The 57671-nt window shown below is 70.6% G+C and carries 46 protein-coding genes and 1 pseudogene; 22 read left to right on the forward strand and 25 right to left on the reverse strand.

Annotation, left to right across the window (positions count from 1 at the left end; all coding sequences use genetic code 11):
• Positions 1-196, forward strand: a 196-nt coding sequence (locus ACFTXQ_RS23435) for a hypothetical protein (RefSeq protein WP_382643766.1), incomplete at its 5' end; no start/stop codon positions are given.
• Between the two features lie 199 nt (positions 197-395).
• On the opposite strand, the gene ACFTXQ_RS23440 is transcribed toward ACFTXQ_RS23435, so the two are convergent.
• The 7 genes from ACFTXQ_RS23440 to ACFTXQ_RS23470 form a co-directional block, all read right to left on the reverse strand.
• Positions 396-1787: a nucleobase:cation symporter-2 family protein gene (locus ACFTXQ_RS23440; RefSeq protein ID WP_382643768.1), complete on the reverse strand. Its 1392-nt coding sequence runs from the start codon at positions 1785-1787 to the stop codon at positions 396-398.
• 369 nt (positions 1788-2156) lie between these two features.
• Entirely contained in the window at positions 2157-3560 is a 1404-nt protein-coding gene (locus ACFTXQ_RS23445; RefSeq protein ID WP_382643770.1) for an 8-oxoguanine deaminase, read from the reverse strand.
• A gap of 191 nt (positions 3561-3751) precedes the next feature.
• Positions 3752-4675, reverse strand: coding sequence for a factor-independent urate hydroxylase (pucL, locus tag ACFTXQ_RS23450; RefSeq protein WP_382643772.1), 924 nt, complete (start codon positions 4673-4675; stop codon positions 3752-3754).
• A gap of 1 nt (position 4676) precedes the next feature.
• Positions 4677-5066: a hydroxyisourate hydrolase gene (gene uraH, locus ACFTXQ_RS23455; RefSeq protein ID WP_382643774.1), complete on the reverse strand. Its 390-nt coding sequence runs from the start codon at positions 5064-5066 to the stop codon at positions 4677-4679.
• Between the two features lie 2 nt (positions 5067-5068).
• Positions 5069-5575, reverse strand: coding sequence for a 2-oxo-4-hydroxy-4-carboxy-5-ureidoimidazoline decarboxylase (gene uraD, locus ACFTXQ_RS23460; RefSeq protein ID WP_382643777.1), 507 nt, complete (start codon positions 5573-5575; stop codon positions 5069-5071).
• Between the two features lie 166 nt (positions 5576-5741).
• Positions 5742-6125, reverse strand: a complete 384-nt coding sequence (locus ACFTXQ_RS23465) for a helix-turn-helix domain-containing protein (protein WP_382643779.1) — start codon at positions 6123-6125, stop codon at positions 5742-5744.
• Positions 6122-6373: a thiamine-binding protein gene (locus ACFTXQ_RS23470; RefSeq protein ID WP_382643781.1), complete on the reverse strand. Its 252-nt coding sequence runs from the start codon at positions 6371-6373 to the stop codon at positions 6122-6124. The genes ACFTXQ_RS23465 and ACFTXQ_RS23470 overlap by 4 nt, the downstream gene beginning before the upstream one ends.
• Before the next feature lie 126 nt (positions 6374-6499).
• Here ACFTXQ_RS23470 and ACFTXQ_RS23475 point away from each other — a divergent pair, with 126 nt between their 5' ends.
• The 5 genes from ACFTXQ_RS23475 to ACFTXQ_RS23495 all read left to right on the forward strand — a co-directional run bounded on the left by ACFTXQ_RS23475 (position 6500) and on the right by ACFTXQ_RS23495 (position 13103).
• The gene (locus tag ACFTXQ_RS23475) at positions 6500-7333 is read left to right on the forward strand and encodes a TIM barrel protein (RefSeq protein WP_382643783.1); all 834 of its coding nucleotides are present in this window, start codon (positions 6500-6502) and stop codon (positions 7331-7333) included.
• A gap of 75 nt (positions 7334-7408) precedes the next feature.
• Complete coding sequence (locus ACFTXQ_RS23480; RefSeq protein WP_382643785.1) at positions 7409-8299, forward strand: 2-hydroxy-3-oxopropionate reductase; 891 nt, start codon at positions 7409-7411, stop codon at positions 8297-8299.
• Between the two features lie 226 nt (positions 8300-8525).
• Positions 8526-9983 carry a catalase gene (locus ACFTXQ_RS23485; protein WP_382643787.1) on the forward strand — a complete coding sequence of 486 codons (1458 nt, stop codon included), beginning with the start codon at positions 8526-8528 and terminating at the stop codon, positions 9981-9983.
• Between the two features lie 487 nt (positions 9984-10470).
• Positions 10471-10947, forward strand: a complete 477-nt coding sequence (locus ACFTXQ_RS23490; RefSeq protein ID WP_382643789.1) for a hypothetical protein — start codon at positions 10471-10473, stop codon at positions 10945-10947.
• A 74-nt stretch (positions 10948-11021) separates the two neighbouring features.
• The gene (locus ACFTXQ_RS23495) at positions 11022-13103 is read left to right on the forward strand and encodes a tetratricopeptide repeat protein (RefSeq protein WP_382643791.1); all 2082 of its coding nucleotides are present in this window, start codon (positions 11022-11024) and stop codon (positions 13101-13103) included.
• Positions 13104-13185: 82 nt separating this feature from the next.
• Here the strand turns inward: ACFTXQ_RS23495 and gcl are convergent, their stop codons facing one another.
• Positions 13186-14973 carry a glyoxylate carboligase gene (gene gcl, locus ACFTXQ_RS23500; protein ID WP_382643793.1) on the reverse strand — a complete coding sequence of 596 codons (1788 nt, stop codon included), beginning with the start codon at positions 14971-14973 and terminating at the stop codon, positions 13186-13188.
• A gap of 268 nt (positions 14974-15241) precedes the next feature.
• Here gcl and ACFTXQ_RS23505 point away from each other — a divergent pair, with 268 nt between their 5' ends.
• Both ACFTXQ_RS23505 and ACFTXQ_RS23510 read left to right on the forward strand, forming a co-directional pair.
• Positions 15242-16075, forward strand: coding sequence for a hypothetical protein (locus tag ACFTXQ_RS23505; RefSeq protein WP_382643795.1), 834 nt, complete (start codon positions 15242-15244; stop codon positions 16073-16075).
• A gap of 88 nt (positions 16076-16163) precedes the next feature.
• The gene (locus ACFTXQ_RS23510) at positions 16164-16652 is read left to right on the forward strand and encodes a glutathione peroxidase (RefSeq protein ID WP_382643796.1); all 489 of its coding nucleotides are present in this window, start codon (positions 16164-16166) and stop codon (positions 16650-16652) included.
• Between the two features lie 181 nt (positions 16653-16833).
• On the opposite strand, the gene ACFTXQ_RS23515 is transcribed toward ACFTXQ_RS23510, so the two are convergent.
• Positions 16834-18375, reverse strand: a complete 1542-nt coding sequence (locus tag ACFTXQ_RS23515; RefSeq protein ID WP_382643798.1) for an AMP-binding protein — start codon at positions 18373-18375, stop codon at positions 16834-16836.
• Between the two features lie 104 nt (positions 18376-18479).
• Positions 18480-19646, reverse strand: coding sequence for a winged helix DNA-binding domain-containing protein (locus ACFTXQ_RS23520; protein ID WP_382643800.1), 1167 nt, complete (start codon positions 19644-19646; stop codon positions 18480-18482).
• A 149-nt stretch (positions 19647-19795) separates the two neighbouring features.
• On the opposite strand from ACFTXQ_RS23520, the gene ACFTXQ_RS23525 reads away from it, so the two are divergent.
• Positions 19796-20965, forward strand: coding sequence for a magnesium and cobalt transport protein CorA (locus tag ACFTXQ_RS23525; protein ID WP_382643802.1), 1170 nt, complete (start codon positions 19796-19798; stop codon positions 20963-20965).
• 230 nt (positions 20966-21195) lie between these two features.
• On the opposite strand, the gene ACFTXQ_RS23530 is transcribed toward ACFTXQ_RS23525, so the two are convergent.
• The 3 genes from ACFTXQ_RS23530 to ACFTXQ_RS23540 all read right to left on the reverse strand — a co-directional run bounded on the left by ACFTXQ_RS23530 (position 21196) and on the right by ACFTXQ_RS23540 (position 27576).
• The gene (locus tag ACFTXQ_RS23530) at positions 21196-21693 is read right to left on the reverse strand and encodes a hypothetical protein (protein WP_382643804.1); all 498 of its coding nucleotides are present in this window, start codon (positions 21691-21693) and stop codon (positions 21196-21198) included.
• A gap of 442 nt (positions 21694-22135) precedes the next feature.
• Positions 22136-22813 carry a histone-like nucleoid-structuring protein Lsr2 gene (locus ACFTXQ_RS23535; RefSeq protein ID WP_382643806.1) on the reverse strand — a complete coding sequence of 226 codons (678 nt, stop codon included), beginning with the start codon at positions 22811-22813 and terminating at the stop codon, positions 22136-22138.
• Positions 22810-27576 (reverse strand): RHS repeat-associated core domain-containing protein, encoded by a 4767-nt coding sequence (locus tag ACFTXQ_RS23540; RefSeq protein WP_382643808.1) that lies wholly within the window; start codon positions 27574-27576, stop codon positions 22810-22812. Before ACFTXQ_RS23540 ends, ACFTXQ_RS23535 begins: the two co-directional genes overlap by 4 nt.
• Before the next feature lie 689 nt (positions 27577-28265).
• On the opposite strand from ACFTXQ_RS23540, the pseudogene ACFTXQ_RS23545 reads away from it, so the two are divergent.
• From ACFTXQ_RS23545 to ACFTXQ_RS23555, 3 genes and pseudogenes are all read left to right on the forward strand, one after another.
• Positions 28266-28451: pseudogene (locus ACFTXQ_RS23545) on the forward strand (CorA family divalent cation transporter); the annotation flags it as partial.
• Between the two features lie 102 nt (positions 28452-28553).
• Positions 28554-29081 carry an SMI1/KNR4 family protein gene (locus ACFTXQ_RS23550; protein WP_382643810.1) on the forward strand — a complete coding sequence of 176 codons (528 nt, stop codon included), beginning with the start codon at positions 28554-28556 and terminating at the stop codon, positions 29079-29081.
• A gap of 69 nt (positions 29082-29150) precedes the next feature.
• The gene (locus ACFTXQ_RS23555; RefSeq protein ID WP_382643812.1) at positions 29151-29735 is read left to right on the forward strand and encodes a hypothetical protein; all 585 of its coding nucleotides are present in this window, start codon (positions 29151-29153) and stop codon (positions 29733-29735) included.
• 101 nt (positions 29736-29836) lie between these two features.
• Here the strand turns inward: ACFTXQ_RS23555 and ACFTXQ_RS23560 are convergent, their stop codons facing one another.
• On the reverse strand, positions 29837-30901 hold the full coding sequence (locus ACFTXQ_RS23560; protein ID WP_382643814.1) for a tartrate dehydrogenase: 1065 nt from the start codon (positions 30899-30901) through the stop codon (positions 29837-29839).
• A gap of 2 nt (positions 30902-30903) precedes the next feature.
• Positions 30904-31725, reverse strand: coding sequence for an MBL fold metallo-hydrolase (locus ACFTXQ_RS23565; protein WP_382643816.1), 822 nt, complete (start codon positions 31723-31725; stop codon positions 30904-30906).
• A gap of 136 nt (positions 31726-31861) precedes the next feature.
• Here ACFTXQ_RS23565 and ACFTXQ_RS23570 point away from each other — a divergent pair, with 136 nt between their 5' ends.
• From ACFTXQ_RS23570 to ACFTXQ_RS23580, 3 genes are all read left to right on the forward strand, one after another.
• Entirely contained in the window at positions 31862-33361 is a 1500-nt protein-coding gene (locus ACFTXQ_RS23570) for a carboxylesterase/lipase family protein (RefSeq protein ID WP_382643817.1), read from the forward strand.
• Positions 33362-33433: 72 nt separating this feature from the next.
• Positions 33434-33751, forward strand: coding sequence for a transposase (locus ACFTXQ_RS23575; protein WP_382643820.1), 318 nt, complete (start codon positions 33434-33436; stop codon positions 33749-33751).
• Positions 33752-33804: 53 nt separating this feature from the next.
• Complete coding sequence (locus tag ACFTXQ_RS23580) at positions 33805-34329, forward strand: AAA family ATPase (RefSeq protein WP_382643822.1); 525 nt, start codon at positions 33805-33807, stop codon at positions 34327-34329.
• Positions 34330-34403: 74 nt separating this feature from the next.
• Here the strand turns inward: ACFTXQ_RS23580 and ACFTXQ_RS23585 are convergent, their stop codons facing one another.
• From ACFTXQ_RS23585 to ACFTXQ_RS23625, 9 genes are all read right to left on the reverse strand, one after another.
• Positions 34404-36476, reverse strand: a complete 2073-nt coding sequence (locus ACFTXQ_RS23585; RefSeq protein ID WP_382643823.1) for a SpoIIE family protein phosphatase — start codon at positions 36474-36476, stop codon at positions 34404-34406.
• An 82-nt stretch (positions 36477-36558) separates the two neighbouring features.
• Positions 36559-36903, reverse strand: coding sequence for a hypothetical protein (locus ACFTXQ_RS23590; protein WP_382643825.1), 345 nt, complete (start codon positions 36901-36903; stop codon positions 36559-36561).
• A 43-nt stretch (positions 36904-36946) separates the two neighbouring features.
• A complete protein-coding gene (locus ACFTXQ_RS23595) occupies positions 36947-39844 on the reverse strand; it encodes an NHLP bacteriocin export ABC transporter permease/ATPase subunit (protein ID WP_382643827.1) in 2898 nt (965 codons plus the stop codon).
• Between the two features lies 1 nt (position 39845).
• The gene (locus ACFTXQ_RS23600; protein ID WP_382643829.1) at positions 39846-42104 is read right to left on the reverse strand and encodes an NHLP family bacteriocin export ABC transporter peptidase/permease/ATPase subunit; all 2259 of its coding nucleotides are present in this window, start codon (positions 42102-42104) and stop codon (positions 39846-39848) included.
• Positions 42101-42907, reverse strand: coding sequence for a hypothetical protein (locus tag ACFTXQ_RS23605; RefSeq protein WP_382643831.1), 807 nt, complete (start codon positions 42905-42907; stop codon positions 42101-42103). Before ACFTXQ_RS23605 ends, ACFTXQ_RS23600 begins: the two co-directional genes overlap by 4 nt.
• A 98-nt stretch (positions 42908-43005) precedes the next feature.
• Positions 43006-43245 carry a hypothetical protein gene (locus ACFTXQ_RS23610; RefSeq protein WP_382643833.1) on the reverse strand — a complete coding sequence of 80 codons (240 nt, stop codon included), beginning with the start codon at positions 43243-43245 and terminating at the stop codon, positions 43006-43008.
• Between the two features lie 422 nt (positions 43246-43667).
• Complete coding sequence (locus ACFTXQ_RS23615) at positions 43668-44681, reverse strand: TolB family protein (RefSeq protein WP_382643835.1); 1014 nt, start codon at positions 44679-44681, stop codon at positions 43668-43670.
• An 8-nt stretch (positions 44682-44689) separates the two neighbouring features.
• A complete protein-coding gene (locus ACFTXQ_RS23620) occupies positions 44690-46057 on the reverse strand; it encodes an MFS transporter (RefSeq protein ID WP_382643837.1) in 1368 nt (455 codons plus the stop codon).
• A 111-nt stretch (positions 46058-46168) separates the two neighbouring features.
• Positions 46169-47038, reverse strand: a complete 870-nt coding sequence (locus ACFTXQ_RS23625; protein ID WP_382643839.1) for a glycosyltransferase — start codon at positions 47036-47038, stop codon at positions 46169-46171.
• Positions 47039-47362: 324 nt separating this feature from the next.
• Here ACFTXQ_RS23625 and ACFTXQ_RS23630 point away from each other — a divergent pair, with 324 nt between their 5' ends.
• The 7 genes from ACFTXQ_RS23630 to ACFTXQ_RS23660 all read left to right on the forward strand — a co-directional run bounded on the left by ACFTXQ_RS23630 (position 47363) and on the right by ACFTXQ_RS23660 (position 56945).
• A complete protein-coding gene (locus ACFTXQ_RS23630; RefSeq protein ID WP_382643841.1) occupies positions 47363-48445 on the forward strand; it encodes a Gfo/Idh/MocA family protein in 1083 nt (360 codons plus the stop codon).
• A gap of 78 nt (positions 48446-48523) precedes the next feature.
• Positions 48524-49534 carry an NAD-dependent epimerase/dehydratase family protein gene (locus tag ACFTXQ_RS23635; RefSeq protein ID WP_382643843.1) on the forward strand — a complete coding sequence of 337 codons (1011 nt, stop codon included), beginning with the start codon at positions 48524-48526 and terminating at the stop codon, positions 49532-49534.
• On the forward strand, positions 49531-50685 hold the full coding sequence (locus ACFTXQ_RS23640; RefSeq protein WP_382643845.1) for a DegT/DnrJ/EryC1/StrS family aminotransferase: 1155 nt from the start codon (positions 49531-49533) through the stop codon (positions 50683-50685). The genes ACFTXQ_RS23635 and ACFTXQ_RS23640 overlap by 4 nt, the downstream gene beginning before the upstream one ends.
• Positions 50682-51470 carry an acetyltransferase gene (locus ACFTXQ_RS23645; protein ID WP_382643847.1) on the forward strand — a complete coding sequence of 263 codons (789 nt, stop codon included), beginning with the start codon at positions 50682-50684 and terminating at the stop codon, positions 51468-51470. Before ACFTXQ_RS23640 ends, ACFTXQ_RS23645 begins: the two co-directional genes overlap by 4 nt.
• Positions 51467-52582 carry a DegT/DnrJ/EryC1/StrS family aminotransferase gene (locus ACFTXQ_RS23650; protein ID WP_382643849.1) on the forward strand — a complete coding sequence of 372 codons (1116 nt, stop codon included), beginning with the start codon at positions 51467-51469 and terminating at the stop codon, positions 52580-52582. Before ACFTXQ_RS23645 ends, ACFTXQ_RS23650 begins: the two co-directional genes overlap by 4 nt.
• A 17-nt stretch (positions 52583-52599) precedes the next feature.
• Entirely contained in the window at positions 52600-55899 is a 3300-nt protein-coding gene (locus ACFTXQ_RS23655; protein ID WP_382643851.1) for a DUF4082 domain-containing protein, read from the forward strand.
• The gene (locus ACFTXQ_RS23660) at positions 55896-56945 is read left to right on the forward strand and encodes a glycosyltransferase (RefSeq protein ID WP_382643853.1); all 1050 of its coding nucleotides are present in this window, start codon (positions 55896-55898) and stop codon (positions 56943-56945) included. Before ACFTXQ_RS23655 ends, ACFTXQ_RS23660 begins: the two co-directional genes overlap by 4 nt.
• Positions 56946-56962: 17 nt before the next feature.
• Here the strand turns inward: ACFTXQ_RS23660 and ACFTXQ_RS23665 are convergent, their stop codons facing one another.
• Entirely contained in the window at positions 56963-57589 is a 627-nt protein-coding gene (locus tag ACFTXQ_RS23665; RefSeq protein WP_382643855.1) for a hypothetical protein, read from the reverse strand.
• Between the last annotated feature and the right edge of the window lie 82 nt (positions 57590-57671).

Below are 57671 nucleotides of genomic sequence, written 5' to 3' on the forward strand. Positions count from 1 at the left end.
CGGCCGGCTGCCAATTGCTGCGCCGAACATGATCACGATGCTGCTCCCGATCCCGGCGCCCCCGAAGATCCCCATCCCCCTGCCCCCCATCCCGAAGATCCCCCTCCCCATCCCGATCCCGAAGCCTCCGAAGATTCCGCTCCCCATCCCCATCCCGCTGCCCCCGCTCCCGATTCCGCTCCCCTGGCCCTTCTGATCGCCTACGGCGAGGTCCTGAGAGCGACCGCGAGCGCAACGGCAGCACCCCCGGGGCGGGCACCCGCAAGGGCGCCCGCCCCGGGGGCGGAAACGACGGCGCGGCGGTGCGCACGCCACACCCGCAGTGGGTGGCGTGCGCACCGCCGCGATCGTTCAGGCGGCTACGGCCCGGCCGGCCTGGCCGGGCCGTGCCCGGGTCAGTGCACCGGCACCGGCTCCGCGCCGGCCGCAGAGCCCGCACCCTTCCTGGCACCGAGGTGGTTGAAGCCGAGATTGAGCAGGATCGCCACCACGCAGCCGGTGCTGATGCCGGAGTCGAGGACGACGAGGAGGTCCTTCGGGAAGGCGTGGTAGAAGTCCGGCGCGGCGATCGGGATCAGGCCGATGCCGACCGAAGCGGCGACGATCAGAGCGTTCTCGCCCTTCTCCATGGCCGCGCCCGCCAGGGTCTGGATGCCGCTGGCCGCGACAGAACCGAAGAGGACGATGCCCGCGCCGCCGAGGACCGGCAGCGGGACCACACCGATGACCGAGGCCGCCATCGGGCACAGGCCCAGCAGGATCAGGATGCCGCCGCCGGCCGCGACGACGAACCGGCTGCGCACCTTGGTCATGGCGACGAGCCCGATGTTCTGGGCGAAGGCGCTGCACATGAAGCCGTTGAACAGCGGGCTGAGCGCGCTGCCGAGGGTGTCCGCGCGCAGACCGCCCTCGATGGTCTTCGCGTCCGCAGGGCGGCCCACGATCTTGCCCAGCGCCAGGATGTCGGCGGTGGACTCGGTCATGCAGACGAGCATGACGATGCACATCGAGATGATGGCCGCGACCTGGAACTGCGGGGCGCCGAAGTGGAACGGGGTCGGGAAGCCGACCACCGAGGCGTTCTTCACGGCGTCGAAGTTGGTCATGCCCAGCGGCAGGGCGATGAGCGTGCCGGCGACCAGGCCCAGCAGGATCGATATCTGCTGGAGGAAGCCGCGCAGGAACTTGCGCATCAACAGGACGATGACGAGCGTGACGGCGGCCATGCCGATGTTCTTCATCGAGCCGTAGTCGGTCGCGGTGCGGTTCCCGCCCTGCGACCAGTTGAAGGCGACGGGCAGGAGCGAGACGCCGATCAGGGTGATGACCGTGCCCGTGACGACCGGCGGGAAGAACCGGACGAGCTTGCCGAAGTAGGGGGCTGCGAAGAACCCGAGGACTCCGGCGACGATGATCGCGCCGAAGATGATGGGGATGGCGTTGTCCCCCTCACCCTTGCCGATGGCGATCATCGGGGTCACACCGGCGAAGGAGACGCCGTTGACGAAGGGGAGCTTGGCGCCGATCTTCCAGAACCCGAGGGTCTGGAGGAGGGTGGCGAGCCCTGCGGTGAAGAGCGAGGCGCCCATCAGGAAGGCTGTCTCGGTGGCGGAGAGCCCGACGGCCGGGCCGACGATCATGGGCGGGGCTACGACACCCGCGTACATGGCGGCCACGTGCTGGAGACCGCTCGTGAACATTTTCAGCGGAGGCAGGGTCTCGTCGACCGGGTGCTTCTCCTCCGGTACTGCGACTGCATCTTTGCGAAACCTGGGCGTTGAGGCCACGGCTTCCTCCGGTCGGTTAAACACGTCGGCAGGGACGTGGGTGTCATGGAGGTGCTACGAAAGCTGTGCGAGTCGAGCCTGTATGGAGTTGTGGGTGGTGCGAATGCTTGTCCCAAGGGGTGCAGAAACGATTCGCCCAAACCGATTCCGCGGTGTGTCGTCGCCAGATCCGAAGCTGGCGGTGCCGTGGCAGTGGCGCGAGGTGATCGCTGCGCATCATGCGCATCACATGGCTGGCACGAGTAACCGCCCCCGGGCGCGCCCTCGGATGATCCTCAGGCGCTTCCCGGGAACGGCTGCCGACGGACCCCGCTCGGGTCCGCGGCTTACCGGCCGGGGGCCGTCCCCCCCGGCCGGACTCCGTGGGGGTCAGGCCTGCGCGGAGATCCGCGCGAGGCGCTGGGCCTCTTCCCGCGTGGACACGGCGATGGCGTCCTCGTCGGCGAAGAGCAGTCGGTTGTTCTCGACGATCTGCTTGCCGTTGACGAACGAGGCGGTCACCGGGGCGGCCGCACCGAAGACCAGCGCGGTGACCGGGTCGGCGATCGAGGAGTGCAGGAAGGTGTTCAGGTTCCAGAGCACCAGGTCGGCGCACTTGCCGACCTCGAGCGAGCCGATGTTGTCGGCGCGGCCGAGGACCTGGGCGCCACCGTAGGTGCCGAGGCGCAGGGCCTGGCGCGCGTTGAGCGCGGCCTCGCGGTGGACCGGGTTCAGGCGGTTGATCAGCAGCGCGTTGCGCAGCTCGGTGTGCAGCTCACCGGACTCGTTGGAGGCGGTGCCGTCCACGCCGAGGCCGACCGGGACGCCGGCGGCCAGCATGTCCGGGACGCGGGCGATGCCGGCGGCCAGACGGGCGTTGGAGGACGGGCAGTGCGCGACACCGGTCTTGGTACGGGCGAAGGCGGCGATGTCGGAGTCGTTCATGTGGACGCTGTGCGCCATCCACACGTCCTCGCCGAGCCAGCCGGTCGACTCGAAGTAGTCGGTCGGGCCCATGCCGAAGAGCTCGTGGCAGAACTTCTCTTCCTCGACGGTCTCCGAGCCGTGCGTGTGCATGCGCACACCCAGGCGGCGGGCCAGCTCGGCGCCCTGCTTCAGCAGCTCGGTGGAGACCGAGAAGGGGGAGCACGGGGCGACGGCGACCTGGGTCATCGCGTCGAAGGAGGCGTCATGGTACTTCTTCACGGTCGCCTCGGTGTCCGCGAGGGCACCCTCGAGGGTCTCGACCGCGTGGTCCGGCGGCAGGCCGCCGTCCTTCTCGCTGCGGTCCATGGAACCGCGGGCGAGGGTGAAGCGGACACCCATCTCGGAGGCGGCGCGGATGATCGAGCCGGAGAGGTCGCCCGCACCCTTGGGGTAGACGTAGTGGTGGTCCATCGCGGTGGTGACACCGCCACGGGCCATCGCCGCGAGGGAGCCCTGGGCGGCCGTGTACGTCATCTGCTCGTCGATGCGCGCCCACGTCGGGTACAGCGCGACGAGCCAGTTGAAGAGGTTGTGGTCGGTGGCCAGGCCACGCGTGATCCACTGGTAGAAGTGGTGGTGCGTGTTGACCAGACCGGGGGTCACGAGGTGCCCGGTGCCGTCGATGCGGCGGACTACGTTCTCGAGGTTCTCGGGGGCCTTGCCCGCGCCGATGGACTCGATCTTGTTGCCGGCGATGACGATGTGACCCGAGGCGTACTCGGTGTCGTTCGCGTCGACGGTCGCGATCGCACAGTTTTCGATGACGATGCGCTCTACGGCGCTGTCATGGGCTGCCGATGCTGCCATGGGACTTCCTCGTGCTTTCAGTGGCGGTGCGGGCACGGCAAAACCCAGGGGATTTGAGTGCCGGAGCCGGGGGCCTTGACAGCTGACAGTACTGCCGCCCCGTATGTTGCGTCCGGGTGCCGATTCAGGAAGTTGGGGGGTGTGTCGCGCCCCGGGGCCACTGCGGAGCCCCGGGACGCGCGTGCCGCGCTTTAGAGGTTGGTCATGTCCACGGGGATACGGGCGTCGACGCCGTCCCGGAGAACAGTGGCCTCGATCAGACCGTACGGGCGGTCCGCGGCGAAGTAGACCTCGTTGTCGTTCTTGAGGCCGAACGGCTCAAGGTCGACGAGGAAGTGGTGCTTGTTCGGGAGCGAGAAGCGGACCTCGTCGATCTCCGAACGGTGGTTGATGATGCGCGAACCCATCTGGTACAGGGTCTGCTGCAGCGACAGGGAGTAGGTCTCCGCGAAGGCCTGAAGCATGTGCTTCTTGGTCTCGGCGTAGGACTTCTCCCAGTTGGGCATCCGCTGCTCGTCGTCGGTCCAGTTGAAGCGCCAGCGACCCGACACCTGGGTGGCCAGGATGCGGTCGTACGCCTCCTGCAGGGTCGTGTACTTGTCCTTCACGTAACCCCAGAACTCGGAGTTCGTGGAGTTCATGACGATCAGGTCCTTGAGGCCGGAGATGACCTCCCAGTTCTGACCGTCGTACGTGATCTGGGTGACGCGGGTCTCCATGCCCTTGCGGACGAAGGAGTGGTTCACCTCGTCGGCGCCGATGAACTTGGAGTTGGCGTCCGAGGTGGCGATCCGGTCCCAGGCGTACTCTTCGATCCGGATGCGCGCGCGCTGGATCGGCTCCTGGCTGTTGACGAACCAGCGCGCCAGGTGGATGCCGAACTGCTCGGCGGACTCGATGCCGTACTCCTTGGCGAACGCGTACACCGTGTTCTTGGTGGTGTCCGTCGGCAGGACGTTGGCGTTCGAGCCGGAGTAGTGGACGTCGTCCATGTCGCCGGAGAGGGCGACCGAGACGTTCAGGTCCTTGATGTGGTGCGTGTCGCCGTCCCGCGTGATCTTGACGACGCGGTTCTCTGCTTTGCCGTACTGGTTCTGGCCCAGAATCGTGGCCATGCTAGCTCCCTCGGTAAACGGAGTAGCCGAACGGGTTGAGCAGCAGCGGTACGTGGTAGTGCTCGCCCGGGTTCACCGCGAAGGTGATGGTGACCTCGGGGAAGAACGAACCGCTGTCCCTTACGCGGGGGGCGTCCTGCTGCGCCTCGGCTTGCTTCTTTGCGAAGTACGTCTCGGTCTCGAAGTCGAGACGCACGTGTGTGGTGCCCTCCGGCAGGGCCGGCAGGTCCTTGCAGCGCCCGTCGGCGTCGGTGGCGGAGCCGCCCAGGGCCGCCCACTCGCCGTCGAGGCCCGTACGGGCCGACAGTGCGATGGCGACGCCCTCGGCGGGCTTGCCGATGCTGGTGTCCAGGATGTGCGTGGACACCGACGCGGTGGTCTCGGTGCTCATGCTCACTCTCCCTCTACGAGTCGGGTCAGGCGGATCTTGTTGATCTTGACAAGCTCACCGCGAGCGATCTCTCGCTCCTGCTCCGGCGAGTTGTCGATCCGGACCTTGACCGCGTCCCGCATGAACTCACCGGTCGCACCGGTGGCGCAGATGAGGAAGACGTGGCCGAACTTCTCCTGATACGCCAGGTTCAGTTCGAGGAGCTCGTTCTTGAGCTCCTCCGAGGCACCGGCCATGCCACGCTGCTCGCGGGCGGAGGTCGGGTCTCCCGGCTTCGGCCGGCCGATCGGCGCGTGGCCTCCCATCGCTTCGCCCAGGTCCTCCGCGGTGAGCTCCGCCATGGCGGACTCGTTCGCGGCGAACAGGGACTCGGCGCTGGTGAAGGGGCGCTGGGCGAGCAGCTTGCTGCCCCATGCCGAACTGGCGCACACCTCGTGCAGCTCGGCCGTGGCCGCGCTGTCGTCCAAGGCGTTGAACCGGGTGAGACCCGGGGTCGGACTCGAAGTCACGGTAGGCCTCCGTGGCCTGTTGTTGCTTTGACGGGCTGCGCATAGCTAACGCCCTCGACAACACGGCGTCAACACTTTGTTGAAACTTCCCGTACACAAAAGCCGCCGCCCGGATGAATTGGGCGGCGGCTCGTCACCGTGAGTCAGGCTGCGTTCACTCTTGGCTTCACTCTTGGGCGGTCTTGTTGGGATTTTCCCGGTTGAGGTAGTTGTAAACCGTGAAGCGGCTTACACCCAGGGCGCCCGCGACCGTTTCCACGCCATGCCGCACGGAGAAGGCGCCTCGCGCCTCCAGTATCCGTACGACGTCCTGCTTGGACTTCCGGTCGAGCTGGGACAACGGTACGCCGTGCCGGCGCTCCAGCGCGGCCAGGATGTGGTCCAGCGAGTCCGAGAGCTGGGGCAGGCGCACGGCCAGCAGGTCCTGGCCCTCCCAGCTGAGCACGACGTCGTCGGGCTGCGCCAGGGCCGGATCCATCAGCTCGCCGCCCATGGCGTCCACCAGCGGCTTGACCGCGGTGACGAAGGGGTGGTCGCGGGGTTCGGTCACGGCGTCTCCTCCCCGAGCACATTGACCTGGAGGGACACCCGCGTGGCACCGGCCTCCAGGGAGTCGCGCAGCAGCGCGCCCACCGCGGCGATCACCCGTTCGGCATCGCCTTCCGCGGTGTTGCCGAACGGGCCGACGTCCACCGCGTCCAGCTGGGCCTTCTGGATGACCTCGCGAGCGGCCACGGCATGGGCAGGGGCCTCTTCGAGATCGAAGGGCTCGGTCGTGAACTCCACTCTCAATCGCACGCTGGCCAAGCTACCCGGCGGTCGGGGCTTTTCGGGAGTCCGTACTTGACAGCCGCGCAAACCTCCATGCAGTCTTCCATCAAGCAGAAACTAACTTCCGCAATACGGAAGGAGCGCACACCCCTCATGGGATACACGGACCAGCGCTTCGATGTAAACCTTTCGATCCTCTTCACGGAACTCCCGCTCCTGGAGCGTCCCGCGGCTGCCGCCGCGGCCGGCTTCACGGCGGTCGAGCTGTGGTGGCCCTGGATCGAGACCCCCACCCCCGCCCAGGAGGAGCTCGACGCCCTCAAGAAGGCTCTTGAGGACGCCGGCACCCAGCTGGTGGGCCTGAACTTCTACGCCGGCCAGCTGCCGGGCCCGGACCGCGGTGCGGTCTCGGTTCCCGGTGAGGAGTCGGAGCGCTTCCGCGCCAACGTCGACATCGCGGCGGACTTCGCCCAGTCGGTGGGCTGCAAGGCGCTGAACGCCCTCTACGGCAACCGCGTCGAGGGTGTGGACCCGGCGGTCCAGGACGAGCTCGCCCTGGAGAACCTCGTCGTGGCGGCCCGCGCTGCGGACCGCGTCGGCGCGATCCTCCTGATCGAGACCCTGAACAAGCCCGAGTCGCCGCTCTACCCGCTGGTGAGCGCCCCCGCCGGCATCGAGATCGTGGACAAGGTCAACGCGGCCACCGGTCTCGGGAACGCCAAGTTCCTGCTCGACCTGTACCACCTGGCGATGAACGATGAGGACCTCTCCGAGGTCATCGAAAAGTACGCCGCCAAGACCGGCCACGTCCAGATCGCGGACAAGCCCGGCCGTGGTGCCCCCGGCACCGGCGAGCTGCCCCTCGAGGAGCTGCTCGACCAGCTGAAGAAGGCCGGATACGCGGGCTACGTAGGCCTGGAGTACAAGGCCGCCGACGCTGCCGCGTCCTTCGAGTGGCTGCCGGCCGAGGCCCGCGCCGCCAAGTAAGAGGACAAAGTCCGGGCGATCGGCCAGGCACCTCACGCACTTTTCGTACGAAGCATTAAGAGAAGGACCCTCATCATGAGCAACCTCCCCAAGATCGCGTGGATCGGTCTCGGCATCATGGGCTCCCCCATGGCCGAGAACCTCCTGAAGGCCGGCTACTCGGTCACCGGCTTCACCCTGGAGCAGGACAAGCTGGAGCGCCTGGCCGCCGCCGGCGGTACCGCTGCCGGCTCGATCGCCGAGGCCGTCAAGGACGCCGACGTCATCATCACGATGGTGCCCGCCTCCCCGCAGGTCGAGGCCATCTCCTACGGTGAGAACGGCATCCTCGAGAACGCCAAGTCCGGCGCGCTGATCATCGACATGTCGTCGATCACCCCGCAGACCTCGATCGACCTGGCGAAGAACGCCGCCGAGAAGGGCATCCGCGTCATCGACGCCCCGGTGTCCGGCGGCGAGGCCGGCGCCATCGAGGCCGTCCTGTCGATCATGGTGGGTGGCGAGCAGGCCGACTTCGACGCGGCCCTGCCGATCCTCGAGGCCCTCGGCAAGGTCATCGTCCTGTGCGGTCCGCACGGCTCCGGCCAGACGGTGAAGGCCGCCAACCAGCTCATCGTCGCGGTGAACATCCAGGCGTGCGCCGAGGCCGTCGTCTTCCTCGAGAAGTCCGGCGTGAACCTGCAGGCCGCCCTGGACGTCCTCAACGGCGGTCTGGCCGGCTCCACGGTCCTGACCCGCAAGAAGGACAACTTCCTGAACCGCGACTTCAAGCCCGGTTTCCGGATCGACCTGCACCACAAGGACATGGGCATCGTCACCGACGCCGCCCGCAACGTCGGTGCCGCCCTTCCGGTCGGCGCGGTCGTCGCCCAGCTGGTCGCCTCGCTGCGCGCCCAGGGTGACGGCGGTCTGGACCACTCCGCGCTGCTCCGCGCGGTCGAGCGCCTCTCCGGCGCCCAGATCTGATCCACCGCGGCCCGCTCCCCCGGGCCGCCTCCCCCCTCACGGGGGCCTGAGTTTCCGGATGGTGCCGGTGCTGACACCTGTCCTGTCGCGCCCAAGCGCCGGCACCGTCCGGATTACCTCTCTCCATCTTTGTTCAACAAACTGTTGACGTTTAGTTCTCGCCGAAATTAGGCTCCGCATGGCGGAAGACACTTTCCGTCAGCAGTTACCCGTACGGAAGGTCACCATGTCGAAGCGCACGCTGACGACCGAGTCCGGCGCCCCGGTCGCCGACAACCAGAACTCCGCCACCGCCGGCGTCGGTGGCCCGCTCCTGGTCCAGGACCAGCAGCTCCTTGAGAAGCTTGCCCGCTTCAACCGTGAGCGCATCCCGGAGCGTGTGGTGCACGCCCGCGGCTCGGCCGCGTACGGCTACTTCGAGGTGACCGACGACGTCACCGCGTACACCAGCGCCGCCTTCCTGAACACGGTCGGCAAGAAGACCGAGACCTTCCTGCGGTTCTCCACCGTGGCCGACTCGCTGGGTGGCGCGGACGCGGTCCGCGACCCGCGCGGCTTCGCGCTGAAGTTCTACACCGAAGAGGGCAACTACGACCTCGTCGGCAACAACACCCCGGTGTTCTTCATCAAGGACCCGATCAAGTTCCCCGACTTCATCCACTCCCAGAAGCGCGACCCCTTCACGGGCAAGCAGGAGCCGGACAACGTCTGGGACTTCTGGGCGCACGCCCCCGAGGCGACGCACCAGATCACCTGGCTCATGGGTGACCGCGGTATCCCGGCGTCGTACCGTCACATGAACGGTTACGGCTCCCACACGTACCAGTGGACCAACGAGCAGGGCGAGGCCTTCTTCGTCAAGTACCACTTCAAGACGAACCAGGGCATCCGCTGCCTGTCGGGCGACCAGGCCGCCGAGCTCGTCGGCAAGGACGCCAACTCGCACCAGACCGACCTGCTCCAGGCGATCGAGCGCGGTGTGAACCCGAGCTGGACCCTCTACGTCCAGATCATGCCCGCCGCCGAGGCCGCGGACTACCGCTTCAACCCGTTCGACCTCACCAAGGTGTGGCCGCACAGCGACTACCCGCTGCAGCGCGTGGGCCGCCTGGTCCTCGACCGCAACCCGGACAACGTCTTCGCCGAGGTCGAGCAGTCCGCCTTCTCCCCGAACAACTTCGTCCCGGGCATCACCGCCTCGCCGGACAAGATGCTCCAGGGCCGCCTCTTCGCGTACGCCGACGCCCAGCGCTACCGCCTCGGTGTGAACCACACCCAGCTGCCGGTCAACGCCCCGAAGGCGACGAAGGCCGACAACTACGGCCGCGACGGCGTCATGGCGCTGCGCAACGGTTCGCGCAGCGACAAGAACTACGAGCCCAACTCGTACCAGGGCCCGGCCGAGACCGGTCTCGCGCTCGGCGCCCCGAAGGCCGTCTCCGGCTACACGGGTACCCACGCGGCCCCGGCCCACACCAAGGACGACGACTTCTTCCAGGCCGGTGAGCTCTACCGCCTGATGTCGGAGGCCGAGAAGCAGCGTCTGGTGGCGAACATCGCCGGCGGCCTGTCTCAGGTCACCCTCGAGGACGTCATCGAGAAGAACCTGGCTCACTTCCACGCCGCGGACGCCGACTACGGCCGCCGCGTCGAGGAGGCCGTGCGCGCCCTGCGCGACGCCTGAGCCGCATGAACGTACCGGGGGCCTGACGGGAGGTCAGGCCCCGGGTACCAGCCCGAGCTGCTTACCCGGATGAGGGGTGGTACGCAGTGAGGGCAGGACGAGGACCGTGGCGGGTGAGCGAGCCAGTGCGGTGGTAATGGGTTCCGAGGCCCGTCTCTTGACCTGAGGGAGACGACGCCGGAGTTCTCGTCGCCCGCTCGCCACGGTCCCAGCCACTCCTCTATATACAGGGGCCACGCACAGAGTCCCCTGTATATGGAGGAGCACACCTCCCCAACCGACTCCGCCCGGCGGTGCGAACGTCCTGTCGCGCCAGCCTCGCTCCGTCGGGCGGTAACAACCAGAGCGCCGAGTCACGGACGGTCCCGTGACTCGGCGCTTTGTCATGTCCGGATGGCCGCGCGGGCCCTTCGGGGCAGGCCCTTCGGGAGGGCTTCGGCGATAGACTCCTCAAGATCGTCGATGATCCGTTCGGAGGGGGCGACTCATGCTGCCGGAAGCACTGTTGGCATTGGCCACGGCTGGAGGAACGGCGGTGGTGCAAGCCGCCGGCACGGACGCCTGGGAGGGTTTCCGCGCACGGGTGGCCGGCTGGTTCGGGCGGGGGGACACCGACCGGGCGAGCGGGGAACTGGTACGGCTGGACCGGAGCGCGTCCGAGCTCGCCGCGGCCGGCCCCGACGCGGGCGGGGAACGGGCCCGGATCCGCGAGGAAGCCATGTGGCAGGCCCGCTTCGAGGGGCTGCTGGAGAGCCTCCCGGACGACCAGCGCGACCGGGCCGCCGAGGAGCTGCGCGCACTGCTCGACGCGCCCGGGGCACCCGGGGTGTCGGCCGGCGACGCCGGACTGGCCGTCGGCGGGGACCTGCACGTCAGGGCCGACCACGGGTCGATCGCCGCCGCGGTGATCAACGGAGGTGCCCACCTCAGCCCCCCTCCCCCGCCGGCTCCGTCCCAGGGCTGAACGGACCGGCTACCGAGAGCCCCCTTCCCACCGGACCCGCGCACCCCTACACCGTCCAGGCCGGGCACTACGGCATGGCCGTCGGCCGGGCGGACCACGTCTCGTACCACGCCGCCTCGCGCGCTCCCGCGGCCTTCCCGCTGCTGGTGGGCACGATCCCCGGTGCCGCGCGCTGCTTCCGGCGCCGGGCCTCGCTGGACGGCGGCTCCGGGCCGCTGGTCGGCACGGCCGGCACCGGCAAGACCCAGCAGGCCGCGCACCTCGCCCGTACGGCGTGGGACGAAGGCCGCCTCGACCTGCTCGTGTGGGTCACGGCCGCCGACCGCGAGGCGGTGGTCGCCGGCTACGCGCAGGCCATCGCCGAGATCACCGGATCCGACAGCACTTCGCCCGAGCGGGCCGCGCAGGCGTTCCTCGCGTGGCTGCGGCCCGACGCCGGGAGCCCGCGGCGGCGTTGGCTGGTCGTACTGGACGGCGTGGCCGACCCCGACGACGTACGCGGCCTGTGGCCCCCCGAGCACCCCGACGGGCAGACCCTCGTCACCACCAGGCGCCGGGACATCGCGCAGCCGGGGCCGGCCCGGGCCGTGGTACGCGTGGAGGGGTTCACCGCGGCCGAGGCCACGGCGTACCTCCGCGAGCTCCTGGCCGCGAGCGGGCGCGACGGGCGGCCCGAGGAGCTGGAGGGGCTGGCCCAGGAGCTGGGCCTGCTGCCGCTGGCGCTGTCCCAGGCCGTGACCCACCTCGTGCGGGAGGGCCTCGACTGCGCCGAGTACGGCCGCCTGTTGAGCCGGGATGGTGGGAGGCCACTCGCCGAGCTCGTGCCCGGTCCCGGTGCGCTGCCGGACGGCCAGCTCTTCGGCGTGCACGAGGCGTGGCTGCCGTCGCTGGAACGGGCCGACCGGATGTCACCGGCAGGACTGGCACTCCCCCTGATGGAACTGGCGGCCCTGCTCCCGTCCGAGGGAGCACCCGAGGCCGTCTTCACCGGCACGGCCGCCATGCGTCACCTGGAGCAGCACCGTACGGCGCCTTCCGCCGACACGAACGGGAACGGGCTCCGCCCCGAGGACGTGACGGCAGCGCTCCGGGCCCTGGACCGCCTGGGCCTGATCGGCTACGTGCCGGCGGATCCGCACCGCTCCGTACGGGTGCATCCGGTCCTCCAGCGGGTGACCCGCGAGGCGGTACCCGCGCACCGTGCCGGGAAGCTCGCGTGGACCGTCGGCTCGATGCTGGTGGACGCGGCCGACCGGTACCAGGACGATCCCGGTTTCGGGCCGGTCCTGGTGGCCTGCGCCGATGGACTGCGGCGTCATGCCGAGTCCGCCCTGTGGACCACCGCCCGCCGCTACTCCTCGAGCGCCTCGCTGGACAGCCTCTTCGCCGACGACTCGCCCCTCGGCGTGCACCCGCTGCTCTTCCGCGTCGGCGAGTTCCTGGGAACGGCGGGCGGGGGCGGGGCCGAGGCCGCCCGGCGCCACTTCGAGCGGCTGGCGGACGAGGCCCTGCGCCGCCAGGGACCGGAGTCCACCGTCCTCCACGGGGCCCGTGAGCGCGTCGCGCACTGGCAGGGCGAGTGTGGGGACGCGGCCGGTGCCGCGGCGGCGTACGCGGCGATCCTCGCCGGTCAGCTCCGCGTCCTCGGCGCCGGGCACGAAGGCACCCTCACCACGCGGGCCGCCCTGGGGTACTGGCGCGGCCGGGCGGGGGACGCGGCCGGGGCGGCCGCGGCCTACGCCGAACTGATCCCGCTCCAGCAGCACCGGTACGGGCCGACGTATCCGGGCGTCTTCGAGAACCGCGCGCTGCTCGCGCGCCATCAGGGGGAGTCGGGGGACGCGTACGGAGCCGCCCTCGCCTACCAGGCCCTGCTGAACGACCTGCTGCGGCACCTGGGCACGCCGGGCGGGCCCACGCTCCCGAGGGAGACCTTCCTGGGGCTGGTGGTGACGCGCCCCAACTGGTTCGACGTCTTCGGCGCGCACTACGGCCACGCGCACTGGCGCGGCCGGGCCGGGGACGCGGCGGGGGCCGCGACCTCCTTGACCCATCTGCTGGCCGAGCAGGTACGGGTGCTCGGGCCCGACCATCCCGACACCGAGGCGACCCGCCGGGAGCTGGCCCTCTGGGCGCAGTACGCGCGGGACCGATAGGGCGGCGCGGGGCGAACGCGGAACGGCCCCCGTCCCTCCTCGCGGAGGGGCAGGGGCCGCCGTGTGCTGCTACTGCGGTGGATCAGACCTGGAGGGCCTTGATCGCGGTCGGGGCGTGGCCCGGCTCGGTCGCGAGCTCTTCGAACTCGGTGACGTCGCTCATGTCGACCGTCTTGCTCATCGCGATGTTGGTGATGCGCTCCAGGATGGCCTCGACGACGACCGGGACCTGGAACTCCTGCGCCAGCTTCTTGGCCTCCTCGAAGGCCTCGCCCAGCTTGTCCGGGTCGGTGACCCGGATGGCCTTGACGCCCAGGCCCTCGGCGACCTTGACGTGGTCGACGCCGTAGACGCCGATCTCCGGGGTGTTGATGTTCTCGAACTCGAGGTTGACCTCGAAGTTGATGCCCAGGTTGCCCTGCGCCTGGCGGATCAGGCCCAGGTAGGCGTTGTTCACGAGGACGTGGACGTAGGGGACCTTGTGCTGGGCGGCGACCGCCAGCTCCTCGATCATGAACTGGAAGTCGTAGTCGCCGGAGAGCGCGACGACCGGGACGTCGGGCTGCGCGGTGGCGGCACCGATGGCGGCCGGGATGGTCCAGCCGAGCGGGCCGGCCTGGCCGCAGTTGACCCAGTGGCGCGGCTTGTAGACGTGCAGGAACTGCGCGGCCGCGATCTGGGAGAGACCGATGGTGGTGACGTAGCGGGTCTCCGGGCCGAACGCCTTGTTCATCTCCTCGTAGACGCGCTGCGGCTTCATGGGGATGTTCTCGAAGTGCGTACGGCGCTGCAGGGTGGCCTTGCGCTCCTGCGCGGAGGCGGCCCAGGCGGAGAAGTCCGGCAGCTTGCCCTCGGCCTTCCACTCCTTCGCGACCTCGATGAAGAGCTCCAGCGCGACCTTGGCGTCGGAGGCGATGCCGAAGTCCGGGGCGAAGATCTTGCCGATCTGGGTGGGCTCGATGTCGACGTGGACGAACTTGCGGCCCTTGGTGTAGGCGTCCATGTTGTAACCGGTGTGACGGTTCGCCCAGCGGTTACCGATACCGATGACGGTGTCCGACTCCAGGAAGGTCGCGTTACCGTAGCGGTGGGCGGTCTGCACGCCGACCATGCCGGCGGCCAGCTCGTGGTCGTCCGGGATGGTGCCCCAGCCCATCAGGGTGGAGATGACCGGGATGCCCGTCAGCTCGGCGAACTCGACCAGCAGGTCGGAAGCGTCGGCGTTGATGATGCCGCCACCGGCGACGATCAGCGGACGCTCCGCCTCCAGCAGGAAGCCCAGGGCCTTCTCGGCCTGCGCGCGGCTGGCCTGCGGCTTGTAGACCGGCAGCGGGGTGTAGGTCGCGGGGTCGAACTCGATCTCGGTCAGCTGGACGTCGATCGGCAGGTCGATGAGGACCGGGCCCGGACGGCCGGAGCGCATCAGGTGGAAGGCCTGCTGGAAGACACCGGGGACCTGCGCGGCCTCCAGGACCGTGGTGGCGGCCTTGGTGACGGGCTTGGCGATGGTGGCGATGTCGACGGCCTGGAAGTCCTCCTTGTGGAGCTTCGAGACCGGGGCCTGACCGGTGATGCAGAGGATCGGGATCGAGTCCGCGATCGCCGAGTACAGGCCGGTGATCATGTCGGTGCCGGCCGGACCCGAGGTACCGATGCAGACGCCGATGTTGCCCGCCTGGGCACGGGTGTACCCCTCGGCCATGTGGGACGCGCCCTCGACGTGGCGGGCGAGCGTGTGGCTGATGCCGCCCACGTTCTTGAGCTCGCGGTAGAAGGGGTTGATCGCAGCACCGGGCACGCCGAACGCTTGTTCGACACCCTCGAGCTTGAGGATCTCAACTGCAGCGGCAGCGGCTGTCATACGAGGCATCAGGTTCTCCTGCGGGTCTGGCGGTCAGACTTTTTCCGTCATCCGGAAGTTTTGTTCTGCTATACGGAACAAGCTAAGCGGCAGCCAGGCGCACGTCAAGGCGATGCGTCACCTCGGAACCCACCAAATGCCGCATCTCATTCGACGAGTTGCACAAATGTCCGGGAGTGGAGGGGCGGATCGGCGTGAATCCGCGGGCGCACTCGCCCCGGCGGTGGCAGGTGGTGGAGCATGGACCCACGCACAGCGACGAGGGGGTCCAGGTCTCATGGCGGAAGCGGTACCGGTGCGCTGCCCGGCGTGCCTGCGCGAGAACGGCTACACCGCCCCGGTCTTCCCCTGCGCCTGCGGGAGCCCGGTGCGCCCGCCGCTGGACCTGGCGGCGCCGCCCGTACCGCTGACCCACCGGACCTGGTCGGACAGCTGGGTGGCGGTGCGCTGCGGGGCCTGCGGGCGGGAGAGCGAGTGGCCGCATCCGGAGCTGGGGTGCGGGTCGTGCGGGACGGTGGTGCGGCTGCCGGTGCACCCGGTGGACGCGGGTGCGGGTACGGGTACGGGTGCCTCCGCGGAGCCGGGGCGTCCTGGGCCTCCGGAAGGACCGGCCCGCCCGGCCGTCGGGGGTGAGGGCGGGTCGGAGGCCCGGAGCGAGGCCCGGTCCGGCGCCCCCGACGCCCGGCCGGCGCACATACCGCTCCCGCCGACCGCGCCGGTGCCGCGCCCGGCCTTCCGGCCCGTGACCATCCGTACCGCCCGGGACGCGGTGGCCACCGCCGCGCTGTACCTGCGCTGGCTCGGCTTCCAGGACGTACGGCAGCCCGACGGGCGCCCGATCCCCTCGGCGGCCGTGGACCTGCGGGCCCCTGGGCTGGTGGCGCAGGTGGACCCGACCACGGCGCCGGCCGGGCTGCGGGCGGTGGAGTGCGTCTGGCTGAACGGACTCACGGCCTCCGCGACCAGCGTCTACTTCTCCCTGGCCGGATATACGGAGGACGCCCGCACCCGCGCGGACGACCTGGGGATACCCCTCTTCGTCATGGACCTCACGGGCATGCCGCAGCCGGTCAACGACCCGGCGGACGAGCTGATCGGTCTGGGGGCGTAGCGGGCGACGGCCCGGCATCACGATCGCCTACGCTCGGAGGCGTTATCCGCTGCTTGCCAGCCGTTGCCCTTCCTGCCAGGAGAGCCCGATGAGCCTGTACGACATCCCGCTGACCACCCTGTCCGACGAGCCCACCAGCCTCGGGGCCCACAAGGGCAAGGCGATCCTGCTGGTGAACACCGCCTCGCAGTGCGGGCTCACCCCGCAGTACTCGGGACTGGCCCGCCTGCAGTTCAAGTACGAGGAGAAGGGCTTCACCGTCATCGGTGTGCCGTGCAACCAGTTCGGCGGGCAGGAGCCCGGCAACGCCGAGGACATCCAGACGTTCTGCGCGGCCGGCTTCGGCGTCACCTTCCCGATGTTGGAGAAGTCCGAGGTCAACGGTGAGAACCGGCACCCCCTCTACCAGGAGCTCGTGAAGGTCCCGGACGCGGAGGGCGAGGCCGGGGACATCCAGTGGAACTTCGAGAAGTTCCTGATCTCCCCCGCCGGCGAGGTCGTGGCCCGCTTCCGCCCGCGCACCGAGCCCGAGTCCCCCGAGGTCATCGCCGCGATCGAGGCGCACCTGCCCGCGTAGGGCGGACCCGTACGACACCGCCCGGCGCGGTTCGCGCCGGGCGCGGGCGCACGGAGGCGTGGAGGTGTGGAGGTCTGGCGGCGGCCCGGGCGCCCGGGTCCGCCGACGCCGGCCGGGCGGCGGCCCGGGCCTGCCGGCCGCTGCGGGGCCCGCCCCCCACGCCCCCGTACGGCGCCGGGCGTCAGTTGACCCCGCGGTCCAGGCCGGTCCAGTACGGTTCCCGCAGCTTGAACTTCTGGATCTTGCCGGTGGCCGTGCGCGGAATGGCCTCGCGGAACTCCACGCTCGTCGGAGCCTTGTAGCCGGCCATCCGCTGCTTGCAGTGGGCGATGATGTCGGCCTCCTGCGCCGTCGCGCCCTCGGCGAGGACCACGAGGGCCTTGATCGTCTCGCCCCACTTCTCGTCCGGCACGCCGATGACGGCGACCTCCGCGACCGCCGGATGGCTGAAGATCGTGTCCTCCACTTCGATCGACGACACGTTCTCGCCGCCCGTGATGATCACGTCCTTCTTCCGGTCGGAGATCGTCAGGTGGCCGTCCGCCTCGTCCAGCGTGCCGCCGTCGCCCGTGTGGAACCAGCCGTCCTTCAGCGCCGCCGAGGTCTCCTCGGGCTTGTCCCAGTAACCGTCGAGCACGACGTTCGAGCGGGCCAGGACCTCGCCGGAGCCGGACACCTTCAGCTTGACCCCGAGCGCCGGCAGCCCCGCCCGGGACAGCCTGCGCGCCCGCTCCTCGGCGGGCAGTGCGGCGTCCTCGGGCCGGGCCCGGTTGAAGGTGAGCAGGGGCGAGGTCTCGGTCAGGCCGTAGATCTGCGTGAACTCCCAGCCCAGCTCCTCCCCCACCCGCTGGATCGTCCTGCTCGGCGGCGGGGCCCCGGCGCAGACGATCCGTACGCGGTCGCGGCCCGGGATCTCGCCCTCCCAATCGGCCGCCGCGTCGAGCACCGCGTTCCACACCGCGGGCGCACCGCACATCAGCGTGACCCCGTGTTCGTCGACGCGGCGCAGGATCTCGGCGCCGTCGACCTTGCGCAACACCACCTGCTTCACGCCGAGTCCGGCCATCACGTACGGCATTCCCCAGCCGTTGCAGTGGAACATCGGGAGCGTGTGCATGTAGACGTCGCGCTCCCACACGCGGGTGTGCAGCCCGAAGGTGAGGCCGTTGACCCAGATGTTGCGGTGCGTCAGCTGCACGCCCTTGGGGCGGGCGGTGGTGCCCGAGGTGTAGTTGATCGTGGCGGTGGCGTCCTCGTCCGGGCGGGACCAGGGGCGCGGCTCGATGCCGAACCGCATCAGCTCGGTGTCGGTCTGCGCGCCCAGGACGAACCGGTGGCGTGCCGTGATGCCGGCGAGTGCCTCCTCCAGCTCGGGGTCGACGAGCAGGACGGAGGCCCCGCTCTGGCGCACCACGTACTCGATCTCCTCGGGCTTGAGGCGGAAGTTGACGGGTACGCAGATCCGCCCGCTCATCGGCACGGCGAACAGCAGCTCCAGCATGCGCGCCGAGTTGTGGCTGACGACCGCCACGCGCTCGCCCTCCCCGACACCGAGCGCGTCGAAGCCCGCCTGCCACGCCCGTACGCGCTCGCCGAGCCGGCCGTACGTCGACTCGGGTACGGGCGGCCCGGGTTGGTTCGGCTCGTCGACGACACCGGGGCTGGAGGCGAAGCCCAGCTCCGCCCGGTCGAGGAAGTCCGTGACGGTCATCGGAATCCGCATTGCTCTCTCCTGTATCGGTGCGGCGACTTCAGGGGGGTGACGAGTAGCGACTGACGAGTAACGAATGAATGCCCGCAGTCTGACACGGACGGGCCGCGACGGCGTCAGCGGCGAATCGACCCGAAGCGAACGGAGCCCCGCCTCCCGGGCTCACCCCCCGAACCGCCTCCGGAACCGTCATCGGAACCGCCCTCGGAACCATCCTGGGAACCGTCCATCGCAGAGATCATCAACTCCCCCTCGGCGACGATCTCCTCCTTCCGCGCGGCCGAAACCTCCCCGAACAGCTCCACGGTGACCACCCCCGCCTCTTCCCTCCAGAGGCCCGCGAGGAAGCCGTCGACGAGCAGGGTGCGGTGGGCCTGGTTCCCCGTCCAGCTACGCCCCTTGGCCTCCGGGGGGACCACTCGGCTGCGGTCGGCGTGCGAGAGGAGGAGGTTGTCGAATTCGGGGAGGAAGCGGGGCGGCGCCGGTGTCTGCGCGTCGGGACGCGGGGCGTCGGGCAGGTCGAAGAGCTCCACCCCGTTCTCGTCCCGGAAGACGGCCAGGCCGGGGCGCAGCCGCTCGAAGGCCTCGCGCAGTCGGGTCAGTCCGGCCCAGACCTGCATGTCCTTGACGGAGGCGGGTCCGAAGGCGGCGAGGTAGCGCAGGACGACCTCGTCCACGGGCTGCGGTGCCTGCGCGGCGGGCCGTCCCAGCCAGTGCTCGAGGGTGGTCAGGCGCACCTGTCCGCTGCGCCCCCACACCCCGCGGGGCGTGACCTGGACCAGCGGCAGCCGGCAGCGGGCGGCGACGGACAGCGCCTGCGGGTCGGCGCCGGGCCAGTGCCCGAGCAGTTCCTCGCGGATCTCCCCCATGGTGCGCGGCTCGCTCTCGACGAAGGCGCGGGCGCGCTCGGAGAGCCGGTCCAGGTCCACCCCGACGAGGCCCTTGCGGAAGTGGTTCACCTCCCGGTCGCGGGCGGGCTGGACGAGCGGGCGCAGGGTCAGCGCGTCGTGCGCGGTGTGGGTGTGGATCGTCGAGCGCATGGTGACCATCCGGACCACCTCGCGGGACTCCATGAGCCCGGCCAGCTCGGCGGGACGGAACGCGGCGAGGCGGGCGTGGAGCTGGTAGTACGGGGGCTTCACGTTCTGCGCCTGGAGCCCGAGGAGGTGCCCGACGGCGTCCACGGCGGACATCTCGGCGCGGGTGAGGAGCAGCTGGCGGGCGAGCGTGGCACGGTTCAGCGACCGGTTGTCGAGTACGGCATGCGTTGACCTGGAGACCATACGAGCAAGCTAGCCGCCCTTGCGGACAAGGCCTGTCCGCAACTCGGCCGACTCCCGGCCGTCAGCGCCCCCGACGCCGCTTTCTCCCCTATATCCTGCCCATTGCCCATAAACAGACGTTCGACCGTTCGACCGGGAGCTGACCTGCGATGTCGGAGCGCCCAGACCGCCGCACCCCGCCGTCCGCCGCGAAGCGCGCGGGGTGGCGCCGCCCCGGCTCCCCGGCCGCCACGCCCCCGGCGGGCGGGCAGCCACCCGCCCCGCACCCCGCACCGGCCGCCCCCGCTCCCCCGAACCACCGCAGCGTGATCGACTCGGCCGTCTACCGCGACGGCCGCCGGATCGCCTCCCCCGCCACCCTGTCGGACACCTTCCGCCGGCTGCGCGAGGAGCCGGACGGCATGGCCTGGATCGGCCTGCACCGCCCAACGGAGCCCGAACTGCACTCCCTGGCAGCCGAGTTCAACCTCCACGAACTCGCCGTCGAGGACGCCCTGGAGGCCCACCAGCGCCCCAAGCTGGAGCGCTACGGCGACACCCTCTTCGTGGTCCTGCGCGCGGCCCGCTACCTCGACGCCCAAGAGGAGGTCGACTTCGGCGAACTCCACGTCTTCGTCGGCCCGGACTTCCTGATCACGGTCCGCCACGGCGGCGCCCCGGACCTCTCCGCCGTCCGCCGCCGCATGGAGGGCACCCCGGAACTCCTCTCCCTCGGCCCCGAGGCCGCCCTGTACGCCATCCTCGACGCGGTGGTCGACGGCTACGCCCCGGTCGTCGAGGGCGTCCAGACCGACATCGACGAGATCGAGACGGAGGTCTTCCGCGGCGACCCGGCCGTCTCCCGCCGCATCTACGAACTCTCCCGCGAAATGGTCGAGTTCCAGCGCGCCACCCGCCCCCTGGTCGGCATGCTCCACGGCCTGATGGCGGGCTTCGCGAAATACGGCACGGACGAGGAACTCCAGCGCTACCTCCGCGACGTGGCCGACCACGTCACCCACACCAGCGAACGCGTCGACGGCTTCCGCCAGGCCCTCACCGAAATCCTGACGGTCAACGCCACCCTGGTCTCCCAACAACAGAACGCCGAAATGCGCGCCCTGGCCGAAGCCGGCTTCGAACAGAACGAGGAGATCAAGAAGATCTCCGCCTGGGCCGCAATTCTCTTTGCACCCACACTCGTTGGCACCATCTACGGCATGAACTTCGACTCCATGCCGGAACTGGGCTGGAGCTTTGGATACCCCTTCGCGGTTGGCTTGATGGGGATGGTTTGCGTAAGTTTGTACGTAATTTTCAAGCGTCGAGACTGGCTATAAAGGGCGGCTGACCCCTCTCACGCAGCACGGGTCTGCGCCTTCGTCTCGCCCTGCTTACTACTCAACAGCTCGCTGGTCACCCTCGCCGACTCCGAAGCGGATCACAAACAGTGACATTGGCTTCTGAGCGGAGCCACCCCACCACCGCTCTGTGCGACCTCCTGATTGTGGCGACGAGTAGCGTTCAGGTCAGCCCGGGTGCTGGCAGAACGGATCCGCACGGGAGATCCTCAGTCAATGGTGAAGCCCCAGAAGATGCCGACTTCCTTGGCGGAGACAGCGAATACACCACAATCCATTACGTGGTTGGTGAAGCCCTCATAAGCACCCTCGCGACGGAACATATCGGCATGGGGATCCTCTCGCGCCGTCACCTCATTGGTAAAGAACAGCGCGTCTTCTCCGAATCTTTCCAGGATCGTTCTCGCGTGCGAGATCAGCTCGGCCTCTCGCGCATCGAAATCCGGAATGTCCTCTGTTTGGAACCACTCACCCTGGAGAGTGACCAGGATTTGTTCGGCGCCCCTCCTGGACACAGGGAAGGCCCTGCTGAAGTCTCCTGGCGTGACGGCACTGAACGGGCTGTCCGGGCCGGTGCCGTAATCGCCCCCTCCCGGTGCCGCGGCAACCTTCGACCAGCCACGCGGATCGTCCGTCCGCCGCTGCATGACGTCGAGGGCGTCCAGGCGCCAGTCATCGCGCCGCCGCGCCCCCACGGCCGCGAACATGCCCTCCCCGAAGAGGGCCCGCAGGGAACGGCTCCACAAGGTGGCGTCAATCCGAGTCACGGGCCTTACCCCAGTTCTCCAAGTGCGCACCACCGGTGCTGGGTCTTGTCGGTGGGCATGGAAGTGAGAACGACGAACGGCGGGTGGCTCCCCGGGTTGGGTCTCAGAACGACCCACACATGGTCACGTCACGCGCGGCGGTGTCGCCCCGGTCCCACGGCCTTCCCACGACGTCGTTCGTCGCCAGGAGGAGTGAGCGTGACGAGTTGGGTCCAGGGTTACCCGTGACTGCGGGCCCCGAGGAAGCAGTGGAACGCCTCGAACGGGGCTGGGCTGACAGTACGGCGTGAATGACGACTCCCGCGGCTCGGCCGGCTTTGCCGCACGCTCCCCTGCCCGCCGGTCATCCTCAGTTGCGGCTCGACGCCCGTACACGACGCGATCAGACCGGGTTGGCACGCTCCCAGGCCTCCAGGACATCGGCGGGGATGCGGCCGTGGGGACGTACGTGGTAGCCGTTCGCGCGTGCCCATTCTCGGATGGTGTCGGTGCTGACCGCGGGTCTGGCCGGAGGCTGGGGGTAGTCGATGGCGGGCGCCGTGGAGGGGGCGAAGGTGATGGGAGGGTCGAGGAGGTTCTTCGGGAACTGCGGGACGGACGTTTCCCCGCTCAGGACCGATGCAAGAAAGGCGGTGAGGGTGCCGTCGTAGGTGTACCAGAGGGGGCCGCGGGCTTCGTTGACAGCGATGCGCCAGCTGTCGGGGGCGTCTTGGGGATCAGTGATCCAGAACAGATACTCGCCGTTGGAGGTGACCCCGATGGCGAACAAGTGCTGAGGGTCGTAAGGGACGGGGTGGGTGCCCTCGTCGTAGTCACGCTGGAGATGCCCGCGGATTCGCGAGGGCATGGGTCCGGTGAGGTTGACCCAGGGGGTGTTCGCCCGTGGGTGGTAGATGTTGATGTAGTCGCTGTAGAGCCCTGGCCCGTAGGTGGCCGCGAGCTGCTTGTAGTCCTCGGGGAGGCCCACGCCGAGCTCCGCTTCCACGGCGCTCCAGTCGATCGGGAGCTGCGGTGCGGCCGGCGGCGGGCAGAGTCTGGTCAAAACAGTGAGGTCGGTCATTCGATTCCTTGCTGACGGCGGATCACCTGGGCGGCGTGGTCGGGATTGATGCGGCTCGTTCCCATGTGGAAGCCGTCCCTGCCGTTGGCCTCCAGCTGGATCCACTTCGGTACGGAGTCTGCTCTGTTGTCGGGGTAGTCAAGGTAGACGCTGTACTGGACAGTCTGCCCGGGGACGTTGTTGGACGAGTCACCGAGGACCGCGTTGTAGACCCTCTGTTCGTCGTCCCGCATGTCGGGGGAGTTCGTGGGGTCCTGGGTGATCGTGAAGAGATTGTCCAGGATGTCGCCGGAACCACCCAGCATCCGCGCGAGCATGTGGCCGCGGCCCTGGTTGTGGTCAGTGCCGTGGACGAAGCCGGGCGGCCGAAGAGAGTTCCGCGCGTGGGTACCCTCGTCGAGCATGTCCCGCGTGATCGTGGCGTGCATTTCGTAGACGCGACCGTGTTCGTCACGGACCCACACGACTCGCCCGCCCCACGTCGGATCTGCCTCGCAGCCGGCCAGACCCAGGGGATCCCACAGAGTGAAAGGGTTGGGAACGTAGCCGTAGTGGTTGGGTGACGGTGCGAGACCCAACGGGTCGGGGCTGATGTACCGGCCTGTGGTCGGGTCGTAGTACCGGTTGAAGTTGTAGTGGAGTCCTGTTTCAGGGTCGAGAATCTGGCCGGGATAGCGAAGAGGCGTGTAGGCACTGGCGTCACGGTTCCACTGGGTGGCGCCCCACACGGTACTGCGCGCACGCCAGGCAATCGAACCGTCGGGGGTGACCAGGGCGGCGGGGGTACCCGACAGGTCAGCGACGATCGCGAAGAACCGGCGATCGACTTCCTGCTGGTCACTGTCCTTCTTGATCTCCCGCTGCGCCAGAGGGAACAGGCCGGTGTAGTCCCACACCATGGTGGTGAAGCCATCGTCCAGCTCCGCGATCTGCGCGCCGTCCCAGGCATAGGTGCACCTCTCGGCGACAGCGCCGTCGTCGGTGAGGCGTTCCTTGGCGATCCGTCGGCCCATCGCGTCATACGTGTAGCGCCAGACGACTCCTTCCGGCGACGTGACGTGAGTGAGCCGGTCCTCAGCGTTCCACGTGAATTCTGTGGTGAGGACCTTGCCACTGAGGGTGGTGGTCGTGCGCTCGGCAAGCCGGCCCTGACCGTCGTAGGTGTACCGGGTGCGCCCGGAGCGGGTGAGGCGGGTGCCGGTGTAGGCGCGGCTGCCCGTGTCGTCCTGGCCGGGTGTCCCACTGGGTAGCTGGGCGTGCGTCTGGTCTCCGGCGGTGGTGTACGCGTACTGCTCACTCCATCCCCGGGCCTGAACCGCGGTAATGCGTGACGCGGAATCGAGGGTGTAGCTGCGGTGACCGAGGAGACTGTCATCGATGACAGTCGGCGAACCGTCGGCCTGGTAGGTGAAAGAGCGTTCCAGGAGTTCGGCGCCCAGCGCGGTCAGGAACTGGTGGCTGATACGCCCTACCGCGTCCCATTCCTGGTGCAGGGTGAGGGCTCCGTCGACGGTACGTGTCTTCTCACGCCCCATCGGGTCACGGTCGAACTGAAAGACGTGCTCACCCGTGGTGTACGAGGCCAGGCCGCTCTCGTCGAACGCGAGCCGGCTTACAGCGCCGGAGGGGGTGCGACGATAGGTACGCCTTCCCTCTGCGTCGTACTCGAAGGCCATGGTCCGTCCGTTGACGGTTTCGGCCAGCAGTCGCCCTGCGGCGTCGTGCTCCCACACGATGTCCGCGTGGGCGTTGGACACCCGGCATGCATGACCCTCGGGGCCGAAGGAGAAGACGGAGGCGGTGCCGTCGTCGTGGAGCAGGCGTACCACCCGGCCGAGGGCGTCACGCTCGAAGCTGAGGCTCTGACCGGCCGCGTTGGTTCGCCGGATCAGGCGGCCGACGGCATCGTGCTCGTACGTCAGCGTGCGGCCGTCGAAGTCCGTCTCCGCGACGAGACGCCCGGCTGCGTCGTACGTGTATGTCCACTGCCGGCCCGCAGGGTTGGTTACCTGCGTCAGCCGCAGCTCGGTGTCGCGGACGTACTGGTAGCTGTCTCCGTCCCCGCCGGTGGTTCCGGCGGTGCGGTCGAAGTGGGTGACCGTGTAGCTACGCGTGCGACCCATCCGGTCGGTGTGCGCGAGCAGGTTCCCTTCGCCGTCCCACTGCCACTCCTCCCTGCTGCCGTCCGGCAGCACACGCCAGGACAGATTCCCTTCGGTGGTCCATGCCTGGGTGAGGGTTCCACCGAGTGCGTCGGTCACACTCACGATGCGTCCGAAGGCGTCCCGGACGCAGAAGGCTGTCGATCCGTCCGGAGCCGTGATCTCCACGGGCAGTCCGGCGCGATCGTTGACGACCCGAGTAACCAGGCCGGCCGGGGACGTATACCGGGCCATCGCGCCGACGGCATCGAAAGAGCGTTCGGTTCGAGCGCCGGTGGCGCCTACGGCGCTGACGCTGCCGTCCTCGCCATACGCGTACTGGTACCGGATCCCGCCCCGCTCGATCACTTCTGTGGGGCGGCGCGCCAAGTCGTAGGCAGCGGTGGTGCGTTCCGAGTCCGGGGCGGTCATGGCGACGATGTCGCCGACCTCGTTGCGCTCCAGTCGGGTGGCGTGCCCGAGGGCGTCGGTGACGGCTACCATCCGGTCGAACGCATCGAACTCGTAGTGCCTGGTGTGGCCGAGCGGGTCGGTCTCCGCCACGACCTGGAGACGGTCGTTGATGTAGAACACCGTCGTACTGCCGGTGGAATCGGTGTACCGGGTGATGCGGTGGCCCGTCTCGGGGTGCACCTCGCCATAGGCGAACGTCGAGGACATGAACCCCTGCGGCCCGATGGTCCGGACGACCCGGCCCTCACCGTCGTACACATACTGGAACGTGGAACTGTTGCGGTCGGTCCAGGAAGTGACCCGGTCCCCATCGTCGTAGGTCAAGCGCAACGGCAATCCGGAGTCGTTGAAGATGGCGTCGAGGTTGCCCCGTTCGTCGAAGCCGTACCGGCGCACCTCGACGGGCCCCTCAGGCGTCCTCAGACTCAAGGAGCACACTCGGTGGTCCTCGGTGGTCACCTCGGCCGTATAGCCGCCGCTGTGCGAGACCGTCGTGGGTGCCCCATCGGGACGGCGGGAGATCGTGATGGTGTTGCCATGGCGGTCTTCGACCTCCGTCAGCCAGTAGGCGGTGGAGGCATGGTAAGGACTGCCGGCGAACGACTTCCGTAGACCGGTTCCGCGGTCGATAACCGTGTAGGTCGTCTCACCGCCGGCCTCCCCGTCGTGGGTGAGGGGCAGCTGTTCACCTTCCAGGGGGAGGACCGAATCGCCGCCGGGCCGCGGAAGGCGAGGGTAGACAAGCAGGGAGCCGTCCTCGCGTGCCCAGATGGCGCCGGCCCCGACTGGATCGGTTTCTATACGTTCGTCAAGCGTGGAGGCCCAGCTCCGCCCGAACCACTGACCGAAGCGGTAGCCCGACAGATGAGTACGACGCAGGATCAGTGGCAGAGCGCCCGGGAGCGCCAGATCGGTGTGCGGCAAGGTCATCTCACCAGTAGCGACATCGACCGGGTCGTTCTTGCATGTCTTCTTGGTCAGGGAGACCGCGTTGCGCCGTGGATCATCCTTCGCGTCGCGCAGCGAGTTCGGCTTGGTGCGGGAGGAGTCCTCAGATTTTCGGTAATCGACGGGTCGGTCCTTGCCAGGACTCTTGTCGCCTCCGCCGGAACCATTCTTCTTCAGCCGGTTGAAGCTGTCGTGGATGGCGTCGTCGTTCTTCTTGTGGTCGGTGGATATCTTCTTGACGGCCTTGGGGAGGGTGGTGCCGACGTGGTCGCCCATGGCCTTGGTGGCCTTGGTGAGGGCTGCCATTGCCTTGTCGGCGACGGGGTCGATGGCCTGGGCTATGGAGTCGCGGCCTCGGGTGCGGCCGTGGTGGGACTTGGCCTTGGTCAGGTGCGTGGTCGTCTTGCCGTGGATGTTGGTGCTGACGCTGTTGAGGTTGGTGCCGGCGCGGGCGTGTTCGGAGTGCTCGATGTGGAGGTCGGTCAGGCCGGTGCCGCCGCTCCCCCCGATTCCTGCACCGCCTGCGGAGGCGAGGTGGAGCGCTTCCTTGCCGGACTGGACGCCGTCGTTGAACCCGTCCTTGCCCGCCTGCTTGGCCTGGCCGAGGTCTACGCCGTCCTGGAAGCCGAGGGCCATCGAGCCGAGCTGGACGACGAGGTCGGCGGCCATGCCCTCCAGCGCGGCGACGGCGGGCTCGGTCATCGCGGACACGATGTAGCCGACGGCTTCCTCGACGCACTCCTTGATAAGGCGCTTGACGACCTCCTGCGTGGCGCGCATCGCGGCAGCACCGAAGAGAGCGGACAGGCCCGCGGTGACAGGGATCAGGGAGAGCGCGATGCCGGCCTCGGCCGCGAGGTACCCGAGCTGGACGAGAGCGGCGTACTTCATCGTCTCGACGGCGTCGGCTGCCATGTCCATCGCACCGGCGATGGTGCGCGCGGCGTCCGCGATGTCCCTGAAATGCTTGCTCTTGACCGTGTTCCAGTGCCGGTTCAGAGCCTCGATCGACTCGCCCTTGCTGGCGGAGAGGAGGCGTTCGACGTGGTTGTTGGCGAGTTGCCCGTCGTCGAGAAGGTCTTCGGCAAAGTCGCGGAGCGAATCGGCCATCTCCCGGTAGGCGTCCTCGTCCACATTCGGCCAGGCCACACCGATCAGGTCCAGCAACGTGTCCGCCCAGTCAGGCACCGTAACAGCCACGCGATGTCATCCCCATGCGTCAGAATCGATCAAATAGTCGAACAGCCCTACCATGCAACCGATCTGATAGGTAATCTGCACGCGCAAAACCGGTCACCCGCGGGAACGGAGCTCAGCTGCGCCCAATCGGCAAGTGACTCCTCTGATCAGAGGTCCACGCGACGTCCAACGCCGATCCGTAGTGAGTGAGAACGTGCACCGGGCGGGGTGTAGCCATGAAGCCTGCGTCGAGCCGCCCAGTAGCCGCCCGTCTGGGCCGCGCCGTACACCTCTTCGTCGGCAACATCGCTCCCCACCCCTGGACCTTCATGCCGCTCGGCCTCCTCTACCCCGAAAGATCCGTGGTCGTGGGGATAGCCAGGAGGGTCTGTTCGCCCTGTGAACGGAAACAGCCGCACCCAACCGCGAGCACCGCAGTGCAAACAGCGGCCACCTGCTCCTGACCCCCTGCCACTACGCCCAGTGACCCGTGATGGCACACGGATCACGGTCCCGACCAGCGGCAAACCTCCTTCATAGGCAGCCCCCGCCGGGGAGGATCTCGGGAGAACAAACCCCGTTGGGGAGCGGCTGGGGAGGATCGACCGCATCAACGGGAACCACGGCGAAAGGGCCTGAAATACGGATCGCCGCAGGCCAGAGCGCCTCTCCAGTCGGTTTCCGCAGGTCAGCGGGGTGAGGGTGACGACTTCAAGAAGATCTCCTCGTGGGCCGCCATCCTCTTCGCGCCCACCCTGGTCGGCACGATCTACGGCATGAACTTCGAAACGATGCCCGAACTGCACTGGGCGGCGGGCTACCCCTTCGCGATCCTGCTGATGGCGGTGGTCTGCACGAGCCTGTACGTCATCTTCAAGAAGCGCGACTGGCTGTAGCCGGCACATCAACGCCGTTGACAACTTAGCTCGCAGTCGCCCACTAGCCGCGGACCTTGACCGGAAACCACCGATGTCCGACCCCATGGCTAGCCTGTCCCCGTGACGCCCACCGGTGATCGACTTTTCCCCGCCGCACTCGCCGCCGCGATGACCGTTCTGTTCGACCACGCAGACGGGCACCGGGTCGACTTCGAGCCCTTCCCCGCCTTCCTGTCCGCTGACGAGACCGCCGACTGGTTCCAGGCATGGACCGGGAACAGCGACCTGGACGGTGGCGACTTCCGCGTGTTCGGGCAGGACGGCACCGGCGGGTACGCGGCTTTCTGGCTCATCCGCCCGAGCCTGCCGCTGGCCGAGCAGCCCATCGTTCTCCTCGGGTCCGAGGGCGAGACCGGTGTTGTCGCGCGCGACCTGGCCGATTTCCTGTGGCTGCTGGCCGACGGCTACGGCCCCTGGGAAGCCGCCACCTCGTACGAGCCGGACTGGATCGCCCGCCCCAATCCGGAACTGACGGCCATCGCGCAACGATTCGCACCGCACCAGCCTCGGTCAGCCGTTGCCGTGATCGAACTGGCAGCCCAGGAGTTCCCCGACTTCGACGACACGATCATGGAAGTCTGCCGCTGACCCCAGCCCCCGGGACCGCTCGAAGCACCACAGACCTGCCGCAGGCAACATTCGCAGTAGCCTCAGGCCATGAGTCGTGGTGAAAGCGGGGAAGCGCTGGTCTCAGAGGCTCGCGAGATGCTGGCCACCGGACAGGGCGAGGAGGAGGTCTTCGCCGAACTGGCCGCACGCACCGGTGAGTGGGACGCCTGCGCGTTGGCCCTGTGTCTGGCCCTGGGAGTGCCCCGGCCGGACGCCGAATTCCGGATCCGCGAGGCTCGGCCCCTCTTCGAGGAATTCGTGGTGGGCGAGGAGGACCTCGTCGCCTCGGTTCTAGCCTTTGGGCACGTGTTCGTCGTGGACCGGGTGCTGGACGCTCACGGCGAACGGATCCGCGATCTGTTGGGGACCGCCGCCGACACCCGCGGGGGCTTCCACGGCGGCCTTCTCGGGTGGTTTCGTAGCGGGGAACTCACAAAGATCTTCCTGTTCTTCGCGAAAACGCGGTTCCGGGACGGGCGAGGCTCACCTCCCGAGTTCTGGGCGGCCATGGTTATGGCCGGGGAACTCCTGGCGACCGCGGGCGGCCCGGACCAGGCAGAGGTGACGGCTGGGCTGGAACACTGCCGGGCGCAGGCGACCGCCGTCGGTACGGACTCTCAGATGCTGCCGTAAGAGGAAACGAGGCCCTCAGGTACGTACTCGGGCACTGTGCCGAGCAGGTGCGTCGATGGCCGCGCGGCCCATACCGGGGCAGGGTCTACGGGGGACTGGCTCTAGGGGTGGCCGAGGTGTCGCAGGATCGCGGAGGTGAATTCGGTGGTGGTGGCCGAACCGCCGAGGTCGCGCGTGCGCAGCGAGGTGGTGGACAGGACGCGGGCGATGGCGTTCGTGATGTCCGCGGCGGCCGCCGGGTGGTTGAGGTGGTCGAGCATCATGGCGGCGGACCAGATCGCGCCGATGGGGTTGGCGATGCCCTGACCGGCGATGTCGGGGGCCGACCCGTGGACGGGCTCGAACATGGAGGGGTATTCGCCCCGCGGGTTGAGGTTGGCTGACGGGGCGATGCCGATGCCGCCGGCCACGGCCGCCGCCAGGTCGCTGAGGATGTCCCCGAAGAGGTTGGAGGCGACGACGACGTCGAAGCGGGCGGGGGTGAGGACGAACTTGGCGGCCAGCGCGTCGATGTGTTCCTGGTTCCAGTCGACCGCGGGGTGCCCGGCGGACCGTTCGGCCACCAGCTCGTCCCAGAACGGCATGGTGTGCACGATGCCGTTGGACTTGGTCGCCGACGTGAGGCGGCCGCCGCGCCGTTCGGCGAGGCCGAAGGCGAAGTCGAGGACCCTGGTCACTCCGGCACGCGTGAACACGGCTTGCTGTACGGCCATTTCATCGGGAAATCCGCGGTTCATCCGGCCGCCGATCTCGCTGTACTCGCCTTCGGTGTTCTCCCGGACGACCACGAAGTCCACGGTGCCGGGCGCGGCCGCGCGCACCGGGCTGGGCAGGCCCTCGAACACGCGGATCGGGCGCAGGTTGACGTACTGGCGGAAGGCGCGGCGGATCGGGATGAGCAGTCCCCACAGGGAGACGTGGTCCGGCACACCCGGGTAGCCGACCGCGCCGAGGAGGATCGCGTCGTGACGGCGGAGCTGCTCCAGCCCGTCCTCGGGCATCATCGAGCCGAGGCGCAGGTGGCGTTCGCAGGACCAGTCGAACTCCTCGTAGGCGAACGTGATGCCGTGGCGCCGCCCGACGGCGTCGAGGACCTCGCGTGCCGCCGGGAGGACTTCGGTGCCGATGCCGTCGCCGGGGATGAGGGCGATGCTGTGGTTCGTCATGGTCAGCGCCGGCCTTCCGCGACGAACCGCACGGTCCCGTCACCTCCGCGCTGCAGGACGCCTGCCGTGGGGGCGGGGAAGTGGGTGCCGATGACGAGCGTTCCCGTGTCGGCGTACCGCTCGACGAATGCCCGACGGGTGGCGGCGGCCGTCGCCGCATCGTGGTCGGACAGGCTGGGTACGTCGGGTTCGATGAACTGGACCGGGTGGTGCACGAGGTCACCGGTGATCACCGCGCGCTCCTCCCCGGATTCGACCACGACGGCGACCTGCCCCGGGGTGTGGCCGGGAGCGGCTTCCAGGCGCACGCCGTCACACACCCGGTGGTCGGTTCCGACAAAGTCGACGAGACCTTCGTCGATCAGCGGCTGCATCGTGTCGTGGAGGCCGGCGTCCGCCTCGTCCGCCCAGTGGTCCCATTCGACGCGTGTGACGAGGTGACGTGCGCGGGGGAACGTCGGCACCCACTTCCCTTCCACCAGGCGCGTGTTCCACCCGATGTGGTCGAAGTGGAGGTGGGTGCACACCACGGTGTCGATCGACTCCGGCGGATAGCCGAGGGCGGCGAGGTCGTCGAGCCACGCCGAGTCCAGCATGCGCAGGAACGGCACCGCGGGCCGGTCGTTGCCCACGCACGTGTCCACGAGGATCCTGCGCGTGCCGGTGTCCACGAGCAGCCCGTGCACCGAGATCACGAAGGTGCCGTCCGCCCTGCTGAAGTCGGGTGCCGGCCACGGGTACCTCTTCAGGAGCGCGGTGTCGTCCGTCCGCAGGGCCCCTGTGAGGGGAGCGGGCACTTCCGCCTCCAGCACCTTGTGAATCACGGTTGTACCGATCCGCCACGTCGTCATCCGAGCCTCCACTTCAACAAGAGATCGAATAATATTGACGGTCGATAGAAGTACGCAATAGCGTGAGGGTGTCAGAACCCTCGATCACCGTGGTGGAAGGAAGCACCGGATGGGTCTCGCCCAGGACCGCGACGCTCCCGTCGTGAACACCCGCTCAGGTCCGATCCGCGGCGTCGTCGAAGGCGGCCTCGCCGTGTTCAAGGGCGTGCCCTACGCCGCGCCGCCCGTCGGAGCCCTCCGGTGGCGCCCCGCGCAGCCGCATCCCGGCTGGAGCCGGACCCTCGACGCGACCGCGCACGGCCCCAGCGCACCCCAGGGCGTCCGTGTGGGCGACCCCGTACTCGGCGGCCACGGATTCCCGCCCTTCGACGAGGACTGCCTGACCCTCAACGTGTGGACGCCCGGCACCGACGACGCCCGCCGCCCCGTCCTGGTCTGGATCCACGGCGGCGCCTTCATCTCCGGCTCCGGCGCGATGCCCAACTACTCGGGCGAGACCTTCGCCCGCAACGGCGACCTGGTGGTGGTGAACCTCAACTACCGGCTCGGGCCACTCGGCCTCCTCTCCGTCGCCCCGGACGACGGCACCGGGCAGGGGAACGTCTGGCTCACCGACCAACTCGCCGCGCTGCGCTGGGTTCAGGACAACATCGCCGCCTTCGGCGGGGACCCCGGCAACGTCACCGTCGCCGGCCAGTCCGCCGGCGCCCTTTCCACAGCGGCACTCGCGGGCCATGCGGGTGACGGCCGCCCGTTCCGCCGGGCCATCCTCCAGAGCGTCCCGCTCGCCATCCCCCTGGCCACGCCCGCCGAATCCCTCGCCCGCACCGCCGCCTGTCTGGAGATCGTCGGCGCGAAGGACCTGGACGAGCTGCGTACGGTGCCCTGGCCGCGCCTGGTCGAGGCCACCGCCGCACTCCTCGTGGACACCATGGAGTGGGGACACTGGACCGCACCGTTCATGCCGGTGCTCGACAGCGCCACGGCGCCGCTGCAACCGGCCGAGAACCTGCTCGACGGTCCGGGCGCCGATGTCGACGTCCTCATCGGCTGGACCAGGGAGGAGGCCGCCTTCAGCTTCGCGCTGGCCGAGACGTACGCGTCGACGACCAGGGAACAGGTGCTCCGCCGAGCCCAGGACACCTTCGGCGACGGCGCGGCCGAGGCCTACGCGGCGTACGAGGCCTCCCGCCCGGGCGCACGGCCGGTCGACGTCCTCATCGACCTGAACACCGACGAGCTGTTCAGGAAGCCGACCCTGGCGTTCGCGGAAGCGCGGGCGGCACGGGGCCGCCCGGTCTGGGCGTACGAGTTCGATTTCCCCACACCCGCGCACGGCGGCCGCCTGGGCGCCCCGCACTGCCTTGAACTGCCCTTCGTGTTCGACAACTTCGACAGCTGGTCGCACGCGCCGTTCCTGGCGGGAATGGACACCAGGATCAGGGACGGCCTGGCCAGGACCATGCACCGGGCATGGATCTCGTTCATCCGCACCGGCGACCCCAACCACCCGGCCATGCCCCGCTGGGACCGGTACGACCGGCAGTCCCGCACCACCATGCGCTTCGACGCCGTCACCACGGCCGTTTCGCATCCCGGGCCGCGCTGACCCGCAACAGCGCTAGGTCTTGTCCGGCGGATCATGTGACGGTCGCCTCGCGTCGGAACCATTCTTCGGTTCGTGGGGCGGGGTGATCTGACGAATGACGAGTGGGCGCGACTTGCGCCCCATCTGCCGAAGACCGGCGGCCGGGGCGGTCGTTGGAACGACCACCGAACAGTGAGCAAGGACCAGCGGGCCAACCGCAGGCGCCGAGGAAGCCGAGGAGGCCGGCCAGCGGGCTTCGACAAGGAGAGGTACAAGCGCCGCAACGAGGTCGAGCGCACGATCAACCGGCTCAAGCACTTCCGCGCCGTGGCTACGCGCTACGACAAGCGCGCCTACGTCTTCCACCGCACTGTCACCGTGGCTTCCATCCGCCTGTGGCTCCGCTCGTGATCGGCCAGATAAAACGGTGGCCGCCTGATTGGCTTCCCTGCCACGATCGGGGTGTGACCACGTTGTTCCTGATGGTCGGCCTGCCAGGGGCCGGAAAGACCACGCGGGCTCGGCAGCTCGCCGCGGAGCACGGCGCGCTGCGTCTGACGCCCGACGACTGGATGATTCCCCTGTTTGGCGAGGCGGAGGCCGACGGGAAGCGCGACGTGCTGGAGGGGCGCATGCTCTGGCTCGCCCTGGAGGCCGTCAGACTGGGCACCAACGTCGTCGTGGACTACGGCTGCTGGTCACGAGACGAACGCTCTGCGATCCGCTGGCTGGTGGAGGCCGAGGAGGCATGCTTCCGCATGATCTACCTGCCGGTGGACGAGGAGACCCAACGCGCCCGTATCGCCCACCGCTGGGCGACCACCCCCGAAGAGACACTGCCGATGTCCGAGGCCGACATCATGCACGGGCGCGCGTATTTCGAGGAGCCCGACGCGGCGGAGCTGGAGAGCCGCAGGGTCGCCGGCCCGCCGCCCAGGTGGGTCGACTGGCGGGAGTGGGCCGCCGACCGGTGGCCCTCGTTCGCGTGACTGCTGCGGCCCACGACGACTCAGCCGTACCAGGCGTGCCCTGCACCAGCCCGAAATGATCCGCCGGACAGGCCCTAGACGAGGGGTCCGTCCACGGCCTGCTCCGTCCAGATGGTCTTGCCCCTGCTGGTGAACCGGCTGCCCCAGCGGTCGGTGAGCTGGGCGACGAGGAAGAGGCCGCGCCCGCCCTCGTCCGTGTCCCGTGCGCGCCGCAGGCGCGGCTGGGTACTGCTGGAGTCGGACACCTCGCAGACCAGGACCCGGTCCCGGATGAGCCGCAGACCGACCGGGCCTCCGGCATAGCGGATCGCGTTCGTGACGAGTTCGCTGACGATGAGTTCCGTCACGAAGCTGAGGTCGTCCAGCTTCCAGGCGGACAACTGCCCCACCACGAGCTCGCGGGCGTGCGCGACGAGGGACAGGTCCGCTTCGAGTTCCCATTCGGCGACGTGATCGGGCGAGAGGACGTGGGTGCGGGCGAGCAGCAGGGCGACGTCATCGGCGGGCTCGTGGGGCAGGACGCTGTCGAGAACGCTCTGGCTGATCTCGCCCAGGGCCCGGCTCGGGTCGCCGCCGGCGCCGGCGAGCGAGTTCCGCAGTCTCTCCATCCCCTCGTCGATGTCGCCGCCGCGGCTCCCGACGAGTCCGTCCGTGAAGAACGAAAGCATGCTGCCGGGCTGGACGCCGAACTCCGTCACCTCGAAGGGCATTCCCCCGACTCCCAGCGGCGGCCCCGGCACCATGCCGACGAAGGCCGGCTCCCCGCCGGGCGGCAGCAGGGCCGGCGGCGGATGTCCGGCGGTGGCAGCGGCGCACACCCGCGTCACCGGGTCGTAGACGGTGTACAGGCACGTCGCTCCGAGCACCGCCGTCTCCGAGCGGGATTCGCCCGTCGTCTGCTCGCCGGAGAGACCGAGCACGAGGTCGTCCAGGTGCGTGAGGAGCTCACCCGGATCCAGATCGAGGTCCGCCAGGGTCCGCACCGCGGTCCGCAGCCGCGCCATGGCCGCGGTGGCGTCGAGTCCATGGCCGACGACGTCCCCGACGACGAACGCCACGCGCAGCGACGGCAGGGGGATGACGTCGAACCAGTCCCCGCCGACTCCCAGGCCGCCGCCCACCGGCCGGTAGACCCCCACCGCCTCGGCGGCGGCGAAGTCCAGGGCCGAGCGCGGCAGCAGGCTGCGCTGCAGGGCCACCGCCGACCGGTGCTCCTTGGAGTAGCGGCGCGCGTTGTCCACGCCGAGAGCGACCCTGGAGACCACGTCCTGCAGGAGGGCCACGTCCTCCTCGCCGAAGGGGGAGGGCAGCCGGCCGCGCCAGACCGTGACGCAGCCGAGGATGAGACCTCGCGCGTACAGCGGCACCGCCACCGAGGAGTGCACCCCGTCGGGGACGAACATCCGCAGGGTCGCGGGATCGGCGCCGAGTCGCTCGCGCAGAACGGCGACATCGGACACCGGCACGGCCTGCCCCTTCATGAGGGGACGCATCAGCGCGCTGTCCGATACGGGAGGAAGCGCCTCCCCCACCGCCAGGAGGTCCTCCGCGGATATCTCCGGTCCCTGTGCGGCGGCGATCCGGCGCAGGCGGACGTCACCGGTGGCGTCGAGGTGCGGCGGCTCGTCGCCCACCAGCACCGACTCCGCGAGGTCCACGGTCGCCAGGTCGGCGAATTCGGGGACGAGCAGGTTCACGAGGGTCTCGGCCGTCTCCGTCACGTCCAGGGAGGCGCCGATGCTCACCGCGGCGGCGTGGGACAGCCCCGTGCGGCGTCGCTCCGCATCGCGGGCGGCTGCCGTCGCCGTGGCTTCGTCCGGGGTGACCAGTACCAGCCACCTCGCGCCGGAAGCGGAGGCGCCGGCCGCCCGCGCCCCGAGCCGGACCACAGTGAACGCCAGGCCGGCCGTCACACCCGAGCGGCCTCCGGGCGCTGCCACAGGGCGCCGCCCCGGATCGGGTTCCGCCCCGCTGTCCGGAAGCAACGCCAGCAAAGGAGCACAGACCTGCCCCGGCGAGCACTCCAGCAGCGTCGCGGCCGTCCCCGAACAGGCGACGACCACGCCCTCGTCGTTCAGCACGACCGCTGCCATGTCGCTGACGGACGCCAAGGCCGGGCTCAGGCCGCCATGCTCCGGTTCGCGCATGTCGCCTCCACACAGCGTGACCTTCAGTATCGCCCCGCAGGGATCACCCGGCGACCGGGCCGCGCCCGCCGACCGCCCGGGGTCAGAGGTTGCCGCTGTAGCCGGGGTCCGGGTCCTGGCGGGGGGTCCACCATTCGGTGAGGCCCCAGACGCCCAGGGTGAGCGCGAGCAGGGCCGCCAGGATCCCCGCCCAGGGGCGGCGGGTCCAGCGCGTGGTCAGCCGCCAGGTGAGGAAGGGGAGCAGGGCGCCGCCGAGGACGATGAGCGGGAGGTCCACGAAGACCACGCTCAGGTCGCGGGCGTGGCCCTCGAATCCGCCGTCGATGCTGAACGCGGCGCGCGGTGCCCACACGAGCGCCGCGATGGTCGCGCCGAGGGCGGCGAGGAGGCGGCCGGGCCGCCGGGTCTGCAGGGTTCTGCCGGTCATGACCTGGAGGGACGCCGCCGCGTGACGCGTGGTTCCCCGTAGGTCAGCGGAGTTGGCGGCGGACCAGGTCGTGGAAGAGGCCCGCCGGGTCGGCCAGGAGGTCGGCGGGCGGGCCCTGCTGGACGACGCGGCCGTCGGACATGACGATCACCCGGTCCGCGTCCATGATCGTGGAGAGGCGGTGGGCTATCACCACGCGGGTGGAGCGCAGGGCGCGGGTGGATTCGATGACCGCGCGCTGGGTTTCGTTGTCCAGCGCGCTGGTGGCCTCGTCGAAGAAGAGGATGCGCGGTTTGCGGATGAGGGCCTGGGCGATCATCAGGCGCTGGCGCTGACCGCCCGAGACGGTGCCGCCGCCGTCGGACAGCATCGTGTGCATGCCCATCGGCATGGCCTTGATGTCCTCGGCGAGGCCCGCCATCGCGGCGGCTTCCCATGCCTCTTCGAGGGAGAACGTCCCGGCGCCGCAGATGCAGTCGAGGATCGAGCCGGTGAAGGGCTGGGCGTTCTGGAGGACGACGCCGCACTGGCGGCGCACGGCCGCCTGGTCGAGTGCCGCCAGGTCCTGGCCGTCGTAGAGCACGCTGCCGGAGCCGGGCTTGTCGAAGCCGATGAGCAGCCGGAGCAGGGTGGACTTGCCGCAGCCGCTCGGGCCGACGATGGCCACGAACTCGCCCGGACGCACCGTGAAGCTGATGTCCTCCAGGATCAGGGGGGCGTCCTCCGTGTAGCGGTAGGACAGGGACTTGGCCTCGATGGCGCCCGTCAGGCGGGCCGGCCGGGTGCTGGAGCGGCCCGCCTCGGGGGTCTCCTGCAGGAGCGGCTTGATCTGTTCGAACATCGGCAGGACGGACGCGGCCGAGATGAGAGCGCCCGTGAGCTGCGTGACGGAGGACAGGAGCATCGTCAGCGCGGTGCTGAAGGTGAGGAACTCGGTGGCGGACATGGCGCCGCGGGCCGGGCCGGCCAGCAGCATGAACATCACCAGCGTGCACAGCGGCAGGTAGACCGCGCCCAGCACGGTGATGGTGTTCTGGATCCGGCCGATGCGCTGTTGCAGGTCGCGGGTCCGGGCGAACTCCCGCGCCCACGCCGCGTACGCGAAGCTCTCGGCCGCGGCGACGCGCAGTTTGGGCAGGCCGCGCAGGGTCTGGAAGGCCTGGTTGTTGAGCCGGTTGCCGAGTTCGATCAGGCGGCGCTGGTAGCGCAGCTGCCACAGCCCCAGGCCCAGGAAGACCGCCGCGACGACGACCAGCATGGCGAGCGCGGCCATCGCCAGCGGCACGCTGTAGACGAGCAGCAGGACGAGGTTCATCGTGCCGACCGTGCCGGCCTGTACGCAGACCGGGCCGATGCCGGACAGCACGCGGCGGATGGTGCTGATGCCCATCGCCGCGCCGGCCAGTTCGCCGGTGGAGCGGCCGGTGAAGAACGTGGTCGGCAGCCGCAGCAGCCGGTCCCAGACCGCGGGCTGCAAGGTGGCCTCGATACGGCCCTCCATGCGCAGGAGTGAGGTGTTCTGCAACAGCATGAAGGCGGCCGAGACGACGCCGGTCGCGATCAGCGCGAACCCGGTCTGCACGATGAGGCCGCTCTCGGCCTGCGGGACGTACCGGCCGAGGACCTGGCCGGTGGCGATGGGCACCAGCGCCCCCAGGACCACTGCGGCCAGCCCGCCCAGGAGGATGCTGCGCAGCTCGGGGAGGGTGCCGCGGACGCTGAAGCGCAGCAGCGCGGGCAGGCCCACCCGGCCGTCGGGCAGCGGCCGGTAGAGCATGACGGCGTGCGGGGCGATGGCCGTCTCGTTGGCCTTGCCCAGGCGTTCGCGCGTGCCGGTGGCGGGGTCGACCGCCGTGTAGCGGCCGCGCCGCCACAGCAGGGCGACGGGTGCGCCGTCCTGTTCGCGCCGGCCCACCAGCGGGCCGCTGTTCTCCCGCCACCAGCGTCCGGCGAGCCGGACCGGGCGGGTGCGGATGCGGGAGGCGAGCGCGATGCGTTCGACGGGATCGGTCTGGTCCGCCTGCCCGGACGCGCCGTCGGCCGGGCCGTCGGGTTCGGTGAGGGCGATACGGGCCTCGGCGGCGACCAGGCGGCAGGCGGCGAAGGTCGCGTCGGCGCTCGCGCCCCGGTGGGGGTCCCGGCCGGAGCGGTCGATGGATGCCAGCAAGGTCCGGTCGGCCTGGGTGCGGGCGGCCCGGCCGGCCTCGATGCCGGCCGCCGTGCGGTCCTCGTGGGCGCGTTCGAGCCGTTCGATCCACCGGTCCAGGGCGTACAGCAGCCGGTACTGCTGGTCGACCATGCCCTGCCACATCGCGGGGTCGACGAGGAGGGTGCCGACCGCCTCCGCCTCGTACACGGCGCCGTACTGCACGCTGCCGGGGGCGAGCTGCATCCACAGGATGTCCTCGTCGGCCCCGCCGTGCGCGGTGCCGGCGCTGCCGTCGAGCGGTGCCTGGTAGAGCACGCGCAGGCCGCGGCCGATGCCGCGCGCGAAGGCGTCCTCGAGCGGGCTCGGCTGTGCTCCGGCGGGGGCGCCGTACTGCCCTTGACCGGCGTACCAATGTCCGCCGGGGAACTGGTCTGCGTAGAACTGGTCGCCGTACTCCTGGCGGTAGAGCTCCCGCAGTTCGATGCGCCGCAGCAGGCACCCCTGCAGGGGCCGGCCCACCAGGGTGTGGTGCGGTCCCTCGGGCGGGCCCAGCAGCAGCGTGCCCGGCTCCAGCCGGCCCAGGAAGTGCCAGTGCCCGGCCTGCGCGGCGTCGACGGCGAAGAGGTCCAGCTCCCCGTGTACGACGAGCCACAGCACGAGCGGGCCCCCCAGGGACAGGCTGCGCAGGCCCGTGCAGTCGACCGGCGAGCCGAGGCCGCCGAGGGCCGCGACGACCGGGTCGGGGACCGTACCGGCCGCTGCCGTGACCGTGTCGTGGTGCGCGTACGTCACCTCAGTGCTCCTTGACCAGTTCGGCGTACGGGCCCTGCGCGGCGACCAGGTGCTCGTGCCGGCCGCGTTCCACGACCGTCCCCCGGTCGAGTACGACGATCTCGTCGCTGTCGCGCACCGTGCTCAGCCGGTGGGCGATGACCACGCAGGCGCAGCCGCGGCGGCGCAGGTTGTCGATGATGACCTGCTCGGTCACGGCGTCCAGGGCGCTGGTCACCTCGTCGAGGACCATGACGCTGGGCCGGCGCACCAGCGCCCGGGCGATCTCCAGGCGCTGGCGCTGACCGCCGGAGAAGTTGCGGCCGTCCTGCTCGACGCGGCTGTGGATGCCGCCGGGGCGGCGGGCGACCACGTCGAGGACGGCGGCGTCCCTGAGGGCCGCGGTGACCGCCTCGTCCGTGAGGGAGGGGTCCCACAGGGTGACGTTGTCGCGGACGGTGCCCTCAAAGAGGAAGACGTCCTGGTCGACGAAGGAGACCGAGGCGGCGAGCGCGCCGCGCGGGATGTCCTCCAGCCGCATCCCGTCGATCCGGATGGTCCCCTCCCAGGGGGCGTAGAGGCCGGAGATCAGCCGGGAGACGGTGGACTTGCCGCTGCCGGAGCCGCCGACGAGCGCGACCTGCTGCCCGGGCCCGACCGTGAGGGAGAAGTCCTTGAGCAGCGGGGCGTCCAGCGGGCTGTAGCCGAAGGTGACGTTCTCCAGCTCCACGTGGCCCTTGAGGCGGCGGGTGCCTGCGGCGGGCTCGCGCCGCGCGTGGACGGGGTCGACGGGGAAGTTCTCGACGTCCTTGAGGCGGGCGACGTCGGCGGCGAAGTCCTGGATGCGGCCGGCGACTCCGCCGAGCCGGGAGATCGGGGCGGTGAAGCTGGTCACCAGGGCCTGGAAGGCGACGAGCAGGCCGACGGTGAGGTGCCCCTCCACCGCCCGCAGGCCGCCGATCATCAGGATCAGCGCGCTGTTGAGCGCGGCGAGGGTGGGCGCGACGATGGCCAGCCACGCGCTGGGCACGCCGAGCCGCTGCTGCACGTCGAGGGTGACGGCGTGCTGTCCGGCCCAGCGGCGGAAGAAGCCGTTCTCGCCGCCGGTCGCCTTCATCGTCTCGATGAGCTGGAGGCCGCTGTACGAGGTGTTGGTCAGGCGGGCGCTCTCGGCGCGCAGCTTCTGCGTGCCGGTGGCCCGTACGCGGATCACGATCCGCAGGGCCACCACGTTGAGCAGCGCGATCAGCACGCCGACCAGGGTGAGCTGCGGATCGTACGTCCACAGCAGCACGGCGTAGAGCACGACCACCACGGCGTCCACGCCCGCGGCGGCCAGGTCCCGGGCGAGGGTCTCGGCGACGGCGTCGTTGGACTGGAGGCGCTGGACCAGGTCGGCGGGGTTGCGCTGGGAGTAGAAGGCGACGGGGAGCCTGAGCAGGTGGCGCAGGAAGCGGGCGCTGCCCAGGGTGGAGGAGATGACGCGCCCGCGCAGCAGGTTGGCCTGTTGGAGGGCGGTGAGCGTCGCGGTGAGGACGAGCGCGACGGCCATCGCCGCGAACAGCACGCCGAGCAGGGAGGTCTGCTCCCCGATGAGGAACATGTCGATGTAGGTGCGGCTCAGGGCCGGGACGGTCGCGCCGACGGCGACCAGCAGGAGGCTGGAGAGGACGGCGGCGGCCATGGTGCCCGACGTGCCGCGCAGGCGGGCCGGCATGGCGCCCAGGACGCCCGGCTTGCGGCCGCCGCGGCGGAAGCCGTCGGCGGGTTCGAAGGTGAGCACGACTCCCGTGAAGCTGGAGTCGAACTCGTCCATGGGGACGAACCGGCGGCCCTTGCCCGGGTCGTTGACGTAGACACCCTTGCGGCCGAGGCGGCGGCCCGTGCCGTCGTAGACGACGTAGTGGTTGAACTCCCAGAAGAGGATGGCCGGGGCGCGCACTTCGGCGAGTGCGGCGAGGTCCATCTGCATGCCCTTGGCCGCGAGTCCGTAACTGCGGGCGGCCTTGAGGAGGTTGCTGGCGCGGGAGCCGTCGCGGGAGACGCCGCAGGCGATGCGGAGTTCTTCGAGGGGGACCCAGCGGCCGTAGTGCCCGAGCACCATGGCCAGGGCGGCGGCGCCGCACTCCACCGCCTCCATCTGGAGCACGGTGGGGGTGCGTACGGGGCGGGGCGTACGCCCCCTGGGGGCCGGGGCGGGCCTGCGGCGGGTGCCGCCCTTGGGCTCGGGGCGGCGCCGGCGTCCGGCGGGCGGGAGCCGGTGGGCCTGCGGGGCGCTCACGGCAGCAGCCAGTCGACGGGGCGGCGGGCGGCGAGGTGGACGGCGCCGGTGACCGGGGTCGCCGAGTCGACGGCGTACGGGGGCCCGTCCGCGGACGTCCACCGGTAGCCGGACCTGGTGGCGGTGGTGCGCTCCAGCTGGACGAGCACGGCGACCGGGTTGCCGTGGCGGGCGAACTCCCGGGCGAGCGCGCCGTCTCCGAGGAAGCCGCTGATCTGCGCCTGCGTCTGGGGCGCCCGGCCGACGGCCTTGACGCGGCCGCGCAGCATGCCGAACTGCTGCTGGGGGGCGGACTGGACGCTGAGGTCGACGGTGGCGCCCACGGGGACCGCCGGGCCGCTGCCGGCCGGTACGTACAGCACGGCCACGAGCGGGTCCTGCGGGTCCTTCACGCGCTCGACCGTCGCGACGTCCGCGCCGGTCGTGACGACCGAACCCACCTTGGAGACCAGGGTGGTCAGCCGGCCGCCGGTCACCAGGCGCACGGGGCGGTCCCCCTGTTCCGTACGGACAGTGAGCAGGGGCGCGCCGGGGGCCAGGAGTTGGCCCTCCTCGGCGAGGACGGCGGTCACCTGTCCCGCGACCGGGCTCTGGAGCACGTAACTGCCTTCGGCGTGGGTGAGGATGCCGGGCGCGGTCAGTTTGGAGGAGACGGTGCCGGTGAAGGCCCAGAAGGCCGCGGCGGCCATGACGACGACGGTGACGGTCAGGACGAGCCGCCCCTGCGGGCGCGCGAAACGCACGGGCAGGTCGAGTTCTTCGGGCGATTGCAGCTTGGAAAGAGCCTTTTGGCGGAACTGCACGGACTATTCCTTCAACTGCATTCGTACCGGCGGGACGCGGGGGCAGCCCTGAACCCCGGAGCCGTGGGGGGCACTCCGGGGTTCAAGGGATATCCCGATCAGAGACCGGCGCGACCGGTGTTCACCGAAACGCCGGTGATGCCCTGGACCAGGCCGGGGACGTGGGAGACGATGCCCGTCGCGGTCTGGACGGTGTTGAGGGAGCCCACGAGGCCGACGACGTCGTTGACGTCGCTGGTCACGGCGCCGACGAGGCCGCCGTGCACGCTGACGAGGCCGCCGGAGACGGCGTCCAGCTCGGTGTCGGCGATCTCGCGGGTCTCGATGTCGTTACGCATGGCGCGCACCTTTCATTGGGGGGAGGAATTCATTCCTGCGGAAGTCGGGCGGCGTGGAACTCGGCCGCCATTCACACCTGCCGCAGTGCGCATGATGAAAGCACGCGAACGGGTGGCCCGGCCAATCCCGTTGACGCCCCATCACGGCCGGATGACCACCTCACTCGACCGGCGTGCAGCTTCATTCACCGAAAAGTGACGGCTTCTCCACAGAATCGAGTAACACATCTGCGCCACCCGTTGCTTACAAGGAACCCAACGGGGCAAACCACCACGAATCAGAGGGGATGGCGCCTGCTGTTGGGGGAGTTGTGGAGGCGGCCCGTCCCGCACACGCACACGATGTGCAGGTTTTCGGAAGGCGCGCGCGGTGACGGGCCCCTCACCCCCCGTACGGATCCACGGGCGGCACCGGCGTTGGGTCAGCCGAGGCGGGTCGGGGAGGAGGCGGACGGCGTCAGCAGGCGGGGGGCGCCGCCGCCGTCGGCGGGGACGGTCCACAGGTCGGTGCTGTCGACGACGCCCTCGGTGGGCAGGGCGTAGGCGAGGGTGCGGTCGTCGAGCCAGAGTGCCTGGTCGTCCACGCTGCGCTTCTCCGCCAGGGGGTGTTCGCGGAGCGTCGCGAGGTCCAGCACGTGCTCGCGCCACAGCGACGCGCCGCGCTGCACGCGCTTCTTGTACGCGATCCGGGTCTCGTCCGGGGAGAGGGAGGGGCACTCGACGTTCTGGGCGAGGGAGGTGACGGTACGGCGGGAGATCGACCCCTTGACCAGGTGCGTCTGGCCGGCCGTGGCGAGGGTCGCGTAGAAGGTGTCGTCGTCCTTGGAGAAGGTGACGCCCCAGAAGTTCACGTCCGCCGCGCGGTACTCCTTGCCGTCCATGAGGATCGCGAACTCCTCCAGGCTGGGTACGAGCTCCCAGGTACGGGTGTCCACGATCGCGGTACGGGTGGAGAAGAACGCGGAGCCGTAGGACTCTCCGGAGACGAAGACGGTCCAGGCGGCGAAGCGGCCGCTCGGGGAGACGCGGGCCCGGCTGGGCGTGCCGGCGAGGGGGAAGCTGCGCTGCGTGCGCAGCTCGGCGTCGACGATCAGGGCCTGGTTGTCCTGGGCGAGCGCGCCGGGCGTGGAGCGTAGGCACACGCCGGTGCCGGCGGCGGCGTGGAAGCGCCGGCAGGTGAGTTCGGAGGCGGTGCGCCCGGCCTGGGGCGTCCCGGCCGGGACCGCGACGAGGGCGGCGCGGTCCGGGCCGCGGTCGGCGTTGAGGAAGGCGAGGGTGTCGTGCTGGGTGAGCGTGACGCGGCCCGCGCCGACCGCCGGGCCGCCCGCACGCGGCTGGTCGGCGCGGGAGGCGCCGCGCAGGACCAGGGTGGTGGCGAGGCCGGCGAGCAGCAGCACCGCCGCGGCGAGGACGAGCAGGCGGCGTGACGGCGTCATCGGTTTCCTCACGGGGAGAGGTCGGCGGCGGGGGCGGTCGGGCGCAGTACGAAGCCGGCCACGAGGGCGGAGCACAGCAGGCCGGCGGCCGCGGCGGTGAGGGCGGGGGCGGGGCCCCAGAGCGTCCAGGCGGCGCCGAAGGCCAGGGAGCAGCCGAAGCGGGCCAGTGCCTGGCCGGTGCCGACGAGGGCCAGGCCGGTGGCGCGCAGCTGCCGGGGCACGGTGGCGGCGACGGCGGCGGGCAGTACCCCGTCGGTGGCGGCGTAGAACAGGCCGTGCAGGGCGAGGACCAGATAGGGCAGGGCCGGCCAGGCCGGGGCCCACAGCAGCAGTCCGTACCCGGCGAGCAGGAGGGCGTGCCCGGTCAGGAACACGGTGCGCCGGCCGATCCGGTCGGCGAGGGCCCCGGCGGGCACGGCCAGCAGCAGGAACACGGCGGCGGTGCCGAGCGGCAGGAGCGGGAACCACTGCTCGCCGATGCCGGTGCGGCGTTGCAGGAGGAGGTAGACGAAGGCGTCGCTGACGGTGGTGAGGCCGAGCAGGGCGGCGCACGCCGCCAGGGCGCGCAGCCGGGGCAGGCGCAGCAGCGCCAGCGCCTCGCGCGGGCCCGCCGCGGGCGGACGCGCGGCCTCCGGGCCCCGGGGAGCCGTACGGGCAGCCCGGCTGCGCCGGGACCCGGGGCTCCGCCCCGGACCCCGCGCCTCAAACGCCGGCGGGGCTGGAGAGTGCCCAGGCGGGGCCGAAGGGGCGCCCGGTACGAAGAGCACCAGTACCACCACGCCCAGCGCGGCGACGCACGCGCTCACGCCGAAGACGGTGTCGTAGCCGTCGGCCACCACGCCCAGGATGAGGAAGGCGGCGAGCGGGCCGAGGAGCGCCCCGGTGGTGTCCATGGCGCGGTGCACGCCGAAGGCGCGGCCCTGGGAACCGGCAGGGGCGGAAAGGGAGATCAGCGCGTCGCGCGGGGCGGTGCGCAGGCCCTTGCCGGTGCGCTCCAGCGCCAGGACCACGCCGACCGGGCCGAGGCTGTGCGCGAGGAGCAGGAGGGGTTTGCACAGGGCGGACAGGCCGTAGCCGATGCCGGCGATCAGCTTGTGGTTGCGGACCCGGTCGGCGAGGTGCCCCCCGGTCAGCTGCACCAGGGCGCTGACCCCGTTGTAGACGCCGTCGAGCGCACCGAAGCCGAGGGGGCTCAGGCCCAGTCCCGCGACCAGGTAGAGGGGCAGGACGGCGGTGACCATCTCGGAGGAGATGTCGGTGATCATGCTGACCGTGCCGAGCGCGAGGACGGCCGAGGTGACCGCGGGCGCCCGTGAGGGCCCGCGGTCCGGCCCGGCCTTCGCCCCGGAGGGGGCGGAGCGGTCCGCGAGGTACATGGTCAGGGGCTCCCGGTGGTGATCGTACGGGGCAACGGAGGGGCTTTCGGCGCGAACGGCCTTGGCGAACGGCCTTGGCGAACGGCCTTGCGAACGGCCATGTCCACCGGCTCAGTTCCGGCGGCTGCTCTCGTCCCGCAGCCAGGTGGAGAAGTCGCCGCTGCGGATGGCCTTGCGCGATCCGCGCCGCGCGGCGAGGGCCGCCGCCACGAACACCACGACCCCGGGGAGCAGCCGCGGCCGGTCCCGCAGCAGGGCCCGCAGGTCGGCCGTGCCGGTGCGCGCGGAGGGCGGCGCCGCACCCGGCGCCCCCGCACGCCGGGACGCCTGGTACCGCTCGAACTCGACCGAGGAGGTCGCCGCGCGGATCCGCCGCCGGACCAGGTCCGACCAGGTGCGCGGCGGACGCACCACCACCCGGGCCGTCTCGACCACGCACCGCTCCCCCGGCGCGAAGGCCTGCGAGGCGGCCAGGTCGTCGGCCATCAGCGGCGGCAGCGCGGCGATCCGCGCGTGCCCCTCCTGCGACACCGCGATGACCCCCCGTCCGAACAGCCCCTCGCGGACGGCGGGCAGCAGCTGCCACACCCCGTAGTACGCCCGGACCGGCCACGCGCACCCGGTCAGCGGGATCTCGCGGTCCGGCGCGGCGGCCAGCAGCCCGGGGCTCCCGGCCAACGCGCCCGCCAGGGCCCGTACATCGGCGGCCCCGACGACCACGTCGGCGTCCACGTACAGCCGGGGGAAGCCCCGCGCGTGCTCGTCCCCGACCCGAAGTGCCGTGTGTTTGGAGGGAGTCGGGATCTCGACCACGCGGACGCGGGGGCCGCGCGCGCCCGCCACCCGGGCGGTGTCGTCCGTACAGCCGTTGCAGACGACGACGATGTCGGTGTCCTCGGCCTCGGCGCCGGCCAGGAGCGCGTCGAGGAGGCGGCCGATGACCCGGCCCTCGTTGTGGGCCGGTATCACGATGCTGGTCACCCGGGCAGTATGCACGCTCGAACATGCGCACCGGGCGATTCCCCCAACTCTGCCCAGCGGTACGCCTGGTGGACTAGATTGAACGACGCCGACCGGATTCGGCGCGCTTCGGCGATGTGGGGATCAATCCGGAACGCCGGGGGGCGGAAGCAGGCGGATTGTGCAGGGCATCGGTTGTGGGGGGCCATCACCGTTGAGCGGGTCACGCACGCGTCGCGCACGCGTCCGGCCCGCCGTCGACGGCACCTCCGTCCATCGCACGCGTCCCGGCCACGAGTTGCCGACACGCCATCCGGCGTGCGTCGCGGAAGGAAGGGGAACGCTGTGAAGGACACGGTGCAGGACGCGGGCGGCCGGGAGCCCGGGGACCCGTTAGGCGTCGCCGTGGTCGGTGCGGGCTACTGGGGTCCCAACCTCGTCCGCAACTTCCAGTCCAGTCCGCGCTTCCGGCTCCGCTGGCTCTGCGACCTGAACGTGGACCGGGCCCGCCAGGTGCTCGGCGGGTACTCCACGGTCCAGGCGACCTCGGACTACGCGGCGGTCCTCGCCGACCCCGCCGTGGAGGCGGTCGCGGTGGCCACCCCGGCCGGGACGCATCTGGACGTGGCCCTGGCCGCGCTGCGCGCCGGGAAGCACGTCCTGGTGGAGAAGCCCCTCGCCGCCACGTACGAGGACGGGCTGCGGCTGGTGGCCGAGGCCGAGGAACGCGGCCTCACGCTGATGTGCGACCACACGTACTGTTACACCCCCGCGGTGGCCCGCATCCGGGAGATGGTCCGCTCCGGCGAACTCGGCGAGATCCAGTTCGTCGACTCGGTACGGATCAACCTGGGCCTGGTCCAGAAGGACATCGACGTCCTGTGGGACCTCGCCCCGCACGACCTGTCGATCCTCGACTTCATCCTCCCCGACCACGTCCAGCCGGTCGCCGTCGCCGCGCACGGCGCCGACCCGATCGGGGCCGGGCAGTCCTGCGTGGCCTATCTGACGCTCCAGCTCAACACCGGCGCCATCGCGCACGTGCACGTCAACTGGCTCTCCCCGACGAAGGTGCGCACCACCATGGTCGGCGGCTCCAAGCGCACCCTGGTCTGGGACGACCTCAACCCCGCCCAGCGGGTGGCCGTCTTCGACCGCGGCGTGGACCTGGCCGCCTCGCAGGAGATCGGCGCGGACGAGCGCCGCGACATGCTCATCTCCTACCGGACCGGCGACATGGTCGCGCCCGCGATCGGCGAGAAGGAGGCGCTGCGCAGCATGGTCGAGGAGTTCGCCGACGCGATCGGGACGCGACGGCCGGCGCTGACCGACGGCCGGGCCGGGCTGCGGGTGCTCGACATCCTCGAAGCCGCCTCCAGGAGCCTGGAGTTCCGCGGTGCGGTCGTCGGACTGCGCACCGGCCGCTGACCGTTGCCGCACGGCACGCACGCACACACGCAGGACGCGCACACGGAAAAGCATGATCGAGTCAGTGGGGGCAGGGCGTTGAGCAGCGTAGAGGGCAAGAGGATCCTGGTCACCGGCGGGGCGGGCACCATCGGCTCGCACGTGGTGGACCTGCTGGTGGACAAGGGGGCGCGCGAGGTCGTGGTCCTCGACAACTTCGTCCGGGGCCGCACCGCCAACCTGGCCCGCGCGCTGCCGAGCGGCGTGGTGGAGGTCGTCGAGGGCGACGTCCGCGACGTGGCCGCGGTGCGCAAGGCGACGGAGGGCACCGACCTGGTGTTCCACCTCGCCGCCATACGGATCACCCAGTGCGCGGAGGAGCCGCGGCTGGCGAACGAGGTGCTGGTGGACGGCACGTTCAACGTGCTGGAGGCGGCGGCCGCCGCCGGGGTGGGCAAGGTGATCGCCTCCTCTTCGGCCTCGGTCTACGGGCTCGCCGAGACCTTCCCGACCACCGAGCGGCACCACCCGTACAACAACGACACCTTCTACGGGGCGGCGAAGGCCTTCAACGAGGGGATGCTGCGCAGCTTCCACTCCATGTACGGACTGGACTACGTGGCGCTGCGCTACTTCAACGTGTACGGGCCCCGGATGGACATCCACGGGCTGTACACCGAGGTGCTCATCCGCTGGATGGAGCGGATCGCCGCGGGCGAGCCGCCGCTGATCCTCGGGGACGGCACCCAGACCATGGACTTCGTCGACGTCAGGGACATCGCGAGGGCCAACCTGCTGGCCGCGGAGTCGGACCTGACCGACGAGGTGTTCAACGTCGCGAGCGGGACCGAGACCAGTCTCCTCGACCTGGCGCTCGGCCTGCTGGAGGCGATGGGCGCGGACGGGCTGGTGCCGGTGCACGGGCCGGCCCGCGCCGTGAACGGGGTGACCCGCCGCCTCGCGGACACCGCGCAGGCCGCCGAACGGCTCGGCTTCAGGGCGGAGATCGACCTGCGCGGCGGGCTGCGGGACCTGGTGGAGTGGTGGCGGGCCGAACGCGCCGCGGGCGCCGGGACCGGTGCCGGCACGGGCGCGGAGGCCGGCCGATGAGCGCCCCCGGTACCGCGCGGCCCCGTATCCCGGTCATGGTGCCCTGGCTCGGCGAGGAGGAGGCGCGGGCGGCCGCCGACGCCGTCCTCTCCGGCTGGGTCGCCCAGGGCCCCCGGGTCGCCGAGTTCGAGCGGGCCTTCGCCGACCGGGTGGGCGCCGAGCACGGCATCGCGGTGAGCTCGTGCACCACCGCCCTGCACCTGGCGCTCATCGCGCTGGAGCTGGGCCCGGGTGACGAGGTGGTCGTCCCCTCCCTGTCGTTCATCGCCACGGCCAACGCGGTGCGCTACGTCGGCGCCCGCCCGGTGTTCGCCGACGTCGAGGAGGCCACCGGGAACCTGACCCCGGCCACCGTGGACGCCGTCCGCACACCCCGTACGAAGACGGTGCTCGCCGTCCACCAGGGCGGGGTGCCCGCCGATGTCCACGCCCTGCGCGCGGCGTGCGCCGAGTGGGACCTGCCGCTGGTGGAGGACGCCGCCTGCGGCATCGGCGCGACCGTGGGCGGCAAGTCCGTCGGCCACGGCGCGCTGCTCGCCGCCTGGTCGTTCCACCCCCGCAAGGTGATCACCACCGGCGAGGGCGGCATGCTCACGACGGACGACGCGCGGTGGGCGGAGCGGCTGCGCCGGCTGCGCGAGCACGGCATGAACGTGTCGGCCGCGCAGCGGCACGCGAGCAGCAAGCCGATCGTCGAGAGCTATCTGGAGGTCGGCTTCAACTACCGGATGACCGACATCCAGGCCGCGGTCGGCCTGGTGCAGCTCGGCAAGCTGGACGCGATCGTGGCGCGGCGGCGGGCGCTCGCCGCCCGGTACGCGGAGCTGCTGGCCGGTGTCCCGGGGCTCCGGCCCGTCCGGGACCCCGGCTACGGCCAGGGCAACTTCCAGTCGTACTGGGTGCTGCCGGCCGAGGACTTCCCGGTCGGCCGGGACGAGCTGCTCGCCCTGCTCTCCGAGGCGGGGGTCTCGGCCCGGCGCGGGATCATGGCCTCGCACCTGGAACCGGCCTACGCGGACCACGGCGCGGCGCCGCTGCCGGTGACCGAGCGGATCAGCCGCGACTCGCTGATCCTGCCGCTGTTCCACACCATGACGGAGGCCGAGCAGGACCGGGTGGTGGCGGTACTGCGCGAAGCGGCCGCCGGATGAGCGGGCAGGGGGCCGGCGCCGGGGCGGCCGGGACCGAGGACCTGCTGATCGTCGGCGCGGGCGGGTTCGCCCGGGAGACCGCGCAGGCCGTACGGGACGTGGCCGCCGCCGACGCGGCGCGCGGCCGTGCCCCGCGCTGGCGGGTCGCCGGGCACCTCGACGACGATCCGGCCCTGCACGGCCGGGAGGTCGACGGGGTGCCGGTGCTGGGCGGCTGCGAGCGGGTGCACGAGCTGCGGGACGCCCGCGTGGTGGTCTGCGTCGGCAGTCCCCGCGACTACGCGGTCCGGGCCCGGCTGGTGCGGCGCCTGGGGCTGCCCGTGGACCGCTACGCGACGGTCGTCCACCCCACGGCGGTGGTGTCGGAGTCCTCGACGCTCGGCGTGGGCACGGTGCTGCTCGCGCACTGCGTGCTGACCGCCGCCGTCCGGGTCGGGGCGCACGTGGCGGTGATGCCGCAGGTGGTCCTCACGCACGACGACACGGTCGGGGACTTCGCGACGCTCGCCTCGGGAGTCCGCCTCGGCGGCGGGGTGCAACTGGGGCGCGGGGCGTACGTGGGCGCGGGCTCGCTGGTCCGCGAGTACACGCGGGTCGGCGCCTGGTCGCTGACCGGCATGGGCAGCACGGTCCTCGCCGATGTGCCGCCCGGCGAGGTCTGGGCGGGCAGCCCGGCCCGCCGGCTGCGCGAGGCGGCCGGTCCGGCGCTGGACGAGCTGGTACGGGGGGCGCGCGGAACGCGCGGGGCACGGTCGGAATCACGGATGGGGAGTCCAGTCATATGAACCAGATACCGCTCGTCGACCTGAAGGCGGCCCACGCCGAGGTCGCCGACGAAGTGCGGGCCGGATTCGACCGCGTGCTGGCCGGCACCGCCTTCGTGGGTGGCGACGAGGTCGGCGCGTTCGAGCGCGAGTACGCGCAATTCGCCGGGGTCGGGCACTGCGTGGGCGTCGCCAACGGCACCGACGCCCTCGAACTGGCCCTGCGCGCCAGTGGGGTGGGCGTCGGCGACGAGGTGGTGCTGCCCGCCAACACCTTCATCGCCACCGCGGGCGCCACCGCCCGGATCGGCGCCCGGCCGGTCCTGGTCGACTGCCTCCCCGACAGCCTCCTGATGGATCCGCAGGCCGCGCTCGACGCGGTCGGCAAGGCCACCCGCGCCGTGGTGCCGGTCCACCTGTACGGGCAGTGCGCGGCCACCGCCGAGCTGGCCGCCGCGCTGCCGGGGCACGTACGGATCGTCGAGGACGCCGCGCAGAGCCAGGGCGCGACCCGCGACGGCCGCTCCCCCGGCAGCGGCGGCATCGCCGCGACCAGCTTCTACCCGGGCAAGAACCTGGGCGCGTACGGGGACGCGGGCGCGGTGGTGACCGACGACGCGGAGGCGGTCGGCCTCGTACGGGCGCTGGCCAACCACGGCGGGACCGCCAAGTACCGGCACGACGTCGCCGGGTTCAACAGCCGGCTGGACGGGCTCCAGGCCGTGGTCCTGCGGGCGAAGCTGGCCCGGCTGGCCGACGGGAACGCGGCCCGCCGGGCCGCCGCCGCCCGGTACGACGCGCTGCTGGCCGACCTGGCGGACGCCGGCCGCGTGATCCTGCCGGTCACGGCGCGGGGCAACCTCCACGTGTGGCACCTGTACGTCGTACGGGTCTCCGGCGCGGACCGCGACGCCGTGGTCGGCAAGCTCAACGCGGAGGGGATCGGCGCGGGCGTGCACTACCCGGCCCCGGTCCACCTCACTGCGGCCTTCGCCCACCTCGGACACGGCCGCGGGGCCTTCCCGCACGCCGAGCTGGCCGCGGACCGGATGCTTTCCCTCCCGCTCTTCCCGCAGATCACCGCTGCCCAACAGCAGCGGGTCGTCGACGCGCTGACAAACGCCCTGCGCTGACGCAAGAAGAGGTACAGATGAACAGACGGAGAAGGCTCCTCCGGCACGGTCTCCTCACCGTGGTCGCGGCCCTCGTGGCCACGGTCCTGCCGCCGTCCGCGGTGGCCGGTGCGGCCGACCCGTGCGGGCCGGGGACGAACGCGATCGTGTGCGAGAACTCCAAGCCGGGCACCGCGATGTCCGACTGGTTCGCGCCCAGCGCCTACGGCGACATCAAGGGGTTCCCGGCCCAGACCAGTGTCCAGGCCGGCGAGACCGTGCAGTTCAAGATCCAGTCACCGACCCCGTACCACGTCTCGGTCTACCGGCTGGGCCACTACGGGGGCAACGGTGCCCGCCTGATGTCGACCGCGGCCCAGGCGGCGCAGACGTACCCGGCGAACTTCGCGCAGGGCGGCAATCCCAAGGCCTGTACGACCAAGGCCTCCACGGGTCTGGTCGACTGCGGGAACTGGCCCGTCACCGCGACGTGGACCGTGCCGGCCGACGCCGTCTCCGGTCTGTACCTGGTCAACTTCGACCAGGCGGACGGCAACGGGGTGATGCCCTACCCCTTCGTCGTCCGCAACGACTCCAGCCACTCCGACATCGTGGTGCAGACCAGCGACCAGACCTGGCAGGCGTACAACAACTACGGCGGCCAGGACCTGTACGACGGCGGCGGCCCCGCCCCGGACGGGCGGGCCTACGAGGTCAGCTACAACCGGCCGATGGACATCGGCGGGGAGAACGGGATCTACGGTTCCGAGTACCAGATGGTGGCGTGGCTGGAGCGCAACGGGTACGACGTCAGCTACATGTCCGGAATCGACATGTCGACCCGCGGTGCCACGCAGCTGCAGAACCACAAGGTCTTCATGTCCTCGGGGCACGACGAGTACTGGACCCAGGACCAGTTCACCAACGCGTTGAACGCGCGCCGTGCCGGGGTCAACCAGACCTACTTCAGCGGCAACGAGGTGTTCTGGAAGACCCGCCTCGCGCCGAGCATCGACGGCGCGAACACCGCCAACCGGACCCTGGTCTGCTACAAGGAGACCAAGCTGTCCTTCCCGCAGCCGAACGGCGTGCCCGACCCGAGCGGGATCTGGACGGGTACCTTCATGGACCCGGCCAGCGGAACCAACGGGCGGACGTATCAGCCGCAGAACCAGCTGACGGGCTCGCTGTTCAGCGTGAACGGCTACCGGGCCGACGCGATCACCGTGCCGGGCTCCTTCGCGAAGATGCGCCTGTGGCGGAACACCACCGTGGCGTCCCTGACCCCCTCCCAGACCGCCACGTTCCCCGTCGGCACCCTCGGCTACGAGTGGGACAGCGACGTGGAGGACGGCTACCGGCCGCCCGGGCAGATCGCGATGTCGTCGACCACGGTGGACATCAACGACGGCAAGCTCCGGCTCGACTACGGCAACACCTACGGCAACGGCACCGCGACGCACAGCCTGCTCGCCTTCCGCGACCAGACCTCCCACGCCCTGGTCTTCGGAGCGGGCACCGTGCAGTGGTCCTGGGGCCTGACGAACATGCCCACCGGCAATCCCGACGACGCGGTGGTCACCGAGGACAAGCGGATGCAGCAGGCCACGGTGAACGTGTTCGCCGACATGGGCGTCCAGCCCAAGTCCCTGCAGGGCAACCTGGTCGCCGCGACGGCCTCCACCGACACCGTCGGCCCGGCCGTCACCGTGACCAGCCCGGCGGCGAACGCCACCGTGCCGGCCCTGAAGCCCGTGACCATCAAGGGCACGGCGACGGACACCGGCGGCGGCGTGGTGGCCCGCGTGGAGGTCTCCACCGACGGCGGCGCCACCTGGAAGGCGACCACGGGCCTCGGCTCCTGGACCTACACGTGGACTCCCACCGCGCCGGGCGCGGCCCAGATCAAGGTGCGCGCGGTGGACGACAGCGTGAACATCGGCGCCACCACCACGGTCGCGGTGACCGTCGGGCCCCAGCAGTGCCCGTGCACCGTCTGGCCGGCCGCGACCGTTCCCGGCACGGTCAACGGCGGTGACGGCGGCGCCGTCGAACTCGGCGTGAAGATCCGCTCGTCGGTGCCCGGTTCCATCACCGGCGTCCGGTTCTACAAGTCCCCCGCCAACACCGGCACCCACACCGGCAGCCTGTGGACCAGCACCGGCCAGCGCCTGGCCACCGGCACCTTCACCAACGAGACGGCCTCCGGCTGGCAGCAGCTGAACTTCTCCTCCCCGGTGCCGATCAAACCCAACACCACCTACGTCGCCTCCTACTTCGCACCCAAGGGCGGCTACTCCTACGACAACACCTTCGCCTCGGCCGAAGCCGGGCTGGCCCCGCTCACCGCGCTGAAGAGCGGGACCGACGGCGGCAACGGCGTCTACCGCTACAGCGGCACGGGCGGCTTCCCGAACAACGCCTCCAACGGCAGCAACTACTGGGTGGACGCGGTCCTGGACACCGCGACGGCCAGCACGACCCCGCCCACGGTCACCTCGATCTCGCCGCAGTCCGCGGCGACCGGGACCGCGATCACGGCGACGGTGACCGCGACCTTCAGCGGGGCCGTCGACGCGGACACGCTCGTGTTCACGGTCAAGGACCCGGGGGGCAACGCCGTACCGGGCACCAAGGTGCTCGGCGCGTCGAACAGCGCCACCTTCACCCCGGCCGGCGAGCTCGCGCTCGGCACCACGTACACGGCGTCCGTGCAGGCCTCCGACCTGTGGGGCAACGCGATGGCCGCGCCGGTGACGTGGAACTTCACCACCAGCACGTCGCCGCCGACGGTCAACTGCCCCTGCACGCTGTGGAGCGGCGGCACGACCCCGAGCACCGCCAACGTGGGTGACGACACCAACTCGGTCGAGCTGGGCACCCGATTCCAGTCGGCGGTCAACGGCTACATCACCGGCGTCACCTTCTACAAGGGGCCGAACAACTCCGGTACGCACACGGGTAGTCTGTGGGCCGCCGACGGCACCCTGCTGGCCACCGGCACCTTCGGAAGCGAAACCCTGACCGGCTGGCAGCAGCTCAAGTTCGCCACCCCGGTGCCCATCACCGCGGGCACCTCCTACGTGGCCTCCTACCACGCACCGAACGGCAACTACTCCGTGGACGGCGGCTACTTCACCGCGGCGCACCGCTCCTACCCGCTGGTCGCCCCGGCCGACGGCACCGGCGGCGCCAACGGCCTGTACAAGTACGGCGCGTCCAGCGCCTTCCCCACCAACACCTTCGGCTCCGTGAACTACTGGGTCGGCCCGGTCTTCAGCACCACCGTGCCCGCGCCCGTCCAGTCCACCACCGCCTCGGAGGTGACCGCCCAGTGAGCACGGTGAGCGTGGTCATCCCCTGCTACAAGTACGGCCACTTCCTGGCCGACTGCGTCAAGAGCGTCCTGGACGAGCAGGAGGGCGTCGACGTCCGGGTGCTGATCATCGACGACGCCTCGCCCGACGACTCCGCCGACGTGGCCCGGGCCCTCGCGGCCGCGGACCCGCGGATCGAGGTACGGGTCCACGAGCGGAACCAGGGCCACATCGCCACCTACAACGAAGGCCTGCTGGAGTGGGCCGATGGGGACTACGTGGCGCTGCTCTCGGCGGACGACCGGCTGGTCCCCGGGGCCCTGGTGCGCGCCGCCGCCCTGCTCGACGCGCATCCGGAGGCCGGTTTCGCCTACGGCAGGCCGCTGCGCTTCCGGCACGGCGGTCCGCTGCCCGCCGCCCGTACCCGGTCCACCGGGTCGGTGGTCTACCCCGGACACTGGTGGCTGGAGCGCCGGTTCCGGGAGGGCACGGGGTGCATCACCTCACCCGAGGTGGTGGTGCGTACGAGCCTCCAGCGCCAGGTGGGGGGCTACGATCCGGAGCTCCCGCACGCCGGTGACATCGAGATGTGGATGCGGCTCGCGGCCCACGCCGACGTGGGCTACGTCCAGGGCGCGGACCAGGCCTTCTACCGCGTCCACGGCAACAACATGTCCACCACGGACTTCGGCGGGCAGCTCGACGACCTGCGCCAGCGCCTCGTCGCCTTCGACGCGGTGCTGAAGAAGTGCGCCGACCTGCTCCCGGAGGCCGACCGGCTGTCCCTCTCCGCGCGTACCCGGCTCGCCCGGTACGCGCTGCGGCGCGCCTACCGCGCCTACGACCGGGGGCGCACCGGAGCCGTTCCGGTGGACGAGCTGGTGGCCTTCGCCGCCGAGTGCCTGCCCGGCGGCTACACCGCGCTCGGCGAGTACCGGGCGCTGCGCCTGCGCCGGCGGATCGGGGCGCGCGTGATGCCCTACCTCCAGCCGCTGGTGCTGTCGGCCGTCGCCGACCGGGGCCGCGAGTGGCTGTGGTGGCGGTCCTGGAAGCGCCGAGGGATCTGATGCACCGTCTGTTCCATTCAGCTGCTCGCCCGTCGGGAACGGCGGGCGAGCAGCTGGTCGCTCCACAGGGCCGCCGGCACCCCGGCCACCACGGCGAGCAGGGCCGCCCCGGCCAGCCCGCGGCTCTTCGTGCCGGTCTGCGCCACGGCGTTAGGCGGCACCAGGAGGGTGACGCTCATCCGCGCCGCCTCCGGGATGCCCTGCTGCGTCTGCAGGTCCGTCAGGTGTTTCGAGTACAGCTCGATGATCTTCCGTACGGCTCCGTCGGCGGCGGCCGGGCCGGGCTGCTCGGCCTGGATCTGCAACGAGGGGATCAGGTAGCGCGGAGTCACGCTGGTGCCGCTGTTGCGGGGGATCAGCCGGTAGGTGCCGTCGACTCCGGCGGCGTGCAGCTCGGCGGCTCCGGCGCCGGACTCCAGCTGTCGTACGGCCGCGTAGGAGACGGCGGCGAGCGGCGGTTGCAGGTTGGCGAGCTGGTTGGGCTGGTTGCCGGTCACCGGCGGTTTGAGCACGACGATCGCCGAGCTCAGGTACGTCGGGCTGGGCCGCAGCACCTGGTACGCCCCGGCGGCCGCCAGCGCCATCGCCAGGACCAGGACGTACCAGCGCCGACGCAGCGCGCGAACCAACTCACCTGGCGACACACGATTCCTTCCGTTCCCCCGGTCGTGATCGATCCTGTCAGGACACGTGTCGGCGCGCCATCGAATCCGGTACATCTCGGGG

This window comes from Streptomyces sp. NPDC057010, from assembly GCF_042673805.1.
Lineage (GTDB): Bacteria > Actinomycetota > Actinomycetes > Streptomycetales > Streptomycetaceae > Streptomyces.

Bases quoted from the DNA above. Each gene is read 5' to 3' on its own strand.
- ACFTXQ_RS23445 (WP_382643770.1), bottom strand. From the start codon at position 3,560: ATGGCAGCATCGGCAGCCCATGACAGCGCCGTAGAGCGCATCGTCATC.
- pucL (WP_382643772.1), bottom strand. From the start codon at position 4,675: ATGGCCACGATTCTGGGCCAGAACCAGTACGGCAAAGCAGAGAACCGC.
- uraH (WP_382643774.1), bottom strand. From the start codon at position 5,066: ATGAGCACCGAGACCACCGCGTCGGTGTCCACGCACATCCTGGACACC.
- ACFTXQ_RS23475 (WP_382643783.1), top strand. From the start codon at position 6,500: ATGGGATACACGGACCAGCGCTTCGATGTAAACCTTTCGATCCTCTTC.
- ACFTXQ_RS23480 (WP_382643785.1), top strand. From the start codon at position 7,409: ATGAGCAACCTCCCCAAGATCGCGTGGATCGGTCTCGGCATCATGGGC.
- ACFTXQ_RS23485 (WP_382643787.1), top strand. From the start codon at position 8,526: ATGTCGAAGCGCACGCTGACGACCGAGTCCGGCGCCCCGGTCGCCGAC.
- ACFTXQ_RS23490 (WP_382643789.1), top strand. From the start codon at position 10,471: ATGCTGCCGGAAGCACTGTTGGCATTGGCCACGGCTGGAGGAACGGCG.
- ACFTXQ_RS23495 (WP_382643791.1), top strand. From the start codon at position 11,022: ATGGCCGTCGGCCGGGCGGACCACGTCTCGTACCACGCCGCCTCGCGC.
- gcl (WP_382643793.1), bottom strand. From the start codon at position 14,973: ATGCCTCGTATGACAGCCGCTGCCGCTGCAGTTGAGATCCTCAAGCTC.
- ACFTXQ_RS23505 (WP_382643795.1), top strand. From the start codon at position 15,242: ATGGCGGAAGCGGTACCGGTGCGCTGCCCGGCGTGCCTGCGCGAGAAC.
- ACFTXQ_RS23510 (WP_382643796.1), top strand. From the start codon at position 16,164: ATGAGCCTGTACGACATCCCGCTGACCACCCTGTCCGACGAGCCCACC.
- ACFTXQ_RS23515 (WP_382643798.1), bottom strand. From the start codon at position 18,375: ATGCGGATTCCGATGACCGTCACGGACTTCCTCGACCGGGCGGAGCTG.
- ACFTXQ_RS23520 (WP_382643800.1), bottom strand. From the start codon at position 19,646: ATGGTCTCCAGGTCAACGCATGCCGTACTCGACAACCGGTCGCTGAAC.
- ACFTXQ_RS23525 (WP_382643802.1), top strand. From the start codon at position 19,796: ATGTCGGAGCGCCCAGACCGCCGCACCCCGCCGTCCGCCGCGAAGCGC.
- ACFTXQ_RS23530 (WP_382643804.1), bottom strand. From the start codon at position 21,693: ATGTTCGCGGCCGTGGGGGCGCGGCGGCGCGATGACTGGCGCCTGGAC.
- ACFTXQ_RS23535 (WP_382643806.1), bottom strand. From the start codon at position 22,813: ATGACCGACCTCACTGTTTTGACCAGACTCTGCCCGCCGCCGGCCGCA.
- ACFTXQ_RS23555 (WP_382643812.1), top strand. From the start codon at position 29,151: ATGAGTCGTGGTGAAAGCGGGGAAGCGCTGGTCTCAGAGGCTCGCGAG.
- ACFTXQ_RS23560 (WP_382643814.1), bottom strand. From the start codon at position 30,901: ATGACGAACCACAGCATCGCCCTCATCCCCGGCGACGGCATCGGCACC.
- ACFTXQ_RS23570 (WP_382643817.1), top strand. From the start codon at position 31,862: ATGGGTCTCGCCCAGGACCGCGACGCTCCCGTCGTGAACACCCGCTCA.
- ACFTXQ_RS23585 (WP_382643823.1), bottom strand. From the start codon at position 36,476: ATGCGCGAACCGGAGCATGGCGGCCTGAGCCCGGCCTTGGCGTCCGTC.
- ACFTXQ_RS23590 (WP_382643825.1), bottom strand. From the start codon at position 36,903: ATGACCGGCAGAACCCTGCAGACCCGGCGGCCCGGCCGCCTCCTCGCC.
- ACFTXQ_RS23610 (WP_382643833.1), bottom strand. From the start codon at position 43,245: ATGCGTAACGACATCGAGACCCGCGAGATCGCCGACACCGAGCTGGAC.
- ACFTXQ_RS23615 (WP_382643835.1), bottom strand. From the start codon at position 44,681: ATGACGCCGTCACGCCGCCTGCTCGTCCTCGCCGCGGCGGTGCTGCTG.
- ACFTXQ_RS23620 (WP_382643837.1), bottom strand. From the start codon at position 46,057: ATGTACCTCGCGGACCGCTCCGCCCCCTCCGGGGCGAAGGCCGGGCCG.
- ACFTXQ_RS23640 (WP_382643845.1), top strand. From the start codon at position 49,531: ATGAGCGCCCCCGGTACCGCGCGGCCCCGTATCCCGGTCATGGTGCCC.
- ACFTXQ_RS23645 (WP_382643847.1), top strand. From the start codon at position 50,682: ATGAGCGGGCAGGGGGCCGGCGCCGGGGCGGCCGGGACCGAGGACCTG.
- ACFTXQ_RS23650 (WP_382643849.1), top strand. From the start codon at position 51,467: ATGAACCAGATACCGCTCGTCGACCTGAAGGCGGCCCACGCCGAGGTC.
- ACFTXQ_RS23655 (WP_382643851.1), top strand. From the start codon at position 52,600: ATGAACAGACGGAGAAGGCTCCTCCGGCACGGTCTCCTCACCGTGGTC.